The 57,671-nt window shown below is 33.4% G+C and carries 54 protein-coding genes and 1 pseudogene (1 of these 55 only partly in view); 31 read left to right on the top strand and 24 right to left on the bottom strand.

What is annotated here, in order from left to right:
* A protein-coding gene (locus A2530_RS11675) for a TonB-dependent siderophore receptor (RefSeq protein ID WP_294885201.1) crosses the window boundary here: on the bottom strand, window positions 1–2,061 show its 5' portion. It extends 21 nt beyond the left edge of the window; the window shows 2,061 of its 2,082 coding nt (coding positions 1–2,061); the start codon lies at window positions 2,059–2,061; its stop codon lies off the left edge, out of view.
* A 155-nt stretch (window positions 2,062–2,216) separates the two neighbouring features.
* On the opposite strand from A2530_RS11675, the gene A2530_RS11670 reads away from it, so the two are divergent.
* Entirely contained in the window at window positions 2,217–3,692 is a 1,476-nt protein-coding gene (locus A2530_RS11670; RefSeq protein WP_294885202.1) for a HAMP domain-containing sensor histidine kinase, read from the top strand.
* Window positions 3,693–3,699: 7 nt separating this feature from the next.
* Here A2530_RS11670 and lysS read toward each other — a convergent pair whose 3' ends face one another.
* The 4 genes from lysS to A2530_RS11650 are packed head-to-tail and all read right to left on the bottom strand — an operon-like array spanning window position 3,700 to window position 7,249.
* Entirely contained in the window at window positions 3,700–5,196 is a 1,497-nt protein-coding gene (lysS, locus tag A2530_RS11665; RefSeq protein WP_294885203.1) for a lysine--tRNA ligase, read from the bottom strand.
* Window positions 5,197–5,206: 10 nt separating this feature from the next.
* On the bottom strand, window positions 5,207–5,683 hold the full coding sequence (locus tag A2530_RS11660; protein WP_294885204.1) for a Fur family transcriptional regulator: 477 nt from the start codon (window positions 5,681–5,683) through the stop codon (window positions 5,207–5,209).
* A gap of 1 nt (window position 5,684) precedes the next feature.
* Window positions 5,685–6,335, bottom strand: coding sequence for a CvpA family protein (locus A2530_RS11655; protein WP_294885205.1), 651 nt, complete (start codon window positions 6,333–6,335; stop codon window positions 5,685–5,687).
* The gene (locus A2530_RS11650) at window positions 6,335–7,249 is read right to left on the bottom strand and encodes a GGDEF domain-containing protein (protein ID WP_294885206.1); all 915 of its coding nucleotides are present in this window, start codon (window positions 7,247–7,249) and stop codon (window positions 6,335–6,337) included. The genes A2530_RS11655 and A2530_RS11650 overlap by 1 nt, the downstream gene beginning before the upstream one ends.
* Before the next feature lie 163 nt (window positions 7,250–7,412).
* On the opposite strand from A2530_RS11650, the gene A2530_RS11645 reads away from it, so the two are divergent.
* A complete protein-coding gene (locus A2530_RS11645) occupies window positions 7,413–8,765 on the top strand; it encodes a class II 3-deoxy-7-phosphoheptulonate synthase (RefSeq protein ID WP_363114136.1) in 1,353 nt (450 codons plus the stop codon).
* Window positions 8,766–8,782: 17 nt separating this feature from the next.
* On the opposite strand, the gene abc-f is transcribed toward A2530_RS11645, so the two are convergent.
* Complete coding sequence (gene abc-f, locus A2530_RS11640) at window positions 8,783–10,723, bottom strand: ribosomal protection-like ABC-F family protein (RefSeq protein ID WP_294885208.1); 1,941 nt, start codon at window positions 10,721–10,723, stop codon at window positions 8,783–8,785.
* Window positions 10,724–10,839: 116 nt separating this feature from the next.
* Between abc-f and A2530_RS11635 the strand changes: the two genes are divergently transcribed.
* Window positions 10,840–12,237: an MBL fold metallo-hydrolase RNA specificity domain-containing protein gene (locus A2530_RS11635; RefSeq protein ID WP_294885209.1), complete on the top strand. Its 1,398-nt coding sequence runs from the start codon at window positions 10,840–10,842 to the stop codon at window positions 12,235–12,237.
* On the opposite strand, the gene A2530_RS11630 is transcribed toward A2530_RS11635, so the two are convergent.
* Together A2530_RS11630 and A2530_RS11625 are read right to left on the bottom strand one after the other, a co-directional pair.
* Window positions 12,213–12,542, bottom strand: a complete 330-nt coding sequence (locus A2530_RS11630) for a hypothetical protein (RefSeq protein ID WP_294885210.1) — start codon at window positions 12,540–12,542, stop codon at window positions 12,213–12,215. The genes A2530_RS11635 and A2530_RS11630 overlap by 25 nt on opposite strands.
* 6 nt (window positions 12,543–12,548) lie before the next feature.
* Entirely contained in the window at window positions 12,549–13,376 is an 828-nt protein-coding gene (locus tag A2530_RS11625) for a universal stress protein (protein WP_294885211.1), read from the bottom strand.
* Between the two features lie 212 nt (window positions 13,377–13,588).
* On the opposite strand from A2530_RS11625, the gene htpG reads away from it, so the two are divergent.
* Both htpG and A2530_RS11615 read left to right on the top strand, forming a co-directional pair.
* Complete coding sequence (gene htpG, locus A2530_RS11620) at window positions 13,589–15,481, top strand: molecular chaperone HtpG (RefSeq protein WP_294885212.1); 1,893 nt, start codon at window positions 13,589–13,591, stop codon at window positions 15,479–15,481.
* A gap of 107 nt (window positions 15,482–15,588) precedes the next feature.
* A complete protein-coding gene (locus A2530_RS11615) occupies window positions 15,589–16,095 on the top strand; it encodes a hypothetical protein (RefSeq protein WP_294885213.1) in 507 nt (168 codons plus the stop codon).
* A 4-nt stretch (window positions 16,096–16,099) separates the two neighbouring features.
* On the opposite strand, the gene A2530_RS11610 is transcribed toward A2530_RS11615, so the two are convergent.
* The 3 genes from A2530_RS11610 to A2530_RS11600 are packed head-to-tail and all read right to left on the bottom strand — an operon-like array spanning window position 16,100 to window position 16,940.
* Complete coding sequence (locus A2530_RS11610) at window positions 16,100–16,267, bottom strand: hypothetical protein (RefSeq protein WP_294885214.1); 168 nt, start codon at window positions 16,265–16,267, stop codon at window positions 16,100–16,102.
* A 10-nt stretch (window positions 16,268–16,277) separates the two neighbouring features.
* On the bottom strand, window positions 16,278–16,586 hold the full coding sequence (locus A2530_RS11605) for a hypothetical protein (protein WP_294885215.1): 309 nt from the start codon (window positions 16,584–16,586) through the stop codon (window positions 16,278–16,280).
* Between the two features lie 48 nt (window positions 16,587–16,634).
* The gene (locus A2530_RS11600) at window positions 16,635–16,940 is read right to left on the bottom strand and encodes a DUF3817 domain-containing protein (RefSeq protein ID WP_294885216.1); all 306 of its coding nucleotides are present in this window, start codon (window positions 16,938–16,940) and stop codon (window positions 16,635–16,637) included.
* Window positions 16,941–17,083: 143 nt separating this feature from the next.
* On the opposite strand from A2530_RS11600, the gene A2530_RS11595 reads away from it, so the two are divergent.
* From A2530_RS11595 to A2530_RS11585, 3 genes are read left to right on the top strand one after another with little or no spacing between them, the layout of a single operon-like run.
* A complete protein-coding gene (locus tag A2530_RS11595) occupies window positions 17,084–17,326 on the top strand; it encodes an OadG family protein (protein WP_294885217.1) in 243 nt (80 codons plus the stop codon).
* 8 nt (window positions 17,327–17,334) lie between these two features.
* Window positions 17,335–19,137, top strand: a complete 1,803-nt coding sequence (locus tag A2530_RS11590; RefSeq protein ID WP_294885218.1) for a biotin/lipoyl-containing protein — start codon at window positions 17,335–17,337, stop codon at window positions 19,135–19,137.
* Window positions 19,138–19,141: 4 nt separating this feature from the next.
* Window positions 19,142–20,467, top strand: a complete 1,326-nt coding sequence (locus A2530_RS11585; protein WP_294885219.1) for a sodium ion-translocating decarboxylase subunit beta — start codon at window positions 19,142–19,144, stop codon at window positions 20,465–20,467.
* A 67-nt stretch (window positions 20,468–20,534) separates the two neighbouring features.
* Here A2530_RS11585 and A2530_RS11580 read toward each other — a convergent pair whose 3' ends face one another.
* Together A2530_RS11580 and A2530_RS11575 are read right to left on the bottom strand one after the other, a co-directional pair.
* Window positions 20,535–22,073 (bottom strand): response regulator, encoded by a 1,539-nt coding sequence (locus tag A2530_RS11580; RefSeq protein WP_294885220.1) that lies wholly within the window; start codon window positions 22,071–22,073, stop codon window positions 20,535–20,537.
* 24 nt (window positions 22,074–22,097) lie between these two features.
* Window positions 22,098–23,039, bottom strand: coding sequence for a chemotaxis protein (locus tag A2530_RS11575; RefSeq protein WP_294885221.1), 942 nt, complete (start codon window positions 23,037–23,039; stop codon window positions 22,098–22,100).
* Between the two features lie 127 nt (window positions 23,040–23,166).
* Here A2530_RS11575 and A2530_RS11570 point away from each other — a divergent pair, with 127 nt between their 5' ends.
* The 5 genes from A2530_RS11570 to A2530_RS11550 are packed head-to-tail and all read left to right on the top strand — an operon-like array spanning window position 23,167 to window position 29,009.
* The gene (locus A2530_RS11570; protein WP_294885222.1) at window positions 23,167–23,964 is read left to right on the top strand and encodes an HlyD family secretion protein; all 798 of its coding nucleotides are present in this window, start codon (window positions 23,167–23,169) and stop codon (window positions 23,962–23,964) included.
* A complete protein-coding gene (locus tag A2530_RS11565; protein ID WP_294885223.1) occupies window positions 23,957–25,690 on the top strand; it encodes a molybdopterin-dependent oxidoreductase in 1,734 nt (577 codons plus the stop codon). Before A2530_RS11570 ends, A2530_RS11565 begins: the two co-directional genes overlap by 8 nt.
* On the top strand, window positions 25,687–26,871 hold the full coding sequence (locus tag A2530_RS11560) for an aspartate aminotransferase family protein (RefSeq protein WP_294885224.1): 1,185 nt from the start codon (window positions 25,687–25,689) through the stop codon (window positions 26,869–26,871). The genes A2530_RS11565 and A2530_RS11560 overlap by 4 nt, the downstream gene beginning before the upstream one ends.
* Window positions 26,828–28,030 (top strand): TolC family protein, encoded by a 1,203-nt coding sequence (locus tag A2530_RS11555; protein WP_294885225.1) that lies wholly within the window; start codon window positions 26,828–26,830, stop codon window positions 28,028–28,030. Before A2530_RS11560 ends, A2530_RS11555 begins: the two co-directional genes overlap by 44 nt.
* Entirely contained in the window at window positions 28,020–29,009 is a 990-nt protein-coding gene (locus tag A2530_RS11550) for an SAM-dependent methyltransferase (RefSeq protein WP_294885226.1), read from the top strand. The genes A2530_RS11555 and A2530_RS11550 overlap by 11 nt, the downstream gene beginning before the upstream one ends.
* A gap of 8 nt (window positions 29,010–29,017) precedes the next feature.
* On the opposite strand, the gene A2530_RS11545 is transcribed toward A2530_RS11550, so the two are convergent.
* The 3 genes from A2530_RS11545 to gatC are packed head-to-tail and all read right to left on the bottom strand — an operon-like array spanning window position 29,018 to window position 31,510.
* Window positions 29,018–30,121 carry a glycerol-3-phosphate dehydrogenase/oxidase gene (locus tag A2530_RS11545; RefSeq protein WP_294885227.1) on the bottom strand — a complete coding sequence of 368 codons (1,104 nt, stop codon included), beginning with the start codon at window positions 30,119–30,121 and terminating at the stop codon, window positions 29,018–29,020.
* Between the two features lie 4 nt (window positions 30,122–30,125).
* Window positions 30,126–31,208: a type IV pilus twitching motility protein PilT gene (locus tag A2530_RS11540; RefSeq protein WP_294885228.1), complete on the bottom strand. Its 1,083-nt coding sequence runs from the start codon at window positions 31,206–31,208 to the stop codon at window positions 30,126–30,128.
* 11 nt (window positions 31,209–31,219) lie between these two features.
* A complete protein-coding gene (gatC, locus tag A2530_RS11535) occupies window positions 31,220–31,510 on the bottom strand; it encodes an Asp-tRNA(Asn)/Glu-tRNA(Gln) amidotransferase subunit GatC (protein ID WP_294885229.1) in 291 nt (96 codons plus the stop codon).
* A 130-nt stretch (window positions 31,511–31,640) separates the two neighbouring features.
* Here gatC and A2530_RS11530 point away from each other — a divergent pair, with 130 nt between their 5' ends.
* The 9 genes from A2530_RS11530 to A2530_RS11490 all read left to right on the top strand — a co-directional run bounded on the left by A2530_RS11530 (window position 31,641) and on the right by A2530_RS11490 (window position 40,579).
* Window positions 31,641–32,228, top strand: coding sequence for a hypothetical protein (locus A2530_RS11530; RefSeq protein ID WP_294891534.1), 588 nt, complete (start codon window positions 31,641–31,643; stop codon window positions 32,226–32,228).
* 4 nt (window positions 32,229–32,232) lie between these two features.
* Window positions 32,233–33,225 carry a hypothetical protein gene (locus tag A2530_RS11525; RefSeq protein WP_294885231.1) on the top strand — a complete coding sequence of 331 codons (993 nt, stop codon included), beginning with the start codon at window positions 32,233–32,235 and terminating at the stop codon, window positions 33,223–33,225.
* A gap of 2 nt (window positions 33,226–33,227) precedes the next feature.
* Window positions 33,228–34,055, top strand: coding sequence for a tyrosine-type recombinase/integrase (locus A2530_RS11520; RefSeq protein ID WP_294885232.1), 828 nt, complete (start codon window positions 33,228–33,230; stop codon window positions 34,053–34,055).
* Complete coding sequence (locus tag A2530_RS11515; protein ID WP_294885233.1) at window positions 34,052–34,525, top strand: HD domain-containing protein; 474 nt, start codon at window positions 34,052–34,054, stop codon at window positions 34,523–34,525. Before A2530_RS11520 ends, A2530_RS11515 begins: the two co-directional genes overlap by 4 nt.
* 150 nt (window positions 34,526–34,675) lie before the next feature.
* Window positions 34,676–35,182 carry a hypothetical protein gene (locus A2530_RS11510; protein ID WP_294885234.1) on the top strand — a complete coding sequence of 169 codons (507 nt, stop codon included), beginning with the start codon at window positions 34,676–34,678 and terminating at the stop codon, window positions 35,180–35,182.
* Window positions 35,183–35,191: 9 nt separating this feature from the next.
* Complete coding sequence (locus A2530_RS11505; protein ID WP_294885235.1) at window positions 35,192–35,905, top strand: sulfite exporter TauE/SafE family protein; 714 nt, start codon at window positions 35,192–35,194, stop codon at window positions 35,903–35,905.
* A gap of 68 nt (window positions 35,906–35,973) precedes the next feature.
* On the top strand, window positions 35,974–38,694 hold the full coding sequence (polA, locus tag A2530_RS11500; protein ID WP_294885236.1) for a DNA polymerase I: 2,721 nt from the start codon (window positions 35,974–35,976) through the stop codon (window positions 38,692–38,694).
* Window positions 38,695–38,700: 6 nt separating this feature from the next.
* Window positions 38,701–39,912, top strand: a complete 1,212-nt coding sequence (locus A2530_RS11495; protein ID WP_294885237.1) for a PAS domain-containing sensor histidine kinase — start codon at window positions 38,701–38,703, stop codon at window positions 39,910–39,912.
* Window positions 39,902–40,579, top strand: coding sequence for a response regulator transcription factor (locus A2530_RS11490; RefSeq protein WP_294885238.1), 678 nt, complete (start codon window positions 39,902–39,904; stop codon window positions 40,577–40,579). The genes A2530_RS11495 and A2530_RS11490 overlap by 11 nt, the downstream gene beginning before the upstream one ends.
* Here the strand turns inward: A2530_RS11490 and A2530_RS11485 are convergent.
* The 3 genes and pseudogenes from A2530_RS11485 to A2530_RS11475 all read right to left on the bottom strand — a co-directional run bounded on the left by A2530_RS11485 (window position 40,566) and on the right by A2530_RS11475 (window position 45,243).
* Window positions 40,566–42,269, bottom strand: a complete 1,704-nt coding sequence (locus tag A2530_RS11485; protein WP_294885239.1) for a nitrite/sulfite reductase — start codon at window positions 42,267–42,269, stop codon at window positions 40,566–40,568. The genes A2530_RS11490 and A2530_RS11485 overlap by 14 nt on opposite strands.
* Window positions 42,270–42,314: 45 nt before the next feature.
* Entirely contained in the window at window positions 42,315–43,016 is a 702-nt protein-coding gene (locus tag A2530_RS11480; RefSeq protein ID WP_294885240.1) for an anaerobic ribonucleoside-triphosphate reductase activating protein, read from the bottom strand.
* Window positions 42,979–45,243, bottom strand: a pseudogene (locus tag A2530_RS11475) (ribonucleoside triphosphate reductase). Before A2530_RS11475 ends, A2530_RS11480 begins: the two are co-directional and overlap by 38 nt.
* A 170-nt stretch (window positions 45,244–45,413) precedes the next feature.
* On the opposite strand from A2530_RS11475, the gene A2530_RS11470 reads away from it, so the two are divergent.
* Window positions 45,414–45,965 (top strand): thiamine phosphate synthase, encoded by a 552-nt coding sequence (locus A2530_RS11470; RefSeq protein ID WP_294885241.1) that lies wholly within the window; start codon window positions 45,414–45,416, stop codon window positions 45,963–45,965.
* On the opposite strand, the gene A2530_RS11465 is transcribed toward A2530_RS11470, so the two are convergent.
* A complete protein-coding gene (locus tag A2530_RS11465; protein WP_294885242.1) occupies window positions 45,949–47,199 on the bottom strand; it encodes an NAD(P)/FAD-dependent oxidoreductase in 1,251 nt (416 codons plus the stop codon). The genes A2530_RS11470 and A2530_RS11465 overlap by 17 nt on opposite strands.
* 41 nt (window positions 47,200–47,240) lie before the next feature.
* Here A2530_RS11465 and A2530_RS11460 point away from each other — a divergent pair, with 41 nt between their 5' ends.
* A complete protein-coding gene (locus tag A2530_RS11460) occupies window positions 47,241–47,927 on the top strand; it encodes a tRNA-uridine aminocarboxypropyltransferase (protein ID WP_294885243.1) in 687 nt (228 codons plus the stop codon).
* A gap of 43 nt (window positions 47,928–47,970) precedes the next feature.
* Window positions 47,971–48,729 (top strand): carbonic anhydrase, encoded by a 759-nt coding sequence (locus A2530_RS11455; RefSeq protein WP_294885244.1) that lies wholly within the window; start codon window positions 47,971–47,973, stop codon window positions 48,727–48,729.
* Window positions 48,730–48,736: 7 nt separating this feature from the next.
* Here A2530_RS11455 and A2530_RS11450 read toward each other — a convergent pair whose 3' ends face one another.
* The 3 genes from A2530_RS11450 to pgsA are packed head-to-tail and all read right to left on the bottom strand — an operon-like array spanning window position 48,737 to window position 51,019.
* Window positions 48,737–49,411, bottom strand: coding sequence for a YggS family pyridoxal phosphate-dependent enzyme (locus tag A2530_RS11450; RefSeq protein WP_294885245.1), 675 nt, complete (start codon window positions 49,409–49,411; stop codon window positions 48,737–48,739).
* 4 nt (window positions 49,412–49,415) lie between these two features.
* Window positions 49,416–50,468, bottom strand: coding sequence for an RIP metalloprotease RseP (gene rseP / locus A2530_RS11445; RefSeq protein ID WP_294885246.1), 1,053 nt, complete (start codon window positions 50,466–50,468; stop codon window positions 49,416–49,418).
* Complete coding sequence (pgsA, locus tag A2530_RS11440; protein ID WP_294885247.1) at window positions 50,465–51,019, bottom strand: CDP-diacylglycerol--glycerol-3-phosphate 3-phosphatidyltransferase; 555 nt, start codon at window positions 51,017–51,019, stop codon at window positions 50,465–50,467. The genes rseP and pgsA overlap by 4 nt, the downstream gene beginning before the upstream one ends.
* A gap of 130 nt (window positions 51,020–51,149) precedes the next feature.
* Here pgsA and A2530_RS11435 point away from each other — a divergent pair, with 130 nt between their 5' ends.
* Window positions 51,150–52,319: a 1-acyl-sn-glycerol-3-phosphate acyltransferase gene (locus tag A2530_RS11435; RefSeq protein ID WP_294885248.1), complete on the top strand. Its 1,170-nt coding sequence runs from the start codon at window positions 51,150–51,152 to the stop codon at window positions 52,317–52,319.
* Here A2530_RS11435 and A2530_RS11430 read toward each other — a convergent pair.
* A complete protein-coding gene (locus tag A2530_RS11430; RefSeq protein ID WP_294885249.1) occupies window positions 52,305–53,582 on the bottom strand; it encodes an MFS transporter in 1,278 nt (425 codons plus the stop codon). The two genes, A2530_RS11435 and A2530_RS11430, sit on opposite strands and share 15 nt — an antisense overlap.
* A gap of 92 nt (window positions 53,583–53,674) precedes the next feature.
* Here A2530_RS11430 and A2530_RS11425 point away from each other — a divergent pair, with 92 nt between their 5' ends.
* Genes A2530_RS11425 through amrS form a run of 5 tightly spaced genes read left to right on the top strand, consistent with a single transcriptional unit; the run spans window position 53,675 to window position 57,520 of the window.
* Window positions 53,675–54,442 carry a glycerophosphodiester phosphodiesterase family protein gene (locus tag A2530_RS11425; RefSeq protein ID WP_294885250.1) on the top strand — a complete coding sequence of 256 codons (768 nt, stop codon included), beginning with the start codon at window positions 53,675–53,677 and terminating at the stop codon, window positions 54,440–54,442.
* 13 nt (window positions 54,443–54,455) lie between these two features.
* A complete protein-coding gene (locus A2530_RS11420; RefSeq protein ID WP_294885251.1) occupies window positions 54,456–54,728 on the top strand; it encodes a DnaJ domain-containing protein in 273 nt (90 codons plus the stop codon).
* Between the two features lie 14 nt (window positions 54,729–54,742).
* On the top strand, window positions 54,743–55,873 hold the full coding sequence (gene ald, locus A2530_RS11415; protein ID WP_294885252.1) for an alanine dehydrogenase: 1,131 nt from the start codon (window positions 54,743–54,745) through the stop codon (window positions 55,871–55,873).
* Window positions 55,860–56,471 (top strand): methyltransferase domain-containing protein, encoded by a 612-nt coding sequence (locus A2530_RS11410; RefSeq protein ID WP_294885253.1) that lies wholly within the window; start codon window positions 55,860–55,862, stop codon window positions 56,469–56,471. Before ald ends, A2530_RS11410 begins: the two co-directional genes overlap by 14 nt.
* A 23-nt stretch (window positions 56,472–56,494) precedes the next feature.
* The gene (gene amrS, locus A2530_RS11405; RefSeq protein WP_294885254.1) at window positions 56,495–57,520 is read left to right on the top strand and encodes an AmmeMemoRadiSam system radical SAM enzyme; all 1,026 of its coding nucleotides are present in this window, start codon (window positions 56,495–56,497) and stop codon (window positions 57,518–57,520) included.
* Window positions 57,521–57,671: the final 151 nt, after the last annotated feature.

The following is a 57,671-nucleotide window of genomic DNA, read 5'->3' as shown; positions in this document are numbered from 1 at the left end:
AACCATAAAGCTTCTCTGTTCTTGAGTGTAATCATCCGGGTAAGTATCACTAGCAGATGGGTGTTTAACTTTTTGATCAAATATATTTTTTACACTTAATGTTAGACTATAGTCGTTGATTTTATTTTTGTAGTATAAAGAAGCATCGACAGTATAATAGTCACTTAGTTTTTCTCTAGTATCTTTTTGTTCCCTCTCTTTAGACCCTACATATTTTAAAATAGTGCTTATTGAAATATTGTTTTTTATATTATAAATATAGTAGCCCTTTGCCATATGTTGTGCTGCAATTGCCAACTCTACATTGTCGTTGTCTTTTCCATCAACAAAAGAGTAGTTTAGATACAGCTGATCGTTATGAGTAACGTTTCCCTTATATTCTAATTCTGTTCCATAAATATCTATATCTTTTATATTTTCATAATCTGGATGCGCCGTAGTATTGTGTATTTGTTTGCTATTGTTTAAAAAAAAGAGATTTACTTGTAGATGAGCATCGCTGGAAAATTTTCTAATATAGGCTGCTTCATAAGCATTTACATGTTCTGGTTTAAGATTTTTGTTTGTTGAAATTGCATGGTTATTTATAATAAACATCTCTTGCCAAGATGGATTTCTATCTAGTTTACTGTATATAGCTTTAAAAATATTTTGGACGTCATATTGATACACGGCAGAGATTCTCGGATCAAAATTACTATTTTGAAGTGAAGTTTTTTCATAATTAAATCCATAAGTAAAAACTAAATAATCACTGTAAGAGTACTCATCTTCAATAGTAAAAGTATAGGTATTTCGTTTGGCATCTTTGTCAAAGAATGGACGTGTTTGTGTGTAATCAACTAGCGCCGCGTTTCCGGTTGTTAAGTTTGAGAGTTTATAAAACATATCTATTGTCTCTTCATTAGTAAGTCGATAGCCTATACTTATAGTATGATTTTCAAAACCACTATATTTTAAAGAAGCTGCTTGATAGAGTGTGCGCTGTTTTGCGTAGTATTCTCCATACATTCCATCACTAAATATTGCAGTGGGGGTTTTAAAATTATCAGGAGCAACCTTAGCGTTATAATCAAATGTATCATATTTAGCACCGGCAGCAATATTAATATCGTAATCATCTATTTTTTTGTCATATGCCAGCTCAAGATAGTGGCTTGGTGATTTAAGGTAATCATTTTCTTGTGGTAACATGTAAAGATAGCCGTAACCTGCTCCTTGCTTATGATTAAGTGTTCGCGCTTTAAGAGAAAACTCTTTATACTTAAGTGTCATACCTAAAGAGTAGTTTTTTAACCATAGCGGGGCATCTGCAGAGCTTGAAAGTGGTCTGTTGTCTATAACAAAAGGAGATGAAAAACTAAACAAGCCTTGCGATAAAGCATCATATCCTGAGGATAATTTTTTGTCGTCTTGCTGGTAAAAGAAGTCGCTAAAGAGACTGAAGTCATCTTTTTTGTAAGTTTTTGTAAAGCCGCCCATTTTATAATTGTAAGATCCTGCTTTAAAAATAATTTTATCATTTTTCTCATCGCTGTTCATATCTTCAGCATATGTAATAACATTGATAGAACCTGCATATGAGTTAACCTTGTTTGTTTTACTTCCTGGACCTCTTACTACTTCTATCCGCTTTATCATCTCAATCGGCAATGATAAATATTCGGAATACCCTTCAAAAAAGAGGTTGTTTACCGATACGCCGTCAATAAAGAGTTTTGATTGACCATAAGCAAGAGGATTTGAACCTCTAAATATAGGAACTTGATTATTAAAATTGTCTGTTGCCGTATCGGCACCGGGAACTAAAGTCAATGCCTCTTTAAGGGTAGAGACACCAAGCTTTTCAAGCTCTTTTCCTTGAAATATCGATATAATGTACGGTTGATAGTGTTCGTTTAGTTTAGTTTTAGTTGCAATGTCGCCAAATAGCTCCATTTCAGAAGTAATAGATGTTATAACGTTCTCTTCTTCAGCATGCAAATGTGTAGAAATTATTGTAAAAAGTATTAGAAAAATGATAATGCTACGTTTTTCTAAAATTGATAAATGACAAATCATTTAAACCGGACTCTATAAAATAGCATTGCATCTCAACTTTTTGTATTTATTTGAAGACAATTATAGCATACTACATTTTTACATAGGCTAAATGAGTAGATATGATATAATTCATCAGACGCACCGGTAAAGTATGAAAGGGAGAGATATTTTAAATGAATATTATATATGACAAATTCGTAAAGTCACTCAGTGCTGTTTCATTGCAACGGAAGCTTCTCCTATTTATTGTTGTAGTACTCTCTTTAATAACCGCTTCTGCCGGGATGTTTATCTACAAACTTGTTAATGATACTTTTATGAAATCTGAGCAGAGGCATATTGCAATAATTGCTGAATCATTATCTGCCAAAGTAGGTGTTTGGTATTTTATAAACAGCGAAGTGGACAGCTCCAAAATGGACGAATTTTTTAAAAGTATGCTTATAGATTATAAGCTTGAATACATAGCCTTTAGAGATAAAAACCAGACACTAATATCAGAAATAAAGTCGCCAAAATATATTTTTGAGGATTCATACAACCTAGAGTATAAAAAAAGTGTTTATAGTCCTGAAAGTATTGATTCTAAAAATATAATAGGAACTGTTGAAATAGCATACGGACATCACATGTTAAAAGATTTGGCGAGTAAATATACTATTACCGGAATTTTACTTAGTGCTTTGTTGATTTTATATTTTTATCTGGAGATGCGTTTGTTAAAAGGGTTATTAATGCCACTAAGAAGGATTGCAGCAGATATTAAAGGTTATATGCCCGGAGATGTACTTAAATTTGAACTATTTAGTGAAAAAAAAGATGATGTAATATTTGAAATTGTCAATGGATTTCGTCATATGCAAAAAAATATTGATGAGGCTATAGCAGAGAAGAAGTTAAAAGAGGAGAGTGAAAAGGCTAAAGATGCTTTTTTGTTAAAACAATCAAGATTTATAGAGATGGGAACTATGATAAGCAATATAGCGCATCAGTGGAAGCAACCGCTTAATATTATTCAGTTGTGTATCACAGACTTAACAATTAAGAGTATGATGGGAGAAGTTGACTCTATATATCAAAAAAAACTTTTTAAGGAGATTGATAATCAAGTTTCATTTATGTCAAAAACAATTGATATTTTTAAAAATTTTTTAGAAGAAGATCATAAGAAAAAAAATATGGAACTATTTTCTATAAAAAAAGCTGTAGAAGATAGTATGCAGTTGTTAGATAGCATGCTTGATAAGAAGAAAATTACAATAGAAGCTAAGCTTGATGAATCATCATCTGTTTACGGCTCTATAGGTGAGTTAGAGCAGGTAATTTTGATAATAATTCATAATGCGGTTGATGCAATAATGGAAAAAAGTATAAATAGCGGTAAAATAACTATTGAGTCTGTCGCTGAAAATAAAAATTGCCTTATTAAAATTTATGATAACGGTGGGGGATTTGACCCATCATTTAGCGATAAATTATTTGATGCATATTTTACGACTAAACATAAGTCTCAAGGAACTGGACTGGGACTATTTATAGCGAAAACAATTGTAGAGATGAAATTTAGCGGTTCTATAGAAGCTAAAAACTCCAAAGAGGGTTCGCTATTTATAATTAAGCTGCCTTTACCAGAGACAATTAAAGAGTAGATAAATTCTACTCCTCTATGTGTATCGGTTTCATTGCAGGAAATAGTAAAACATCCCTTATTGAGTGTTCGTTTGTAAGTAGCATAACTAATCTATCTATACCGATTCCTTGACCGGCTGTAGGTGCCATACCATAGCTTAACGCCTCTACAAAGTCTAAATCCATCTCATGAGCTTCGTCATCTCCGCTCTCTTTTGCAGCACCTTGAGCCTCAAAACGACCAAGCTGATCAACTGGGTCATTTAATTCACTAAATGCGTTTGCTATCTCACGACCTGCAATAAAAAGCTCAAAACGCTCTGTAATATCTGGGTTTTTATCACTTCTTCTTGCAAGAGGAGATATCTCAACCGGATACTCGGTTATAAAAGTAGGATTTATAAGTTTTGCTTCGACAAATTCGTCAAAAAGTTCGCCTTGAAGCTGCCCTAAGGTCATAGCTTTGCTTACATCAATATTTTTATTAAGCAAAAATTCAATAATTTTATCTTTATCGTTTACTATCTCTTGTGGCACACCACCGATAGTATATAATGATTCGATTAGAGGGATTTCACTAAATTTACCAAAATCAACTTCCACATCCCCATATGGCAAATGTGTAGGAAGGTTTAAATGGTCAAAAAGATATCTAAAATACTCTTTTGTAATTTCTATCAAATCTTTATATGTTTTATATGCCCAGTAGAATTCTATAGATGTAAATTCTGGATTGTGTGTTGCGTCCATTCCCTCGTTTCTAAAGTTTCTATTTATTTCAAAAACAGCTTCAAATCCGCCTACAATCAGTCTTTTAAGATAAAGTTCAGGGGCAATTCTAAGGTATCTGTCAATACCAAGAGCATTATGATGTGTAACAAAAGGTTTTGCATTTGCTCCACCTGCAATCGGGTGCATCATCGGTGTTTCAACTTCCAAAAAGCCTTTGTCTTCAAAAAAGCGGCGAGTAAGAGAGATTACTTTTGAGCGAATCTTAAATGTTTTGCGGACATCTGTATTCATTATAAGATCAAGATATCTTTTTCTATATCTAATCTCTTTATCCGTTACGCCGTGAAATTTTTCAGGAAGAGGAGAAATGGCTTTTGTTAGCAATTTCAATGCATCTGCATGGAGTGAAAGTTCGCCTTGTCCTGTTACAAATGGATATCCTGAAACTTCAATAATATCACCGACTTCTATTAGTTTTTTAAAAATCTCATTATAAAAACCTTCAGGAAGATTGTCTCTTGCTACGTAAACTTGAAGTATTCCGCTCTCATCTTCAATATGAAGGAAACTTGCTTTACCCATAACTCTGAGCAGTTTTATACGTCCACTTACTATATAGTGACGTTTTTCATCTCTTTTGTTTTCTTTGTGGAAAATATCTGAATTTACATTTAAATATTTTTCAATTGTCGTATTTCTTTTAGAGTCATTTGAATATGGATTAATTCCATCTTTTTTAAGAAGTTGTGCTTTTTCAATTCTTTGTTGTATAAATTTGTTATCAAAAACCAATAGTTTTCCTTTATTTGTTTTGGCAGTTTTTACAGATACCGTAAATCTGCATAGAGTGGTCTTGCATATCAAAACCGAGTTCCTCGGCAATTTTGTGTTGTCTCTCTTCTATCTGGGCATCAACAAATTCAGTAATAGTTCCGCAAACTTTACATATGAAATGGTCATGATGATGTTTAGCACCAAGTTCATACTTTTTACCTTGCGCCCCAAAAGATAGTGATGTAACCATATCTGACTCTTCCAAAAGTGACAAAGTTCTATATACGGTTGCAATTCCTGTTTTTAGATCAGGAAACTTTTCTTGTATAAGATTGTGAAGAGATTCCGGCGTAAGATGCTCGTCTGAATTGTAAAGAGTCTCTAATATAACTTCTCTTTGAATAGTAAACTTAAGGTTATTTATTTTGAGAAGTGATTTGAAGTCTTCAAGTAACTGTTTATACTTAATAGTTTTATCATTAAAATTAGTAGTAATATTGCCCATTTTACCTATGTTCTCCATCTGATAAATTTTGTTCTAAATTTTCATTTAGTTTTGTTTTTGTCTCTTCTAATATTTTAAGAGCAGAGTTTTGAATTGTTTCTCCCATTTTCTCTTGTATTAACTCACTGCTTTTGTCTATTGTTTGATTTATGTCATCTGAAATATTAATATGGTCTAATTTCATGATAACACTCCCTGTCTCCACAAGTATTGGAAATATAAAACTGTTTTTCATAACTGAATCAATAGTTGTTTTCATAGCTTTTACATTGTATGTAGCATAAGCTATTACTGCTGCAATTAGGAAAAATTTACTTGCACTAAAGAAAAAACCTAAAAGCTTGTCAAATATGCTAAGACCGCTTAGTGAACTTAGTTTTTTAAATATAACGCCGACCCCGACCATAAAAAGCCAAAAGATTGTAAGCGTAACCAAAAAGCCGGTAAAACTTACAGCAGCGCTGTTTTCAAATTTGAAAATTAAATCACTAAGCATTTGACCGACTTTTTCTGCAACCCTAGAAGCTATAAATATACCGCCGATAATACCTAAAAGACCAAAAAGTTCTTTAAAAAAACCGTTTATAATGCCTTTTAATCCTAAAAGAAGAATTATTATAGATACTATAACATCAAAATAACTGAAACTCATTATTCACAAACCTTAGAAACCATATTTTTACCGCTGTGTTTAGAGATATAAAGAGCCTTATCCGCTCTGGATATAAGGGTGTCCGGTGTATCATCTTTAAGATATTTTGTCATCCCGATACTTGCAGTAACGGATATCTTTTCACCCATATAAATAAGATTATTTGAATTAATTAATTTTAAAAGTCTATGTGCTATTGATTCTGCTTGTTCATCAGTATTGCGGTTTATCGTAACAGTGAACTCTTCCCCGCCGAATCTAAATATTTTATCGCCTTCTCTGAGTGTTTTTTTAAGAATATTTGCTATAAAAATCAAAATTTTATCCCCAGCAATATGTCCATAGTTGTCATTAATGATTTTAAAATTATCAATATCTATCATTAGTACATGTAAAATATGCGGTGTTTTTTTATCTGAGCATACGCCCTTAAGATAAGAAATCAGAGCTCTTCTATTAAAAACTTTTGTAAGAGGGTCTAGATTTGAAGTTTGCTCCAAAACTTTAACTTTTTCAGAAAGTTCCAAAATTACATTGTTTGCTTTTTTTACTTCATCAACCATATGTGTTTGAATATCATTAAATTTAGCTGTTAAGGTTTCTAAATTTATCTGATTCTTGTCACACTCTTGCAATGTTTGTTCATTTAACTTGGTAAGCTTTCCAAACTTATCATTTGTGTTTTTATATGAGCTTAGACTCTGGTTTATAAGTTCTTTATATGAGTTGTTAAAAGCTGCTTTTGCATGTTCTATGGAGTCTATATCTTTATCGTTTATGTTTGAGACAACATCTATTGCATCTCTCAAATAATTGACGACTTGCACTTTTGTTGCTTCTTTTTCTAAATCTATACGCTCTAGAAGATTTTCGTAAATCTCTTCTACTAGTGCTTTTAAATCGGTTTTTTCCATAATTGATAATCCATAAAAAATATAGGACATTATACATTTTTAAGCATAAAAAAGAGCTTTTTTGCCATTTAATTATGTTAAATTTAGTAATCAGTACCATTTTAGGTACCATAATGTAGAATTACAAAAATTAGATTAATTATATATATTAAAAAAAGGTTTTATTATGAGTATTTGGAGTCCATCAAGTTGGAGACAAAAGCCTATTGTTCAACAGCCGACTTATCCAAACAAAGATGAGTTAGAGAGAGTTTTAAGTGAATTAAAAAATTATCCGCCGCTTGTTTTTGCGGGTGAGGCACGCTCTCTTAAGAGTCAGTTAGCTAATGTTGCAGAGGGAAAAGCATTTTTACTTCAAGGTGGAGATTGTGCAGAGAGTTTTAGTGAATTTCATGCTCAAAATATTCGTGATACCTTTAAAGCAATTCTGCAGATGGCAGTTGTTATGACATATGCAGGCGGACTTCCTGTAGTTAAAGTAGGTCGTTTAGGCGGTCAATTTGCGAAACCTCGCTCAAGTGATACAGAGACAATAGACGGCGTTACGCTTGATGCTTATCGCGGAGATATTATAAACGGAGTTGATTTTACGTCAGAAGCTCGTATCCCAAATCCGCAAAGAATGATAAAGGCGTATAATCAATCGGCTGCAACGCTTAATTTACTTCGTGCGTTTGCATCAGGAGGTTTGGCTGATTTACATCAAGTTCATCAATGGAATTTAGATTTTACTAATCAGAGTGAAATAAGTAAAAAATATGAGGACTTGGCTGAAGAGATAGGAAAGTCTTTAAAATTTATGGAAGCATGCGGGATTACTTCTAAAACACATAGAACACTGCGTGAAACAGATTTTTATACATCACATGAAGCGTTACTGCTTCCTTACGAAGAAGCTTTTACAAGAAAAGACTCTTTGACTGGAGACTGGTACGATACTTCTGCTCACATGTTATGGATTGGCGATAGAACTCGTCAGCTTGACGGGGCACATGTAGAGTATATGAAAGGTATTAATAATCCTATAGGTGTAAAAGCAGGTCCTTCAATGGATCCTGATGATTTGATTAGACTTTGTGATGTGTTAAATCCGCAAAATGAAGCAGGGCGCTTAAATATTATAGTAAGAATGGGCGCAAATAAAGTCGGTGAAGGTATGCCAAAACTAATTCGTGCAATTGAGCGAGAAGGTAAAAAAGTTGTCTGGAGCTGTGACCCGATGCATGGAAACACAATAAAGTCCTCAAATAACTTTAAAACACGTCCTGTTGATTCTATACTTACGGAGATGAAGCAGTTCTTCCAAGTTCATAAATCTGAAGGAACATTCGCAGGCGGAGTTCATCTAGAGATGACAGGAAGAAATGTTACTGAGTGTATCGGTGGTTCTCTTGTTGTAACTGAAGAGGATCTAAGTTCTCGTTATCATACTCACTGTGACCCGCGTCTAAATGCAAATCAAGCTCTTGAACTTGCATTTTTGATAGCAGATACTCTGAGGGATGCTCAAAAATAGTCTAATGCCTAAGTGCATTAGCTATTATTAATCTCCTCTTCTTTTTCTTGAATTATTAAAAGTTGTTCAACTTTTATTTCATATAGATTCTTAAGTTCTTCCAACTCTTTGGCAAGTTTTGTTATCCCTATTTTTTCGTAACACTTAGGATTTGCTAAACAGCTGTTTTTTTCATCTATTTTTCTTTCAAGTTCTTCTATCTCAAGCGGTAATTTTTCCAGAGCAATTTTTTCCTTAAAAGTAAGTTTTAACTCTTTTGGTTTGCTCTCTTTTACTTTTGACTCTGTTTTTTGACTCTCTTTTTCCATTACATGTAATTCTTTTAACTCTTTTTCAAGTTCTAAATATTCGGAATAGTTTTGGTAACTCTCTTCAATATGTTTGTCTTCTTTAAATATAAATAATTTTTTTGCAATTTTATCTACAAAATATCTATCATGACTTACGATTATTACGGCTCCGCTAAAGTTTGTTAGCTGCTCTTCTAATATATTTATAGTAGGAATATCCAAATCATTTGTAGGTTCGTCAAGTATTAAAATATCTACATTTTTTGTAAAAAGCAGAGCAAGAGCAATACGGTTTTTTTCGCCGCCGCTTAACACGCCTATCTTTTTATCCAAAAACTCTCTTGGAAAAAGAAAGTTCTTTAGATAGCCGTAAACATGCATGTCACGTCCTCGCACGCTTACACGATCACCGCCGTAAGGACAAAAAGTCTCAATTAGGTTTTTTTCATCGTCAAGCATTTCGCGATGTTGGTCAAAGTATCCTATCTGAAATTCGCCTCGTTTTATAATTCCGCTAGTTGGTTCTATCCGTCCTAAAAGAGCTTTAAGCAGAGTCGATTTTCCGCTTCCGTTTGGCCCGACTATGGCTATTACGTCTTTTTGAAGTATTCTGGTGCTAAAATTTTTTAAAAGCTCTTTGTTTCCTAGAGTTAAGCATAGATTTTCTACTTCAAATAGCATTTTTTGTCTGTTGATGCTTTTATCACGATTAAAATGTTTAGCTTCACGTTCAAGCTCAAGTGACATTGTTCTTATTTTAGAGGGATTTGTTTTAGCATCTTCTCTTAGAGACATTAAACGCTCTTTACGACCTTCATTTCTTTTAAGCCTAGCTTTTACTCCTCTTGAAAACCACTCATTTTCGCGTTTTAAGATTGTAAGCAAATTTTCATGCTGTTTTTCCAGAGTTCGCATATACTCCTCTTTTTGGGTTAGGTAGTTGCTATATCCACCGCTATACTCTCTAAGTGAACAATCTTCTACTTCAACACTTTTTGTAGCGACTCTATCAATAAAATATCTGTCATGTGAGATAAAAACAAGAGTGAATTTCTCTTTTAAAAGAAGTTCTTCCAAGAACTCAACCATATATACGTCAAGATGATTGGTAGGTTCATCAAGCAGCAAGATATCCGGTTTTTGAAGTAGTAAAGAGGCAAGGGCGACTCTTCTTTGCTCTCCTCCGCTTAGAAGCGATATTGGTTTGTTTTCATATTGTTTTAAATCAAAGTGTTGAATTACCCTCTCTATCTTATCATCTAAATTCCAAGCGTTATGATGTTCAATATATCGAGATAGCTTTTCATATTCATCAAGAAGCGGTTTGTTTTCAAAATCGTCGGCTAAGAGAATTGACAGTTCGTTATATCTCGCTTTTGCTTTGTTTAATTCGTCAAGACCTGCCTCAACAGCTTCTCTAACGCTATCGCCCTCTTTAAATTCAGGTTTTTGAGAGAGCATTTTTACTTCTAAATTTTGTCTTATTATTCTCTCTCCCAAGTCCTGCTCAAGAGTTCCGTTAATAATCTTCATAAGAGTAGATTTTCCGCTTCCGTTTTTTCCGATTATAACTATTCTTTCACCTTCGTCTATGTGAAAATTTATATCAGTTAAAATTTTTTGTGCTTCATAATGTTTTGATATGTTTAGTAGGTCAATTAGTGCCATTTTCTCTTCTGTTTATGCATTATTTTTTTAGGTTGAATTATAGTGTAAGTTTTATAAGAGTTAAGTTTGAATATAATCGAGAAGCTTTAAAATTCTAATTATGCAAGGATTTAATAATGGTAACCGTAACATCGTATGGAGCGGCACAGACTGTAACAGGTTCGTGCCATTTAGTTAAAATAGGTTCTATTGAGATATTAATTGATTGTGGTATGTTTCAAGGAGGTGTAGGTAGTGATAAAAATTATAAACCTTTTGATTTTGACCCGTCAAAAGTTAACTATCTTATTTTGACGCATGCCCATCTCGACCATATAGGAAGAGTTCCAAAATTAGTAAAAGATGGATTTACCGGTAAAATAATAGCGACTAATGCTACTCGCGATATTGCAAAAATTATGTTGCTTGATAGTGCGGGTATTTTGTATGAAGAGTTCAAAACTATGAGCAAAAAAGCCAGAAGACGCGGTGAAGAGGAGAGCGTTTTAGAACCGCTCTATACCAAAGATGACGTAAAAGCAGTTTTTGCTAAAAAGTGGTGTACTTTAGACTATTTTGAAGAACATAAATTAAAACAACATGTAAGAGTATCTCTAGGAAATGCAGGACATATCATGGGAAGTGCTTTTGTTATGATTGACTATCAAGAAGAGAACAAACATAAGCGAATGGTTTTCTCTGGTGATTTAGGTTCCCCACAGAGGCTGATAATAGATAATCCTGATAAAATAGATAAGGCAGATACGCTATTTATAGAATCAACTTACGGAGACAGGAATCATAAGCCGCTAGAGCAGAGTATAGAAGAGTTTAAAGAGGCGGTTTCGTCAACGCTTAGACAAAACGGTAGTGTAATAATACCCTCTTTTGCACTTGAAAGAACTCAAGAGATACTATGGTTGCTTCATGAGATGCATGATAACGGAGAGCTGCCAAAATGCAGAATTTTTCTTGATAGTCCACTTGCGATAAAAGCAACAAAACTTTATAATCAATATCAAATTCATTTAAATGATGAGCTTCAATATAGACAGGGAAGTGGAGAAGATCCTTTCTCATTTGCATGGCTTGAACATACATCTACAAGAGACCAGTCTATGAGAATAAACAAAGTAAAAGAGCGCTCGATAATAATTGCGGGAAGCGGTATGTGCAACGGCGGGCGAATTATGCATCATTTAAAACACAGATTGTGGAATCCAAAAAATGCAATTGTTTTTGTCGGGTATCAAGTTAAAGGAACGTTAGGGCGAAGCATAGTTGACGGTGAAAAATCTATTAAGATATATGGAGAAGATATTGTTGCAAAAGCCAAAATATACACTATAAACGGCTTTTCTGCTCATGCAGATCAACATGAGTTGATTGAGTGGATGCGCTCTATTAAAAATTTGAAAAAACTCTGTCTAATTCACGGTGAAATTGATAAAATGGAAATATTTGCAAGTGTTATCAAAAATGAGCTTAGACATGAGAGTCATATTATGGATTACGGTGTTTCGTTAAAACTTTGAGTTGTCTCATAACATAGCTCTTTGGCAGTGTACCAATCGGCTATGGCTTTATCGCTGTATTGATACTCTCTTTGTGTAAAAGGTATTACGCTGTTTCTTAGTTTTGAACGAACTATCCCCATCACTATAAAAGCTAAAACTACAGTTAATAAAGCAATAAAAAAATCATATAAATACAAACTAATAAGACCGGCCAATACAGTCGTATATTGTAAAAACACTTTTAGTAAAAACGAGACTGTTTTACACCTGTTTGAGTGGATTTTTGGTATTGGTTTTATTAACTCAATGAAATCATTTTGCATTTAAATCTATTTTACTATAAAGACATCAGTATCTGAATTTTCAAGAATATCAAAAGCAAAAAAACTGACATTTTGAGTAGCGTGAAGTACCAATAAATCAAAATTTATATCACTAATCTCCTCTTTAAAGAGTTTAGGATTTAATGAGCTTTTTATTGTAGATATAGATACTTTTGAAGTTTTTGGTAAATTTAAAGAGTTTAAAAAAGATTCTGCTTTGTCTTTTGAATTTTTTTCAATTGATGCTTTATATTCAAGAACATCATCTTCATTGAAACCGTAAGTATTAATTCTGTTATCAATCGGCAGATAATATAAATTTATAAGCTTAATATTTGAAGTTGGAAAGATATTAGCTACTTTTGTTATTGCATTTTTTGAGTTATCAGATAAATCTGATAATACTAAAATATCTTTATAAGCTAATTCATGATTGTTTTTAATAACCAATACAGGCGCTTTAGACTCTTTTACAATCTCTTTTGTATGTGAACCCATAATAAGTTCACTTAAAAAATTTGTTTCACCGCTATTTCCTATAATTATTACATCAGCATCTATAGCTTTTGCAACACTACCCACTTCAACTTTTATTTTACCTCGTGCACAGTGATAATTACTCTTATCAATAGTATCAAAATCTTTTTTTAGTTTAGCAAATCCACTCTCTTGAATGGAATCGAAGCTATGTTTTGATGAAAAAAATGACTCTTCAATTACATGTACAACATGTACTTCGCCATCTATACTCTTGACAAAACTAATCGCTTTTTCTAAAACTACAAAGCTACTTTTTGAGAAATCAACCGTTACTAATGCAATAAATTTTTTCACACTAACTCCTTAATCTAAATAACTATATATTATTGTATCTTGTATTTTACATTTAAATAGTAACAAATTATACTATACTGATAAAAGCACTTCTATTTGTTTTTAGACTAAAGAACTATTAGTCTTATTGACTAAATAGTATTTAGTCTATTTGTATTTATTAACTTTTTTTTGCTAGTATTCTTTTAAATTTTAATTTAAAGGATTAAATGATGGCAAAACATCAGTTTCAAACGGAAGCAAATCAAATATTAAATCTTATGATACACTCACTTTATTCAAACAAAGAGATATTTATTCGTGAGCTAGTATCAAATGCATCAGACGCACTTGATAAGTTAAACATGTTAGTTTTAACGGATGAAAAATATAAAGGTGTGACTTTTGCACCTCGTATCGATATCGTAGCTAACAAGGAGAACAAGACCTTAACTATTAAAGATTCTGGTATCGGTATGAACGAAGAGGATTTGATGAACAATTTGGGTACTATCGCAAAATCCGGTACCAAAGCATTTTTAGAAAATCTTTCCGGTGATCAGAAAAAAGATTCTAATCTTATCGGTCAATTCGGTGTAGGTTTTTATGCATGTTTTATGGTTGCACATAAAGTCGAAGTTACAACTAAAAAAGCGGGTGAAGAGCAGGCGTACTTGTGGACAAGCAATGGTGATGGTGAGTTTGATATAGAAAATACAACTCAAGATAACCATGGAACTACTGTTGTAATGTATCTAAATGATGATGAAGGTGAGTTCTTAGAATCATATAGAATTGAAAATATTATTAAAAAATACTCAAATCACATTCCGTTCCCAATTTTTATGGATAAAGATAAGTATGTTCCAGCTGTTAAAGATGATGATGGAAAAGAGATAGAGGCTTCTAAAACAGAGATTGAAAATAAACAGATTAATCGTGCAAATGCACTTTGGACAATTTCTAAAAATGAGATAAAAGATGAAGAGTATAAAGATTTTTACAGCTCAATTGCTCACTCATCCGAAGAACCGCTTGTATGGATGCACAATAAAGCAGAAGGTGCCATAGAATATACGACTCTGTTTTATATTCCAAGTAAAGCGCCTATGGATTTATACAGAGTTGATTATCAAACAGGTATCAAGCTCTATATTAACCGTGTCTTTATTACTGACGATGAAAAAGAGCTTATGCCGACATATTTAAGATTTTTACGCGGTGTAATCGACTCAAAAGATTTGCCTCTAAATGTCTCTCGTGAGATTTTACAATCAAACGCTATTATGGCAAAAATTAAAAATGCATCAGTTAAAAAAGTACTCTCTGAACTTGCAAAACTATCTAAAAATGATAAAGAAAAATATAATAAATTTTACTCTGAGTTTGGAAATGTACTTAAAGAGGGACTTTACAGCGATTACGGTAATCGTGAGAAAATTTTAGAACTTTTACAGTTCAATACTCTAAATTCTACTGAAAAAACAACGATTGAAGAGTTTATCAAAAATGTAGATGAGCAGAAAAAAGAGATATATTACATTACGGGTAAAGCTTCACTCTCAATGCTCAAAAGTTCTCCTTCATTAGAAAAATTTAAAGCAAAAGGCATTGATGTACTTGTGCTTAATGAAGAAGTTGACACTATTATCTTCCCTATGGTTACTGAATACAAAGAGTATAAACTAGTTCCTGCAGCAGATGCTAAATTTGAAGAGAGCCAAGAGGAGAAAGCACACGAAGAGGAAGTTGCAAAAACTTATGAAGGTTTAGCAAAAGAGCTTAAGGATATACTCGGAGAGAGTGTAAAAAGTGTTGAGACCACATCTGATTTAGTTGACTCTCCTGTTAAATTAAAAGTTGATAAAGATGATCCGTCTTACATGATGGCTCAGATGATGAAGCAGATGGGACAAGGCGGTTACACTCCAGAACCTGCACCGATTTTACAAATCAATCCAAAGCATGAATTGATTATAAAATTAAGAGATTCAGCTGATCAAAATTTAATTAATGATGCAGCACATGTACTCTTAGACCAAGCAAAGTTGTTTGAAGGCAGGGAACTTGAAGATACGGCTGATTTTATTGCTAGATTAAACAGAATAATTGCAAAAGCTATATAGAGATTCTTATTGTTTATTATGAGTGCATTTGTAGCACTCATAATTGTTTAAATAAATTTTTTTATAGTTGATTATGATATAAAAGATAATTATGATATTTTATATCTATGAATAATGAGCAAAATGAAAACTTCAAGCTACAAAATATTGAACTAAGTAACAACATCAAAAGTTTGCTTCGTGATAGCGACTCTTTTATTATAAAAAATTTTAAACATTTAAAAATATCAGACTACAGCTACAAAATAGATGAAGCAATCAAAGAACTATTCTTAGATGAGAATATTGTTTGTGGGCTTATTGAAGATTATATTATACAAATTTTAAAATCAAAGATAGACTTTTATAAATATATTGATGAATTGAAAGAGGATTCTCTTAATGGTAAAATTTTAGATTACACAAAAATTAAAGATTTAGCCCATAAAAATTTGGGTGTTGCGAGGAATCTTCATATAGAAGATGCTCAAATATTGTTAAAAGAGATTATGAACAAAGAAAATTTAGATTATCTAAAGTTATGCGCTAAAGCTTTGGAAATATCTGTAATCAAGTTAAATCCACAATTTGCTTATGAAACTTTAAAGTTGATAGAAGTTAAAGACTCATTATAATAATCTATTCTTTAATAGATTTCGATACTTTCTCAAGCAAGTTAGTTGGTTTTTTAAGATATGTAGGCTCACTGTTGGTTGCCGGTACGATAAATGCAAGTATAATAAATAAAAATGAAAAAACAATGCCTGTTAGAATAGCAAGCATAAGTTTTAGTTTAAAATTATTCATTTGTGTACGCCTAATCTAAATTATTTACTTGATTAGTAGTCATGTATATCCAAAATTCTTTGTGTGTATATCCTTTGTTAAGAAAAAATATCTGTAAAACGGCAACTCTATAAAGAGTGACTATCATTTTTGCGAACGGTATAAAGAGACTAAGACTGACAAGCAACGACTGTTCCTTATCTCCTTTGGATTTAATCATCTCCTGAATACCTATATTTTTACTAAGATATATTCCAAAAAATATAGAAAAAACAAAATTAAGTATAAGACCAAATATAAAATATGCTATAAAATCTTGCTCGTTCATTCCAGCAATCATAACTTTGCTCCTTTTAACTATGTTGTTTAATTTTTTAGAGGATTTTAACTAAATTAAACTTTTCAATTCATAAGTTTTTATTTTATCTTTAGTAAAAAATGTTCCAAAAGGTACAAGTGAAGCAATAAAAAAAACAGTACTTCTTTTAATAGACCATTTTGCTTCACCCCAAGCTTTTATAAGATAATAACAAAACATTATAAAAAGTATTCCGTGAATCATTCCAACAATTTTTACAGCCAGTGGAATTCCAAAAAAATATTTCATGGGCATAGCAATAAATAGAAGTATAAGATATGAATACCCCTCTATCGTATTTATCTCTGCAAATCTTGTAACATTAACATTTTTCATGCATATCCCTATTTTTTACTAAGAATTATATAATCAAAAAGTAACAATTTAATAATTTTTTAAAATAATAAGAAAGGCAGAATGGTTTTTTTACCTTTTTTATACTACAATACCGCGAAACATGAGAAAAAGGGTATATTATAATGGAAACTAACCTTGTAGTAGAGGGCTTTAAATTTTTAGTTATCGGAATGGGAACCGTATTTTTGTTTCTTGCGTTTATGATATTTATGATGGGTATTATGTCAAATATTGTGCATAAATTCTTTCCTGAAGTTCAACCAAAATCGGTTTCTTCAGCTCAAAATACTCAAGATGCTCAAAATAACCAAAAAAAAATAGTCGCAGCTATTACGGCGGCAATTAAACATCATAGAGAAAGTTAAGGATTAGCATGGCTAAAAAATTTATAGATATAATGGATACAACCTTTAGAGATGGTTTTCAGTCAGTTTTTGGCGGTCGCGTTTTAATGAATGATTTTTTTCCTGCAGTTGAAGCGGCAAAAACTGCAGGAATTACGCATTTTGAGTTTGGCGGTGGCGCTAGATTTCAATCTCTTTATTTTTATTTAAGAGAAGATGCGTTTGAGATGATGGATAGATTTCGTAAAATTGTAGGACCAGATGCAAATCTTCAAACGTTAGCTCGTGGTGTAAATACGGTAATGTTAGATACCGGTTCAAAAGAGTTAATAGATTTACATGCAAAAATGTTTAAAAAACACGGTACTACGACTATTAGAAATTTTGATGCATTAAATGACGTTGAAAATCTAAAATATTCTGGAGAGAGAATAACTCATCATGGGTTAAAACATGAAATTACTGTAACTATGATGGATTTACCTCCAGGATGCTACGGTGCCCACACTGTAGAATTTTATGAGAAAACACTTCGTGAAATATTAGATAGCGGCATACCTTACAGCAGCATCTGTTTTAAAGATGCATCCGGCACTTCAAGTCCTCAAAAAGTTTTTGAAACTATTCAAATGGCTAGACGTTTAATTCCTGAAGGAACACATTTAAGACTTCATACTCATGAAACTGCAGGAGTTTCTGTTGCAGCATATATGGCTGCACTTGAAGCAGGAGTTGACGGTATAGATATGGCTGCAGCACCTGTTAGCGGTGGAACAAGTCAGCCGGACATACTGACTATGCTTCATGCTACAAAAGGTATGGATTATGACCTTGGCGGACTTGAGATAAATAAAATATTAACTTATGAAAAAGAGTTACAATCTTGTCTATCAGACTATTTTATGCCTCCTGAAGCAACAATGGTTTCTCCGATTATTCCATTTTCTCCAATGCCTGGCGGTGCTTTAACTGCAAATACTCAAATGATGCGTGATAACGGCATTATGGATAAATTTCCTGAAGTTATTGCTGCAATGACGGAAGTTGTTGAAAAAGGCGGTTACGGAACATCTGTAACGCCTGTTTCACAGTTTTATTTTCAACAAGCATTAAATAACGTTATGCAAGGACCATGGAATGCTATTGCACCAGGTTATGGAAAAATGGTGCTTGGATATTTTGGTAAGACTCCTGTCTCACCTGATCCTGAAATTGTAAAAATTGCTTCAGAAAAACTAGGATTAGAACCTACTACGGAGAAGGCTCTTGATTTGGCAAATGCAGATGAGAGCAAGTCTTTAGCTACTTGGATAAATAGGCTAAAAGAGGAAAATATCGAAATAACAGAAGAGAATATTTTTATAGCAGCAGCTTGTCAGGATAAGGGTATCGCATTTTTAAAAGGCGAAGGCGAATTAAATGTTCGTAAAATATCGAATATGAAAAAAGAAAATGAAAAAGAAGAAGGACGTGGAAGTATGGGAAGCGGAAATTATACTGTAGTGGTAGATGGTCAAAAGTTTAGTGTTCAAGTAGCAGAAGGTGATGCAAACATTCAAGTTACTGCAGTTGAAGGAGAAAGCGTATCAACACCGTCTCCTGTAAAAACATCAGGTAGCGTACTTGATATAAAAGCACTTTTACCGGGTAGTGTTTGGAAAATTGTAGCTAATCCGGGGCAAAGTGTGAACGAAGGTGATGTGATTATGATTTTAGAGTCTATGAAAATGGAGATAGACATAGTAGCACCAAAAGGCGGTGTTGTAAAATCTATTAATGTTGCTACAAATGATAAAGTAGTTGAAGGTCAAGTTGTAGCAGTAATAGGATAAATATATGAGATTCTTTGTAATAAAACTAATTGCACTGCTTATGTTTTTAACTTTAGGCAGTATTAATGCAAGTGAGCAGGGGGTTTCTGCCCAATCTTCTACTCATAAAGAAGAGACTTATAAAACTAGACCATTTTCTGAAATGATAAGTGGATTTTTAGAATCTACCGGTATAAATGCTCTTGTTAATCCAAACCCTGATGAATTGGATTCTCATGGTAATAAAATGAGTGATTTTCATAAGTCTTGGGGTAGAGTAATAATGATTCTTGTTACATTTTTACTTTTTTATCTCGCAATTGCAAAAGGTTTTGAGCCTTTGCTTCTGCTGCCTATAGGTTTTGGTGGACTTTTGGCAAATATTCCAATTGCCAATATGGCTGGTCCAGACGGATTTTTAGGAATAATTTATCATATGGGATTGTCAAATCAACTTTTTCCAATTTTAATTTTTATGGGTGTCGGTGCAATGACTGACTTTGGTCCATTGTTGTCAAATCCTAAAACAGCGCTTCTTGGCGGAGCTGCACAGTTTGGAATATTCGGAACATTGGTTGGAGCAGTTGCTCTTGCACAATATACGCCGTTTTTTGACTTTACTTTAAAACAGGCTTCTGCTATCTCTATCATAGGTGGAGCTGATGGTCCAACATCAATTTTTATAGCTACCCAACTTGCGCCCGAGCTTCTTGGTGCAATTGCAGTAGCTTCTTATTCATATATGGCAATGGTTCCGATTATTCAACCTCCAATTATGAAAGCGTTAACGAATGATGCCGAGAGAAGAATAAAAATGAGTACCATGAGACATGTATCTCGCTTAGAAAAGCTAGTTTTTCCAATTATGGTTCTAACTCTTGCTATTTTGGTTTTACCTGATGCTACGCCGCTGATTGGTGCGTTTATGTTTGGTAATTTTCTAAAAGAGAGCGGTGTGGTTGATAGACTTTCAGACACAATGCAAAATGCTCTTATCAATATAGTAACTATATTTTTAGGTTTAGCAGTAGGTTCTAAACTTGCATCTGACCAGTTTTTAGTCGCTGATACATTGGCTATTTTAGCACTTGGTATTATTGCATTTTCAGCCGGTACTGCCGCAGGTGTTATTATGGCAAAAATAATGAATATGTTTCCTGGTAATAAAATAAATCCATTAATTGGTTCAGCAGGAGTTTCTGCAGTTCCTATGGCTGCTCGTGTATCTAATAAAGTAGGTATGGAATACGATAGAAATAATATGCTTTTAATGCATGCTATGGGACCAAATGTTGCAGGTGTAATCGGTTCTGCAGTTGCTGCGGGTGTCCTTATTTCACTGTTTCAATAAATTATATCTTTCTTACATGTTATATTCCCTTCTTGGGAATATAAATTTAAATCTCTCTTAAAGTTACTTATATGCTGTAATGGTTATCTATTTGTGAGTTAATATCAATTGATTTAAATTCACGGATAAGCTCAATCTGGCGATGAGCTAAGTATTCTCTTAAATTATTTATATTTTTGTTATTAAGTTCATATAATAAAACAATATTATAATCACGTTTATTTTCATCAATTCTATACACGGATGCTTCAATATTGCTAAAAGAGAGTGGTTTACCTTTTAATTTCAAGCTAATGAACATTTTGATTTTTGTGCCAATTTCTATTCCTGCGGGTAGGGCATTGATTTTTAGTTTTACTGACACTTCAGATATGTCCATAATATAAGTATCACCTGGAAATTTTATATTTTTATAATAAAGTGTAGATACATGGTTTGCATCAGGCTCTAAGCGAATATATTTTCTATCAGCCGCACTTCTTGATGCAAAAGAGATGTCATCAATAATTATAGTCTGATTATCAGAATCAACATTTTTAATAGATTTACATATAACATCTTTTGGGAATACTTCAGAAGTAACCGTCATTAGCTTTGCTAGACGTATAATCTTTAGTTGAGTATTTACTGTTTTTAATGTAAAATTTTCATTATTAATATCCACAATAACGGCAGGATTGACTATAGTCAGTCCTTTATAAAAATTGTGTATTTTAACTTCGGAGGAGTTTTCTTTTATAACTCTTAATAGAGATAAAATAGACATTTTATCTTTGGATGTTGCATCATGTTTTGCTGCATCTAAATCAAAAAGGGCCATTAAATTTAATTCTGTAACATCGTCAAAAGAGAGTATATAATGTTTATCTCTTTCAGGTATTTCACGAAGCTTCAATATTAGATGTCTTTTTTCACCCTTGTAATTTTCAATTTTAGTATGAAAGAGTCTGCCTGGGTTTTCTATTGCGGTATCTACCCATGTTGAAGATGGAGTTGAATATAAAAACTCTTTATGTTCAAGCAGTAATTTATCAATATTTTTGTATTCATCAATAAATTCATCCAGATTAGAAATGCCAAAAAATTCATTAAAACGTTTATTTACTAATATAAATTTATTATTGTGCATCATTATAACTATATTATTTTGATAATTAAAAATGTTTTGAAGCTGTGTTAAAAAAATATCACCATCTTCTTCTTTGTTGATAGATATCAGAGTGTCGTAAAGAGCATCCATAAGCTCAGGAATTTTTATAGGCTTATGTAAATAACGAAAAACAGATAGATTGATTGCCGTATAAAGATCCTTTTTTTCATCATAAGCAGAAAGAATAATAACTTTACATTTTGGCTCAACGGCTTTAATCTTTTTCATCATCGTAAAGCCGTTAAGCTTTGGCATATTAATGTCTGTTATAACAATTTTTGGTCTATTTTTAATGTATTCCTTATAGCCCTCTTCACCGTCATGTGCTATATATACTTTTTCAAAAATTTTACTTAAAAGAGTATGCATATTTTTTGAGAGACCTTCATTGTCCTCAACATACAAAATGCCAATTTCTTTTGAGAGGCTTTTTATTGCTTCTATTCGTTCATTCATACTATTGTTTTATTTTAAAGTATTTTAAGCGTTCATAATTTCTATAATTAAAGGAATTATATTTTGACTCTTTGTTTTGGCTATAAATCCGTCTGCTCCTAGAACTTCAGCTTCTCTTTTATTGTTTTGGCCTGTCATAGAGCTATTTACTATTATAGGTATATTTTTTGTCTTTAAATTATTTTTTAAGATTTTAACAACGGTAAAACCTGACATTTCAGGCATCTCAATATCAGTAATGATTGCAGGTATATTTGAGCAACTATCACCTAGCGACTCTACATAATCTATAAGTTGTTTTCCGTTCTCAAATATTTTTATAGATAAATTTGCATTATCAAAAATTTGTTTTAAATGTTTTTGTGCAGTTTTTGAATCTTCAGCAATTAGTACTGTTCCGTTTTTTAATTTACTAGGTATTACTATATCTTTTAAATTAGCTTGTGATTCAAGTATATTTACCATAGCATGAGGAATAACGTCTGCAAGCAACTTTTCATAATCTAAAACAAGACAAAGACTTCCATCTTCAAGTCTAGTATCGTTAATAACAACGTTGCTATCTCCGACTCTATAGCTATCTGGGGCATGCATCTCATTCCAATTTTTCTTTACTACTCTAAAAGCAGACATAATTCTAAGACCTATTGTAACACCGTTAAAATCACAAACAAGAATATTTGATTTTTTAATCTCTTCTTTTGTTAACGTCACTCCAAGCCATAATGGAAGATTGAGTATAGGAATTTGCATTCCGCGAAGAACTATAGTACCTTCAAGCATGTTATGTGAAGATGGTATCTGAGTCATAAAATGGTTTTTTGATTCTACGACCTCACGTGTTTTAAAAACATTAATAGCATAATAAGCAGAATCAGTTTTATTACTAATTCTAAATACTAGAAGCTGCACCTCATTGTTCTTTGCTAAATTTGTAGCGGCATCAACTTTATCTAAGACAGACATTTCAACCCTTTAATGAATACTTGCTTAATGGTACCAAAAATATAATGAATTATGATTGAATGTTAATAATGAAATGGTAAAATATCCATAATTATAAATAAGGGAAACCTTAGTGAGGGTGTTATTAATGAAAGTTATTGCAATTATTTTGCTGATGTTTAGTTTTTCGTATGCCAAAGTGTATTATGCCAAGGTGGAGCCGATTGAAGTAAGAAGCATATCCTCTAATGTTTCAGGGTTGGTGGTTTATGCAAATGAAAATCTTATAGGCAAGAAGCTTTCATTGGAACCTTATATACAAATAGATTCAGAAGTAGATGAAAAAGACCTTGTTTTGACAAAAGAGAAGTTAGTATATCTTGAAAATACTATAGAAACTAATCAAGCTATTTTAATTAATTTAGAAGATTCACTAGCTAAAAAAAGAGAAAACTATAAAAAAATAGAGCCTCTGAAATTTAAATCATCTGTTGAAAAAGATAGGGAATTTTATGATTTGATAACAAGTGAAAACTTATATCTAAATACAAAAAAAGAGGTACAAAGTTTAAAAATTCAAATAGCAGATTTAAAGTTAAGAAAAATTCAGCTTGAGAGAAGTATAAAAGATAAAAATATAGTAGCACAAAATTTTGTTCTTTATGAAATGCTTGTAAAACCCGGTCAAGTAGTAGGTGTTTCAACTCCTTTGGCTAAAGTAGCAGATACGTCTAAAGCATTGCTTACGGTATATTTAGATGAACCGGATGTTGTTAATGCTAAGAAAAGTATTATTTATATAGACGGCGAGAAAACTTTATATCAAGTTTCAAGAGTTTTAAATATTGCTGATGGTAAAAATATATCAAAATATATGGCTCAAATAATTATAGATTCTCCAGCGCTTTTCTCAAAACTTGTTAAGGTAGAGCTAAAGAATGAGTAATATTACGGCATGTCCGCTAGACTGTTATGATGCATGTGAAGTAGTTTTTCAAGACGGAGTGTTAAAAGGTTTAAAAAGCGGATATACAAACGGTTTTTTATGTCCGCATTTAAACCATTATGAAAAATTTTTATCTATACAAAAACCGAGATACAAAGGTAATGAGATAAGTATTGAAGAAGCTCTTCTAATACTAAAGGAGATGATATACTCATGCAATAAAAATGAGGTATTACATTATAGAGGAAGCGGAAATTTTGCTTTGATGCAAGAGGTGACCGACCATTTTTTTGCTTTATACGGTGCTTTTTTAACTGATGGGACTTTATGCGACGGTGCAGGTGAAGCCGGAATAATACAGGGTAGAGGCAGTAATAAAAATATGCCTATAACCGAGGTTGAAAAATCAGATGTAGTAATATTTTGGGGTAGAAATCCGCATACTACATCTAGTCATATTTTACCGCTTATAAAAGATAAAACTATTATTGTTATAGACCCTATTAAAACAAAAATAGCTAAAATCGCAGATGTTCATATCCAATTAAAACCGCATACGGATATTTTTTTAGCCATGATGCTTAGTCGCTTCTTGCATATTGAAAATGGTTGTGATTTGGATTTTTTAAAATCACATGCAAGTGAATTTGAGGATTATTATGAACTTACGCAAGGCATAAGAATAAAGGCAATTCTTGAACATATGGATGTGTCTTTGGGTCAAATCGGAGATGTTCTTAGGTTGGTAAAAGATAAAAAAGTTGCAATTGTATGCGGTGTCGGAATTCAGAAATATAGTGACGGAGCAGACGTTATGAGAGCAATAGATGCCTTTGCGGCCATGCTTGGTCTTTTTGGGAAAGAGGGGTGCGGTGTCAGTTATCTTGGTTCATCAAGAGAAAATATCACTTCGCCTTTTAATAAAAATGCCACAAGGGTATCTAAAGTCAATACTGAGTTTAGCGACTATAAGACAGTTTTTATTCAAGGTTCAAATCCTATTGCGCAAATGCCTGATTCATTAAGGGTTAGAAAATCTATTTCACATGTACAAAACGTAGTTTATTTTGGGTTATACGAGAACGAAACAAGCGAAATAGCAGATTTAGTTATACCTGCAAAAAGCTTTTTGTATAAAAATGACGTAAGAACTTCATATTCTCACAATAAGATGTCGTTTATGCCAAAAGTTGCCGATAGTGATGCGGGAATAAGCGAGTATGATTTAAGTGCTTATCTGTGTAAAGAATTTGGAGTTGATATTGAAAGTGAAGAGTTTTATATAAAGCATTTTAAAAATTTTGCAATCCAGAAAATTGACGGCTCATGGTATGTTGAAGGCAGAGATGATGTACCTTATAAAGAATGTTTTGACACAAAAACAAAAGAGTTTGTTTTTTTAGATGAACTAGACTCAAAGATAGACGAAGATGATGGCTTTTATCTTATTACATGTAAGAGTCAAACAAGCCTAAACTCTCAGTTTAACCGCCAAGAGCATGTTTTTCTTAACAGCTCTTTAGGCTTTAATGAAGATGAGATAGTTAGTATTGTTTCTGTTAATGGGAGTGTTGAGTTGAGAGTTAAACATAACGATAATCTGCGTAATGATTGTATTTTGATTTATAGCGGTACAAAAGGCGTAAATAATTTAACGACTTCAAAGCACTCATTAAGCTCAAAGAGTGCAATATTTCAAGAAAACAAGGTAGAAATTAAGAGATGAATAATATAGTTGATTTAGATAAAAAATATGTTTTGCCGACCTATGCAAGAGCCGACGTTGAATTTGTAAGCGGAAATAACGCAAGACTGGTTGATGCAGAAGGTAAAAATTATATTGATTTTGCTTCCGGTATAGCTGTTGTTAGTGTCGGACATGCAAACAAACGAGTAAATGATGCTATTTGTAAACAGCTCTCAAACATAACGCATACATCAAATCTTTACTACATAGCCCCTCAAGCACGAGCGGCACAAAAAATCGTTGAAGCAAGCGGATACGATATGATGTGTTTTTTTGGAAACAGCGGAGCAGAAGCAAACGAGGGAGCTATAAAGATAGCTAGAAAATTCGGCGAAAAAGACGGAGAGGTAAAAAGATATAAAGTCATAACTCTTCAACACTCTTTTCACGGAAGAACAATTACGACCGTAAAGGCAACAGGTCAAGAGAAAATGCATAACTACTTTGGACCGTATCCTGACGGATTTGTTTATGCAGATAATATAAATCATGTAGAATCTCTGGTTGATGAGCATACATGTGCTGTTATGATAGAGCTTGTTCAAGGTGAGGGCGGAGTTCAGCCTCTTGATAAAGATGATGTTCAGAAGCTGGCAAAATTTTTAAAATCAAAAAATGTTCTTTTAATTATCGATGAAGTTCAAACGGGAGTCTATAGAACAGGAAAGTTTTTAGCATCAAACTATTATGGTATCGAGCCTGATGTCGTAACGCTTGCAAAAGGGCTTGGCGGCGGAGTTCCAATAGGTGTTGTTATGACAACTCTAAAAGATGTTTTTAGTGCGGGAGATCATGGTTCTACGTTTGGCGGAAATTTTTTAAGTACGACGGCTGCATGTGAGGTAGTTGATATTTTAAATGAGATGAATGAAAGCGGCGAACTTCAAAACGGTATAGACTATTTTGATAGTGAATTGGAGAAGTTTTACACTGCTCATAAAGATATTTTTACGTCAAAAGTCGGTATTGGAATGATGTGCGGTCTTCGCGCAAAAGATGCTGATACGCTTACAAAAGTTATCTCAAATGCAAGAGAAGAGGGAGTTATAGTTTTAAAAGCAGGGCGTGATACGCTTAGACTTTTACCTGCCTTAACAATTACGAAAGAGGAAATAGATGAAGGTTTTAAATCCCTTAATCGTGCTGTCTCTTCTTTGTAGTTCGCTACTACTTTCAGATGAAAAGTTAGATAGTTATATCTCAACAAACAAAAAAGAGCAGTTTGATTATGATTATAAAAAAAATGAAGCCGAGAGTTCAAAACTTCGTGATTCGTGGATTGCTCCTTTAAATTTAAACTACGGATATACAAAAAGCGACCCTTATGGAAGTGAACAGACAGCAGAGAGTGCTGCTATAAGAATGGATCAGCCGATTTTTCAAAGCGGCGGAATTTATTATGGCATTAAATTTGCACAGGCATCTAAAGTTTATGCCAACTATTCGATTGACGTTGTTAAAAGAAAGTTGGTAAAAGATGCAATTTCACTTTTGATGCAGATTAAACAGATGAATCTTAAAATAAGCAAACAAAATTTAGTAATTAAAAACTCTGAGATTAACCTTGCACAAAAGAAAGAGGACTACTTAAACGGACAATTGGATTCAGGTTTTTTAAATAGTGCAATTATAGATAGAAATGTTGTTGTACAAGCGCTTTATGATATACAGACAAATAAAGAGAGGCTTATTTCAAAATTTCATGTTATTAGTGATATTGATTATGAGAGTGCATTTATACCGAATCTAAAACTTTTAACAAAAGAGCAGTTCTTATCTAATAATATAGTTATTAGCTTATCAGATAGCGAGTTAAATAAAAACAGATATGCAGCTGATGTAACCGTTGCAAAATATCTTCCAAAAGTTAATTTTGTTTCAGGATACAATTGGAGCAAAAGCAATAGTCCGTTTCAGTTTGGCTCAAATGAAAAAAACTATTATGATTTTGGATTTAAAGCTACAATGCCGTTTGATATAAATACATTTAGAGATGTAGAATCATCAAAAATAAGCTATTTGAAGTCTGAGCTTATGATTGAAGATAAAAAAAGAGAACAGATAGCTATTTTTGAACAAGTCATGCAAAATATAGAAAACTTTGAGAAAAAAAAGCAGCTTAGTGTTGAAAACCTAGAGTTGTATGAGATGTTATTATCAGATACACAACAGCTATATTCTGCAGGATATAAAACTAAGTATGATGTTGAGTTGTTGAAAAATTCCGTTGAAATTCAAAAAAGTGATATAAATATTTATGAGATAGATAAACAACTTGAACTGTTAACTCTGTATGAAATGTATAAAGATGAACTTTAGCGAGTATATGAGTGAGTGGCTATATGGCAAAAACGGTTATTATACTACTTATAAAAATATAGGAAAAGAGGGCGATTTTTATACCTCTGTAAGTACCAGTAAGTTTTTCGGCGGAACAATTGCCAAGCATATTATCTCATTGGTTGATGAAGGTTTCTTATCACATGACGGTGTTGTATGCGAAATAGGTGCTCATCACGGATACTTCTTAGCCGACGTTATAGAGTTTATATATACTCTTAGACCTGCGCTGCTTTCTACTTTAAAGTTTGTAATAATTGAGAGATTTGATTCGCTTCAAGAGTTTCAAAAGAACTATTTTAAAGAGAGTTTTGGCGATGCCGTATCTCTAACGCACTATAAATCACTTGATGAGTTAAGATGTGAAAATGCTTTTTTTATAGCAAATGAGATATTTGATGCATTCCCTTGCGAACTTTATTATAAGGGCAAAACAGCGAGAGTTGAAGGGCATACGATTGAGTTTGATGTAGAAAACGAATCGGTTAAAAATAAAGCTGATAAATATCATAAAGACAGAGGTGAAATTGCCGTCGGATATGAGGAGTTTGCTTTAAGCATGGCTTCTACATGTAATAAGTTTGAGTTTATGAGTTTTGACTATGGAGAGATGCTCTCTCGACCTGATTTTTCTATAAGAGTTTATGCAAAACATGAAGTTATTCCTTTTTTTGATGAAAATATTAAAAGAGATGAGCTGTTTTCAAAGTCTGATATTACCTATGATGTTACATTTGAACATGTAAAAGATGCATTTATTCAAGCCGGAGTAGAATTTATAGAGCTTAAAGCTCAGATGAGTGCGCTTGTAAATATGGGAATCTTAGAGTTATTAGAAATACTGAAACAACATGTACAAGAAAATATTTATAAACAAGAGCTTGAAAAGGTAAAAATATTAATACTGCCTAACTTTTTAGGCGAACGTTTTAAAATGATAAGATTTAGAAAAAATTAATATTTTTATCAACCATTTTTTGTCAACATTTCAACTGCTTTTTTTGCTAAAGAAGGAAAAGTCGTAAGCTTTCCGCCATATACATGTAATATCTTATTTTGTCCGATATAATGCAAATCCAGTTTATACTCTCTAGACATACGAGTTGGGTCTTTTTGGCTTTTTATAAGAGGTCTTACGCCGATATATACATCTTTTATATCTTTTCTTTTTAACTCAGTTTTTAGATATCTGTTGCTCTCTTTAAGCAGATACTCTATATCTTCATTATTTATTTTTATATCGTCTATTTTTGACTCTTCGCTTCGCTCGGTTGTACCTATAAGAGTTGTATCTGCTTGTGGAATAATAAAAAATACACGTTTGCTTGTTGTTTCTAATATAAGCGGATTTGGAACCAGAACTTTATCTATGACAATATGAATACCGCTGAGTTTTTCTATAGTATATGATGAAGGCAGATTAAATTTTGTATTTATCTCATCAATCCATGCTCCTGCTGCATTGATAAGCAGGTTTGTTTCAACTACCCCTTTATCTGTTGTCAATCTGATTATGTTATTGTCTAAAAAAAGTGTTTTTATTTCTGTCTCTTCAACTATTTCTACTTTGTTATCTTTAGCTTGTTGCGCTATTTTATTTGTAAGGGCATAATCATCCGTTTTTGCATCAAAGTATCTAAAAACCGCTTTTAAATTATCTTCTTTAATGTACTTAAACTCTTTAGTAAAATCTTTTATTGATACTGCAGATGCCTTTTGTCCGTGCTTTGCAAAAAAACTGTAAAGCCATAATCCAAAACGTATCATCCATATAGGGCGTTTGGAATTTTGATATATAGGGAGATAAAAACTGCAAAGTTTGACTAAATCCGTATAGGTCTCTAGTAGATATTTTTGATCACGCAGAGCTTCTCTTACAAGAGCAAACTCAAAATGTTCAAGATAACGAAGTCCACCGTGTATTAGTCTTGATGAGTGAGATGAAGCCCCGTATGCAATACGGTTTTTTTCAAGTACAAGTACGGTTTTGCCAACTGCTGCCAGCTCTTTTGCAATTGCAACGCCGTTGATACCTGCTCCAATAATAACAACATCATATTGAGTTCTCATTTTATTATAAATTACTAAGTACTCTTAAAAACTCTTCAGGTCTGTTTGAACTGGCTATTGCAGTTTCTTTTGTTATAATATTTTTTCTCAGCAGAGTCAAAAGCTGATCATTTTGAGTAGTCATGCTTGTCTCGTTTTGGTTTAATTGCATTTGAGAGTAAATTTGATGAATTTTATCTTCTCTAATTAGATTTTGAATAGCAGGGTTTGTTATAAGCACCTCTTGCGTTGCAACTACGCCGCCGCCTATTTTGGGCATGAGTGATTGCGAAACTACACTAATAAGCGAAGATGCAAGCTGTGCTCTTACTTGAGACTGCTCTCCTGCATCAAAAACATCAATAATACGGTTTATTGTTGAAGGCGCCGAATTTGTGTGTAGTGTCGCAAAAACTATATGACCGGTCTCGGCAGCGGTTAGTGCTGCTTCAATTGTCTCTTTATCTCTCATCTCCCCGATTAGTATAACATCAGGGTCTTGTCTTAGAGCAAATTTTAAAGCTGTTGCAAACGATTCCGTATTTGCTCCTACTTCTCTCTGAGAAAAAAGAGATTTTATATTTGTGTGTATAAACTCAACGGGGTCTTCTATGGTAATAATATGCTTGCTTTTTGTTAGATTTATTTCATGTAACATTGATGCAAGAGTTGTTGACTTTCCGCTTCCGGTAGGTCCTGTTACAAGAATTAATCCTTTCTCTTTTTTGACTAGCTCTTTAAATATAGGATTATTATTAAATTTTGCAAGTGGCGGTATCTCTATTGGAATCATACGAAAAGCACAAGCAATACCGGCTATCGTTCGATAGTAGTTTGCACGAAAACGACCAATATCTTCTAACTCAAATGAAAAATCAAGTTCGTTTTTATCTTCAAATATCTTTTTTTGCTTGTCCACTATAAGTGCATAAGCCATCTCTTCGACTTCTTTGGCGGTTAAAACCGGAAGATTTAAAGGTTTTAATGACTTATCGATTCTTATTTGCGGTTCACTTCCCGGAACAAGGTGCAAATCTGAAGAGTTGAAGTGTAAAACACTCTTTAACAATTTTTTAATATCAATCGGCTGTTTTGTTTCACTATTCATAATAAAGAGCGTTATTCAATAATTTTAGGAACTATAAAAAAGTGATCTGCACTCTGCGGTGCATTTTTAAGAATGCTGTCGTTTATTTGAGTATCGCAAAATGCGACGTCTTCTCTTGCAAAGGTTGCTTCATCACTCATAGCAAATTTGTCGTCCACATTATCCGTATTTAATTCACTTAAATTATCTACAAAACTGACTATTTCAGAAAGTTGATTTATAATTTCTTCTCTTTTATCCTCTGAAACTTTTAAAAATGATAGTTTTTCCAATTTTGTCAATAGCGCGTCATCTACTTGCATATAATAATCCTAATACAATAATTTTTTAAGATTGTAACAAAAAAAATCTATCTATTTGATGAAACTTTAACAAACTATGCGATATTATTTTGAACTTTTAATAATTATATAGATAAATGAGGGAATGTTTTTGAGCTTAAAAGATAATATCAGTATGGTAAAAGAGGAGTTAAACTCCGAAGAGAAGTTTTTTGAAAAAGCGGTAATGACTGAAAAGTTCGTTAAAAAATATAAAAATATTATGATAGCCTCCGTGGTTGCAATAGTTTTGGTTGTAGGTGCAAACTTAGCATACAGTGCAAATGAAAACAGCAAAATTACAGCTGCAAATGTAGCTCTTCTTAAACTACAAAAAGATTCAAAAAATGCAGATGCACTTAGTGAGTTAAAAATGTTAAGTCCAAATCTTTATGATGTTTGGATATTCTCTCAAGCTGTTGCAAATAAAGATTTAGAGCTACTAAAGAGCTTGAAAAATACGGATGCGTTAATTTTAAATGATTTGGTAAAGTATGAGTTGGCTACTGACGCCGCTTCGCTTGAAAGTTACGCTTCAAAGCAAGATGCAATATTTAAAGATTTGGCACTTGTGCAAAGTGCAGTCATTCTTTTGAATGAAAATAAAATAGATGAAGCGAGAAATAAACTCTCTATGATTTCCAAAGAATCTTCATTAAATAAACTTGTTGCTGCACTTATGCACTACGGAATAAAGTAATATTTTGAAGTATTTATCAATTATCCTTTTATCATTTATGACGCTTATCTTCAGTGCATGTAGTTCTAAAAAGGTGTATGAACCATCAGATGTTGTTGGAAATTGGAAAGCTACAGGGAGCAGTAAATATACAATTAAAGATATTTCGCCAGATGCTGCATTAGTAGAAGATCAAAAGGTAGTCGTCAAAAATAACATCTTAGATGTGAAAATTCCACAAAACGACAGACTTCTTGGATATAGTGATGGATGGGTAATTAGCTCAAATATTGAGGGTGACTTAACACTTATATCTGCAGGTAGTAAAAAAGTAGAGAAGTTTAGTCTAAAGAAAACTATTGCTACAGCCAGTTCGCAGGGTGATATATTGGCAGTTTTGTTTGCGGATAATGAGATGGCACTTTACTCGATAGAGAGTAAAGCTATACTATTGAAAGAACAAGGCGATGCGCCAATTGCCGTTAATTCTAAAATTGTAAAACCATACTTTAGAGATGATTTAGTTCTTTTCTCTACACTTGACGGTAAAGTTGTTATTATCAGCTTAAAAATGAAAAAGAAGCTAAGAACCGTAATTGTCAGCGGTGAAGCAAACTTTAACAATATTATATATTTTGGACTTGTAGATAACAAGATAATTGCTGCAACAGGGCATAAAATACTCTCTTTAGCTCAAAAAGAGATTAGATTGGCTTATGATATTAGAACTATTTTAGAGAGTGAAAAAGAGATATTTGTAGCAACTAAGCAGGGAGAAATCATATCTCTGACACCTGAGCTTCAGCAAAATGCAAAACTGAAATTCCCGTTTGCCCACTTTTTAGGAATGATAATAAATAACGATAAATTGTATGTACTAGAAAAAGAAGGCTATATAATAGAGATTTCAAAAGATTTATCAAAATACAGTGTTTATGAAGCAGATGTAGAAGACGGTTACGTATTTATAAACGACAAAATCTTTTTTGTGGATGACAGATATATCTCGGTAGAGTAGTGATGTCAAACGAGCTTGAAGCTTTTATAGAGTATATAACTGTTATAAAAGCTCTTAGTAAAAAAAGTATTCAAGCTTATAAAAGCGATTTATACTCTCTTGAAAAAACTCTTAATAAATCTTTGATAGAGTTAGATTCTGCATCTCTATTTTCTGCATTAGCTATATATAAAAACAGAAGAACTCTAAATAGAAAACTCTCCTCGGTTAATGCTTTTTTTGACTTTTGTTATAAAAACCAGTTTATGAATGAAAAAAATAGACTCAAATTTTCAAAAGTTCCAAAACTGCTTCCAAAATTTCTCTCATACAGTGAGATACAAAGCTCACTTAAACAAATAGACAAAACTACGATATACGGTCTTCGCGATTACGCTTTAATACTTTTTTTATATGCTACCGGTACTAGAATAAGTGAATGTCTGGCTCTAAGAAGAGAAGATATAGATGGTGAATGGCTCTATGTAAGACATGCAAAAGGTGAAAAAGAGCGCATAATCCCAATAGCACATGTTGCAAAAAAAGCGGTGGATGATTACCTAAATGAAGTAAAAAGTCAAAAAGATTTTGTTTGGTTTAACTACAAGGGCGGAAAATTAAGTCGAATATCGGCATATAAAATAACTCAGAAATATTTAGGAGTATCTCCGCATGTTATTCGCCATTCATACGCTACTTCACTTATAAGAGGCGGAGCTGATTTGCGTGTAGTGCAAGAGCTGTTAGGGCATGCTTCTCTCTTAACTACGCAAATTTATACACATATACAAAAACAGGATTTAAAAGAGACCGTTGAAGTATGTCATCCTATGGCTAAAGAGTACATGTGAATTTAACAAATAATACTTTTTTTTCCAAAGAATTCTTAAAGTCTCTTTTTTTTATTCAAAACAAGTGGCATCAGCATGGTGTATTGATACACACTCTTAGAGTTACGTACAATATCTTAAAAGCAGGGGATTTTAAATTTTTTGCCGCAGGACTTTTACATGATATCGGCAAACCGTTTTGTGCTTATAAAAAAGATGCCGAAGATATGGAATTTGGCGAATACAGCTTTAGTGACCATGAAGAAAAAAGTTATCAAATAATTAAAAACTGGTTTTTTATAAGTGATTATACAAAACAGATAGTACGTTATCACTATCTTATACGTGATTTGATAAAAAGCAAGGAAGAGGATTTGCCTAGATATGAGAGCAAAAAAAAGATTTGGGATACTCTAAACTCAGATATAAAAAAAGATTTGGAAAAATTTTTATTATATGATGATTTAGGTAAAGGCAAAAAAAGAAGATAACTCTAATGTTAATGTAATAAATATAATGTAAAATAATGTTTATATACATGTAGATAGTCTATTTTATATACAAAAAAATATTTTTATATACTATATAATTTTGTGTAAATTACTATGTTTTATTATTAAAAACAAAAGGTTTTATTTATTATGACAAAAAAAATTGTTCCTATTTTGGTAATATCTATTTTTATAGTAATAGTTGTAACGCTTTTTTTATCTCTCTCCTCATCGAAAAAGATGATTGTAGTAAAAGATGGAAATATTAAGCAGCTGCCTATTGATATGAAGAGCGGCGTTTTTCAAGACAGTGACTGTGGAATGGTTATTAATGATTTACAGGATGCTTCTCAAGTAATTATAAAAAGCGGAAAAAGTTGGTTTTTTCATGATAACGGCGGATTGGTAAAATGGCTTGAAGATAAAGAGTTTAAAGATAGTGCAAAAATCTGGGTTATGAGCAGAGACACAAAGAGATGGATAGATGCACGAGAGGCATTTTACTCGCTCAGAGATAAAACAGCTATGGGATACGGCTTTGGCGCGTATGAAAAAAAATCTGATGAATATGTTGATTTTGATACAATGCGTCTAAGAATGTTAAGAGGTGAAACTCTGCGAAATCCATCAATAAAAAAACAACTTTTGGGATATTAATAGATATATATGGAAACAGTAAATATTATAAGCATAATTAGCATCGCATTTTTAGGCTCGTTCGGACACTGTATAGGAATGTGCGGAGGAATTGTTTTAGCATATTCGACAATAAAAATAGAACCAAAAAGCTCTAAAGTGTCACAAAGTGCGGCACATCTGCTCTACTCGTTTGGAAGAGTCTTTACATACTCTATTTTGGGTGCAGTTTTTGGAACACTTGGCGGTGTAGTGACTTTTAACAATACTGCAAACGGTATGCTTCTTATAGTAGCAGGAATTGCTATGGTTCTTGCAGGATTGTCACTAATGGGGAAAATAAAATTTTTAACTCTTATAGAACACTCTTTCTCATCATCTTCAATGTATAAAAATGCTTTTAAAAATATATTAAACTCAAAATCAAATTTTAGTTTTTTTGTTCTGGGTATGTTAAACGGTCTTTTGCCGTGCGGGTTCGTTTACTTTTTCGCTATAACTGCCGCAAGTACCGCAAGCCCACTTTACGGTGCTTTGGTAATGGCTATATTTGGAATAAGCACAATTCCCGCTATGTTCGGGCTTGGTTTTTTAACCTCTTTATCAAGTGCAACAAGTTTTAGGAATATGATGATGAGTCTCTCCTCTTTTGCCGTTATAATTTACGGTTCATACACAATCTACAATGGCTACGACTACATAGCCAGAGCTGAAAAAACATTAACCGAGTGCCATACCAAATAGATTTTATATTTAACTCGATATAATAAATATTAAAAAGAAATTAAATAAATATATGGATAAATTAAAAAATGAGCAAAACAGTTACGATAATAGACACATTTGGTTTTTTCTTTCGCAGTTTTTACGCACTTCCGCAATATCTTAAAAATAAAGATGGCTTTCCTACCGGACTTTTAACAGGTTTTACGAATTTTATCTCTACTTTGCAAAAACAACATGACAGCGATTATATAATTTTTGCTATAGATACCAAAGGCAACAGCTTTAGAAATGAGATCGACCCTAATTATAAAGCACACAGAACGCCTCCTCCTGAAGAGTTGATTATGCAACTTCCAATCGCAATAGAGTGGATAGATAAGATGGGGTATAAAACTCTAGGACGTACAGGGTATGAAGCCGATGATATGATAGCAACCGTTGTACATTTTGCTAAAGAAAAGGGTTACAATGTAAGAGTTGTCTCTCATGATAAGGATTTGTTTCAGCTTATAGACGATGGTAAAGTAGTTTTAGTTGATGCTGTTAAGAAAAAAACTATGGATGAAGAGGCATGTTTTGAAAAATACGGTATCACACCAAAGCAGTTTATAGATTATCAGGCAATAATTGGTGACTCTGCTGATAATATCCCCGGTGTAAAGGGCATAGGTAAAGTCGGGGCAGAAAAACTCTTAATTGAACACGGTAGTTTAGATAATATTTACGCAAATATAGATGATGTAAAACCAGCAGGCATCAAGAAAAAGCTGATTGATTCAAAAGATGCCGCTTACATGTCAAAAGAGTTAGTTACTTTGAGGCATGATGCGCTAGAGAACTTTGATTTTGAAGAGTATAAGATGGACGTTGAACATCCGTTTTTAAATATTTATGATGAGCTTGTAAAATACGAACAAAATGCAATTTTAAGAACACTTCATGCAAAAAATATAGTTGCTGAGGAAGTTCATCATGAAGCACTCAAAAAAGTAGAAGTAGAAATGGAAAAAAATAAGAAGTTAGACTTTAAAGCAACTCTTATAACGGATGTAAAAGAGTTACATGTAGTTTTGAGTTCTTTGACAAAAGAGAGTATTGTAGCTTTTGATACGGAAACTACGGGACTTGATTATGAAAAAGACTCTCTTGTAGGCTTTAGCTTTTGTTTTAATAATATTGAGGCTTATTATATCCCTGTATCTCACTTTTATCTTGGTGTAAGCGAACAGATAAGTTCAGATGATGCTAAAACTGCAATTAGAAAAATATTTAATTCTCGTGTTGTAGGACATAATATAAAATTTGATTTGCATTTTGTAACCAGATTTTTAGAAGATGATAGTTTTGAGATTTTTGCAGACTCTATGATACTTGCTTGGCTTATAAATCCTGAGAGTGCGCTATCTCTTGATAAACTCTCAGACAAGCTCTTAAGCCATAAAATGCTCTCCTATAAAGATACCGTAAAAAAAGGTGAAACTTTTGCTAGTGTAGAGCTTGAAGATGCTTGCAAATATGCAGCTGAAGATGCATTTGTTACATTAAAACTCTACTACCAATTTTTAAATATGTTAGAACTTCAAGATGCAAAACATCTTATAGATGAGGCAAGAGAAGTAGAATTTCCTTTTATAAATACACTTTTAAAGATGGAAAAAAGCGGTATAGAAGTAAATGGCAAATTTTTAGAAAAATTTCTTGTTGAAGTAAAAGAGAGTTTAGGTAGCTTGACTAAAGATATCTACGCTTTGGCAGGCGGTGAGTTTAATATTAACTCTACGCAACAGCTCGGTGCCGTACTTTTTGAAAAATTAAACCTTCCGGTTGGAAAAAAGACAAAAACAGGATATTCAACGGATGAAAAAGTTCTTAGTTCATTGAAAGATTCGCACGAGATAGTTCCTCTTCTTTTAGAATATCGTGAGACTTACAAACTCTTCTCTACATACATAGAGCCGCTTTTAAAATTAAGCCGTGAAGATAAAGATAGCCGCATACATACCTCTTTTGTTCAAACTGGAACAGCAACCGGGCGTCTTAGCTCAAAAAATCCAAATTTACAAAATATTCCTACAAGAACGCCTCTTGGTGCAAAGATAAGAGAGGCTTTTGTAGCAGGAAAAGGTAAAAAACTTATAGGTATAGACTACTCTCAAATAGAGTTAAGACTTCTTGCACATTTTACGCAGGACAAAGTTTTGGTTGACGCATTCAAACATGACAGAGATATTCATATGCAAACAGCGATTGCTCTTTTTGGGCAAGAAGAAGCAGCGCAAAAAAGAAACGTAGCTAAAACTGTAAACTTTGGGCTTCTTTATGGAATGGGACAGAAAAAACTCTCTGATACGCTAGGTATTACGACAAAAGAGGCAAAAGAGATTATAGAGAAATATTTTAATAGTTTTCCTACAGTCAGAGCATACTTTCGCTCTATTGTAGATTTTTCAAAAGAGGCTGGTTATGTTGAGACTTTGTTAAAACGCCGTAGATATTTTGACTACGAGAATGCTTCACCGATGTTTAAAGCTGCTTATGAGAGAGAGTCTGTTAACAGCGTATTTCAGGGAAGTGCTTCTGATCTTATAAAACTAAGTATGAATAAAATCCATAAAATTATAGAAGATGAAAATCTAAATGCAAAAATGCTTTTGCAAATTCACGATGAGCTTATATTTGAAGTAGATGAAAGTGAGGCGGAAGTTTTAGGCAAAAGGTTTAAAGATATTATGGAGAACATAACTCAGCTAAACGTCCCTCTAAAATCGAGCATAAATATTGGAAATAATTGGAGCGAGTTAAAGTAGTGCTACATGTTAAAACAGTATAAAGAAGCCATTGAAAAGAGTAATATAATTTCTAAAACCGACGTTAATGGGATAATCACTTTTGTTAATGATGAGTTTTGCAATATCAGCGGCTACACAAAAGATGAGCTTATTGGACAAAATCACAATATTGTTAGACATCCGGATGTTGATGATGAGAAATTTAAATATCTTTGGGAAACTATAAAACATAAAAATATATTTAAAGATACTGTTAAAAATCTAGCAAAAAACGGTACGACTTTTTATGTAAATACTACAATTATTCCAATACTTGATAAAAATGAAAATATAGTTGAGTTTGTAGCAATCAGGTATGATGTGACAAAAGAGGTAGCCCTAAGAGAAGAACTTTTAAAAAAAGAGAGAGAGTATGAGGAGCTAAACAAAAGTCTGGAAAAAAGGGTTCAGGAACAGACAAAAGAGCTTCAAGAATTAAACCAAACTCTTGAAAAACGTGTACGTGATGAGATAGCAAAAAATGAAGATAAACAGCGTGTCATGTTTTGGCAGTCTCGACATGCAAGTCTTGGTCAAATGCTTGCAAATATTGCTCATCAGTGGAGACAGCCGCTTACTGAGCTTAGCCTTGCCATGTTTAATATTAAAAAAGCTTTGCAAAACGAACAGGCTGATAATGTAACAAAATTTTATGATGAGAGCAAAAACATTATAAAAAACATGTCTGAGACCATAGATGATTTTACAAACTTTTTCTCACCCGATAAAGAGAAATACTACTTTAATATTAGTGAGAGTATAAGGGAGTCCATAGGTCTATTAGAGAGTGTAATAAATGACGAGATGATAATCATAAAGACAGAATTTAATGATATAAAAGTTCTTGGAATAACAAATGAGCTTACTCAGGTAATTATTAATTTGATTAACAACTCAAAAGATGCATTTATACACAATAGTATTCTTTTGCGTGAAATAAATATAACTACTAAAAAAGAGAGAGATTTTGCTGTTATAGAAGTACATGATAATGCAGGCGGAATATCAAAAGAGAATATAGAAAAGATTTTTGAGCCGTATTTTACGACAAAACATAAAAGTCGCGGTACGGGATTGGGGCTTTTTATGTCGAAAATGATTTGCGAACAGGGATTAAACGGAACTCTTGATGTAAAAAGTAAAAAAAATACAACAACGTTTAGTATAAAAATTCCATTGGATAAGCATGAAAAATAGAGTACTAAAAGAGCTGAAAATTTTACTTGTAGAAGATGAAGAGAACCTAGCACGTCTTTTAAAAGAAGCAATCGGCGATAATTTTCATAGTTTTACTATTGCCGCAGATGGTTTAGAAGGTATCGAGCTATTTAAAAAAATAAAGCCTGATATCGTAATAACCGACATTATGATGCCTCGTCTTTCAGGACTTGAAATGGCTAAGAGATTAAAAGAGATTAATTCTGATACGCCAATTATAATACTTAGTGCTTTTAGCGAAAAAGAGAAGCTATTTAGTGCAATAGATATAGGTATTACAAAATATTTTTTAAAACCCTTTGATACGGAAGAGTTGTTGGAGTATATTGAGAGTATTACGTCAAAATTGGGAAATAAGCTGTTAAAATTAAGCGAAGGTTTTATGTTTAACAAAACTACAAACTCTCTATATAAAAATGACAGATATGTTCCGCTTTCAAAAAATGAGATAAAATTTTTGTCTCTTTTAATGGATAACCAAAATAGAATTATTGATGATACTTTGATTAAAGAGCATTTGTGGAGTGCTGATGCGAGTGATGAGAGAGTTAGAACTTTTATAAGAAGGCTTCGCGCAAAAACATCAAAGAAACTGATACAAAACATAAAAGGAGTCGGATACCGACTCTCTTTTAACGAAAATTAGTTCTCTCTATTTTTGGTTTGTAATGAGGGTCTTCTCCCTCTATAGTCCAAAGCTTTTTGGATAAGTAGCTAATTGCATCAAAAAAATTATCTTCTACATGTGCCCAAAAATCAAGTCCGTTAAACTCTTTTTGAAGCAACGCTTTTTCATACTCAAAAGTTCCTATTCCGTCGCGTTGTTCAAGCTTTAGAGTTTGTTTTGTTTCAAGATTTGCCAAAAACCATAAAGAGATAAACTCTTCAGAGTAGTTGTTTAATACTTTTGAAGCGTACTCTTCAAAATCACTATATCCACTAAGTTCAAATAGTGTAATAGCCAAAGAGACAACGCTATTTAGATGAACAAACGGTACCATTGAAAAGAGCTGTCGTCCGACTGATTTTCCCTCAGAGTGTTCTGCTCCTAGAAAAATTCTAGCTCCGCCTTCAGTATCTCCAAAGTTATTTGTTTTTAGACCTATTAAGCCAATGTCTGCATGTCTATGTCTTCCGCAACCTTTGGCACAACCTGAAAATCCGACTTGAATACGGTGTTCGTTTATCTTATCTAAGGGCAGATATGAAGTCTCATCTTTTATGCTCCAAACGGCGTAAGGGCATAAGTTGCCTGCACATGCCACAATCGTGTCACTAATTGCAGGTGATTTAAGCAAGCAAGACGGTTCTTTTAAACCTAGTATATAGATATTTTGATCAATTCCAAAGCGAATCTCAGCTGCATTTTTTGTAGCAAAAGAGGAAATCTCTTTTATCTCTTTTGTAGTTAGTCTTGAGAAATCTGTTTGATAGCAAAAGCCGAAACCGCCGTCTTTTAGTTTATGAAATTCAGCAAATTCCGCTTTTTCTAAAATAAGTTCTCCTTCTGGCTCAAACTCTTTTTTATATTCTTTTTGAATATGAGCTTTTAACCCATCCATACCAATCTCTTCAATCATATGAAAAATTCTGGTCTTAGCTCTAGAAAAGCGAGAACCGTGAAGATAAAATGCTTCAATAAATGCTTTGAAAAAATCAAACACCTCATCTTTAGTTAAAAAGATATCTGCACTTTTTGCAACTTCTGTATTTTTGCCGCCCATATAGACGTTAAAACCAAAAATATTATTTTTTTTAGCAAGTGCAAAGTATATGTCGTTTGCAAAAAAAGAAGTTACATTAGAACGGTTGCCTGATATACCTATCGATACACGTCGTGGTAACATTCCTACATAGCGAGGGTTTTTTATAATATAATCATGCATAGCCATAACAATTGGATATGATTCTATCTGTGCATACTCTCCGCATCCGTCATAAGGATCCGTAACTATATTTCTTACGTTATCTCCAAAGCTTTGCCATGTAGATACGCCTAGAGCATTTATACGTTTATGTATCTGTAAAACATTTTCTGCTTCAACTCCGTGGAGCTGAATACCCGCTCTTGCAGTTAAAATAATAGTTAAATCGTACTCTTCAACTATGTCGGCAATGCTTTGGAATTGTTCTGCGCTAACTTTTCCGCCTGGAATACGAATACGGATTGTAAACTCATCTTCTAAAAAATCCGTATTAAATATTCCGAAATCTTGAAGATAGTATCTATCACCCTCTGCAAGACTTTCAAAATCTATATTATCGAAATCTTTGTAATAATCAATCGGTTTTAATTGAGCTTTATAACGCTCTCTTTTATTTAATTTATTTTCCATGGATGTATTTTATCTAATAATTAATTGTGTTTTTATTGATATATATCATCTATAAACAATTTCAATATCAGCAAGTAGAAGTGATTTGTCGATTTTCTTTTTTGGTCTTTGAAGATTTGCTATATTTGTTCCGGTGTCTCTAAACTCTTGAATAAAATATTTGCTTGTGTATTTTCGGTTTTTTAAATCGATTATAATCTCATTTATGTCATTTTCATCTAGCAAATCATCATGCAGTGTAGTTCTGATTTCAAACTCAACACTGCTTTTTATAAGAAAATCAAGAGTTTGAGAAAATTCGTCAAACTTATTTGAGTGGGTAATTTGTGTAAATTTTGTTTTTGGAGATTTATAATCAAGTGCTACATAATCTAAAAGATTTAATTCAATCAACTCTTTTACATGTAGGAAATTTGTACCGTTTGTATCGAGTTTTATCTTAAATCCGAGTTGTTTTATCTTTTGACAAAAAAGAACCAAATCATAAGATGAGGCTTCTCCGCCTGATAAAACAACAGCTTCAAGCAGGTTTACTCTGGTTTTTAAGAAATTTAGTATGTCTTCATAGCTATACTTTCCGCTTTTAGCAAAAACTATATCTTTGTTGTAGCAGTAGTCACATCGCATATTGCACCCGCTAAACCATACTATGCATGATAAATGCTCAGGATAGTCTAAGTGGGTGAATGATGTTAAATCATATATTACATTAGCATTCAGTGAATTGTTTTCTCTGTTTATGCTCACCGGTTTTTCCTACATTAAAACTCTCGACAGGTCTATGATAACCCATAACTCTTGTGTAAACAATACACTTTTGTCTTTTGTCTTTTAACATAGTTAAAGCTTCATTTTTACTCATTTTTCACCTCCTTTTCTAAGATGCAATATTTGCTTCAGTTAAAATATCTTCGTCACACTTTGGACAGAATTCATGCTCACCTGCGATGTATCCATGTTTTGGACATACTGAAAACAGAGGTGTGACCGTTATGTATGGAAGCCTGAAATTTGTTATTACGTTTTTAACCAATTTTCTACAAGCTTCAGTAGAACTTACCTGTTCTTGCATGTATAGATGAAGAACCGTTCCACCAGTATATTTGCACTGCAAATCATCTTGAAGAGTAAGTGCTTCAAACGGGTCGTTTGTTAAATCAACCGGAATTTGAGAAGAGTTTGTATAATAAATATTATCACCCATTCCTGCTTGAATTATAGAGTCGCCGTAACGTTTTTTATCCTCTTTTGCAAATCTGTATGTCGTACCTTCTGCCGGAGTTGCTTCAAGATTGTAAAGGTTCCCTGTCTCTTCTTGATACTCAACCATTTTATCTCTCATGTGGTTTAATATCTCAGTTGCAAATGCTATGCCTTTTTCATTGCTAACGTCATAACCGTCACTTGTAAAATTTCTAATCATCTCATTGATGCCGTTTACGCCAATCGTAGAGAAGTGGTTTTTAAATCCGGGAAGATATCTTTTTGTATATGGAAAAAGTCCTCTGTCATACATCTCTTGAATAAATACGCGTTTTTTCTCTAATGTTAACTTTGCATGTTCCATTAGCTGATCTAGTCTTGCATATAGAGCTTCTTTATCGCCTTTATAAAGAAACCCAAGTCTTGCCATATTGATAGTTACAACTCCGATTGAACCTGTCATCTCAGCACTTCCAAACAGTCCGCCGCCACGTTTTAGAAGTTCTCTTAAATCAAGTTGCAAACGGCAACACATAGAACGTACATGTCCCGGTTTATAAGCTTCTTCATTTGGAACTAACTTACCTGACTCGTCACGTTTGTATTGTGAACCGACAAAATTTTGAAAATATGAAGAACCTACTTTTGCAGTATTTTCAAATAAAACATCAGTATTTTCGCCATACCAGTCAAAATCTTCCGTAATATTTACGGTAGGGATAGGAAAAGTAAACGGTTGACCTGTTAAATCGCCTTCAGTCATAATCTCATAGTATGCTCTGTTTATCTGATGCATTTCAGGCTGAAAATGTTTATATGTCATCTCTTGAAGATTTTTACATCCTCTTTGCTCTGCTTTTTCTTGAAGTTCGTTATCTAAAATATTTTTAAATAGATGAACTTGTTTGCTTGTAGGAATTTGATCTTTTAAATCTTCAGGTACCGTCCAGTCAATTGTGACATTTGTAAATGGAGATTGTCCCCAGCGCGCAGGAACATTTAGGTTGTAAATAAAACTTCTTATCGCTTTTTTCACGTCGCTATACGGCAGTTTGTCTTTAAATACGTAAGGTGCCAAATATGTGTCAAATGATGAAAACGCTTGAGCTCCTGCCCATTCGCTTTGGAGTATTCCCAAAAAGTTAGCCATCTGCCCTAGTGCCTCGCGAAAGTGACGAGGAGCATCGCTCTCAACTCTTCCTCTGATTCCGTTAAAGCCTTCATCCAGTAAAACTCTTAAGCTCCATCCTGCACAATAACCTGTCAGACAATCAAGGTCATGTATATGGTAGTCGCCGTTTCTATGGGCGTAACCTTCCTCTTTAGAGTAGATTTTATCAAGCCAGTAGTTTGCGATAACTTTACCGGCAGTATTGTTTACTAGCCCTGCGTTAGAGTAGCCGGTATTTGAGTTTGCTTTAATTCTCCAGTCACTTCCGTTTATATACTCTTCTATTGTTTGTGTAGAGTTAATATATGTAGTGTCATCATCAAGCAGATGGTCTCTTTGCATTTTATGCGTATGACGATAAATCATAAATGAGCGCATAACATCAAAGTATCTTGCTTTAAAAAGCTCTGTTTCAATTAAATCTTGAATATCTTCTACCGCAACTACTCTTCTATTTTTAAGTTGATCAAGTACATTAAAAAATATTGAGCTGTCATAAGTTACGTTTTGAGATTTAAAAGCTTTTTTAATGGCATCTTCTATTTTAAAAGACAAAAACTCTTTATATGTGCCGTCTCTTTTTAAAATATTTTCAACCATGGCAGATCCTTTTGCAAAATAATTCTGGCAGTTTATAAGATAAGAAGTTAAAAACTTATAATAAAATATGTCACATTGGCGTCACTAAAACCTCTATTGATTACTGTAGGGTATAATTGTGGGTAAAGAAAAAAAATTAAAAAAATAAATATATTTTTTGGATTGATACAATGAATAGATATTTAATAACTTCAAGAGATTTTTACGGTGACATACCTGTCGTTTTTTCTCAAACTTTGCATAATCAGCTAAAAAAATATACACCTGAATATGTTTTATATAGAGATAAATTAAACAAAAATTACGATATTCAAGCAGCTTATTTTATAAAAGTCTGCTCCGAATATAAAGAGACTAAAAGCTTTTTACATCAACATGTAGATTTGGCAAAGGAGCTTAATGCGACTGGGGTACATCTAACTTCAAGCCAGTTTGATGAGATAGAAAAAGCAAAAAATATTGGGCTTGAAGTTATCATAAGCACGCATACTCATCAAGAGGTTTTACGAGCTCAAAAACTAGGAGCAGATGCCGTGACATACAGTCCTATTTTTGCTTCTCCAAACAAGGGAGCGCCAAAAGGTATAGATGCCTTAAAAGAGCTTTTAGAAGTGTGTGATATAAGTGTTTTTGCTCTTGGCGGAATAGTAGATAAATCACATGTAGATATGATTGAACAGACAAAAGCTTACGGTTTTGCTTCAATTAGATATTTTTATTAAGTTGCCCTGCTAAATATCCTGAAGCAAAAGACCATTGGAGGTTATATCCTCCGCATGGACCGTCAAGATTCATAACCTCTCCGCAGAAATATAAACCGTTTATTATTTTGCTCTGCATGGTTTTTGGCTCTATCTCTTTTAAGTCAATTCCGCCGCGTGTAATCATAGCCATTTTAAAACCGTCATGTCCGCTAACGGTTAACGGTGTCCATGCCAAAAGAGAAACAAGTTTTGCTTTTTGTGCACCTGATATTTTTTTGTAAGTTGTTTGAGGGTCTATATCTGCTAATTGACACAACTCGTTAGATATAGAAGTTGGAAGCAGGGTGCTTACCAGTTCTAGCATATTTACATGTGGATTTTTTAACATCTCGTTTTTTAGATGTTTAGTAATTTGCTCTTCATTCATCCCTTTTGTCATGTTTAAAAGTATAGGCACTTCTCCGTATTTGTCTAATAGCGGGGTTATCTCTCTTGCAAAATCCAAAACTACCGGACCTCTGATGCCGTTTTTTGTAAAAATCAAATCTCCTGTTGCTCTTAGTTTTTTATGTTTTTTTAAATCAACTCTAAGTTCAACTTTTGCAATTGTATCGGCGCGGCAGTTTGCAACCCACTCCTCTTTTGTTAAAAGTGGCATCATAGCAGGATGAAGCTGGGTTATTTTATGTCCTAGCTCTTTTGCTATTTCATAGCCATCTCCTTGGGCTCCTAAGGTAGGGTATCCAAGTCCTCCGGTTGCTATTACTATATTTTTTGCATTAAAGATTTGATGTGTAGTTTGAACCCCTGCTATTTTATTATCTACATGTAAAAGTTTTTCTACCTTTTGAGACTTTAAAACTTCTATTTTTAGTCTTTGCATTTCGTTTTCTAGTGCAGATATTATTGTTTGCGAAGTGTGAGAGGTAGGAAAAACTCTAAAGCCATCGGGAGCATGAGTATCGACTCCTATCTCTTTAAAAAATTGTATTAAAGCTTTGTGGTCAAATAGATTTAGGGCATCTTGCATAAAACGTCCGTCTCTGCCGAATTTTGCCATAAAATCTTCATTTGATAATGTATTTGTAAGATTACAGCGTCCCCCGCCGGTAGCTTTTAGTTTTGCACCGATTTGTGATAGTTTTTCTAAAAGCAGAACACTTTTTCTATCTCTTGCGGCAGTTATGGCAGCAATTATTCCAGCAGCTCCGGCTCCAACAATGATAACATCATACTCTTTTTTTAAATCCATTCGATATTTTAGTATAATTCATATTATTTTACAGGTTGAAGATGCAGACAATTTATGGTGATAGAGAAAAATGTTATAACTGTTACAGACCAAAAATTTCATGTATGTGTCAACATGTTAATCCGATTGATACTAAAACAAAATTTATTATTCTTATGCATCCAAAAGAGTTTAAAAAAGTAAAAAACGGTACAGGTCATTTAACTCATCTCTCTTTAAAAAATTCAAAACTTTTTATCGGTACTGATTTTACAAACCATAAAGAGATAAATAAAACAATCTCTACATGTAATTGTTACATACTTTATCCTTCAAAAGATGCGATAAATATAAGTAAACAAAGTTTATTTGAAGATAAAAGTACAGATACGAACAAAGAAAGAGTAATATTTCTAATAGACTCTACATGGTCATGCTCCCTAAAAATGCTTAGAGATTCCAAAAATTTAAAGCAACTAAAACATATAAGTTTTGAGACTATTAAGCCCTCGGAATTTAAGATAAAACAACAGCCTCAGGAATATTGTTTATCAACGATAGAATCAACTTTAAGTGTTCTTGAAATTTTAAATGAGCAGGGTATAGAAGATATAGATAAAAAGAGTATAGAAGGATTTTTAAACCCTTTTTATAACATGATAGAGTATCAAGTGAAGTGTATAGAAAATCCCCTAAGTAATGCAGTTAGATATAGAAAAAGAGATAATTTTAATTTTAGACAACAGTAGTTATAATAAATAACACATAAAAATTTGTTATAAAAGGGATTATATGAATGTGGGTAGAATTTTAGTAAACACTTTGGTCGCTATTTCTTTGAGCAGTGTTTTATCAGCTAGCGGTCACGGAACACATTGGGGTTATACAGGGCATGAAGGTCCTCAAAATTGGGGTTCGTTATCTGCTGATTACGGTCTGTGCAAAAGCGGTAAAAGCCAATCTCCGATAAATATCACTTCAAGCGTTACGGTTGAAGCAGGAGATTTAGAAAAAATAGTATTTGATTATAATACGGATATCTCATCGGTTATAAATAACGGTCATACGGTTCAGGTGAATTTTGATGAGGGAAGCACTATTATGGTTGATAATATAAAATTTCCATTAGTGCAATTTCATTTTCATACGCCAAGCGAAAATCAGATTGAGGGTAAAAAATTTCCGCTCGAAGGACATTTTGTACATGCTACAAAAGATGGCTCTTTAGCAGTAGTTGCTTTAATGTTTGAGGATGGGGCAGAAAATCCTTTTATAAAAAAAGTATGGACAAAAATGCCTCATGACGCAGGTAAAAAGGAGTCGTTAAGTATTTCTGCAAACGAAGTGAATGCACTTTTGCCGCAAGATAAATCTTATTACAGATTTAACGGTTCTTTAACGACTCCGCCGTGCAGTGAGGGTGTAAGATGGCTGGTTCTTAAAAATTATACAACAATCTCCAAAGAGCAAACAAAAGAGTTTTTAGAACTTTTTCATCATGCGAACAATAGACCGATTCAAAGCATAAATGCAAGAAAAGTAATAAAGTAACTACCGTTTATTTATTAAACATAATAGAGCCGAGTCTTATCATATTAGACCCGCACTCTATTGCAAGTTCAAAATCTCCGCTCATTCCCATGGAACAGATTGTCGCACCTTCAAGCTGTTTATAAATTTCGTAAGTTGTTTCAAAACTTTTTTTGATTAAAGCTTTATCTTCACTGTGCGCACCTATGCTCATTACACCTTTTAGATGAATATTCGGACACTCTTTTTCTATCTGTCTGTAAATTTCAATAGCATTTTCAGGTATAACGCCGTGCTTTGATTCCTCTTTTGCGGAGTTAATTTGAAGAAGTGCATCGAGTGTCATATCTCTTGCCTCTAGTTTTTTTTGTAGTTCATGTGCTAAGTCCAAAGAGTCAAGAGCATGAAATAGGGCAGGGTTGATATCTAGCAGATTGTTTATCTTGTTTTTTTGCAAATTTCCTACAAAATGCCACTCAATAGGCAACTCTTCAAGCTCACTGCTTTTTGCCTTTAGGTCTTGAACTTTGTTTTCGCCGAATGCTCTTTGACCTATTTTATAGAGCTTTTCTATCTCTTTGGCAGTCGAATATTTACTGATTGCTACTATCTTTACAATATGGCGTTCGCCAAATCTTACTCTTGCAAATTCAACTCTTCTTATTACGTTGTCTATGTAAATTTTATACTCTTCTTGTGTCATCTCTTTATCCTATAAGTCTATTAATATCGTTATAAATTCCGAGTCCCATTAGTGAAAAAAGAACTACCCAACCTGCAATAGTGAGTTTGATAACTATAGCTTCACTTGCTTCTCTTTTAAAAATCAACTCATAAAAATTAAACATTATATGTCCGCCATCAAGTGCAGGAATCGGAAGCAGATTTAAAACACCGAGGTTTACCGATATCAGTGCGGCAAAAAAGAGTACGCTCATCCATCCAGCAGCAGTAGCGTCAGATGTAAGCTTGACTATGGATATAACTCCGCCAAGCTCTTTCGCAGGAACTTCTCCGACTAAAAGTTTTTTAACTCCGGTAAAAATCATAGTAGAGGCAAAAATAGTCTGCTCTGTCGCGTAAGATATTGTTTGGCTTGGACTTAATTCAAGTTTATGTGAAACTCCGGCACTGCCAATTCCTATCATTTTCTTTTGAATTACTTCATTGAACATATTTGTGCTTTGGGTTATTTTAGGCGTCAATACTACATGTTGAATAAACCCGCCTCTCTCAATCTCAAAATCAAGTGAACCTTCGGATGTTTCAATAATTTTTGCCATCTCATTCCACGTGGTAATCTGTATGCCGTTTATAGAGCGCACCGTATCGTTTGACTCTACTCCTGAGATAAATGCAGGAGAATCTTTAACAACATTTCCTATTACGGGAGAGAGTATTTCAGGACCGCCAAGAGCAATTATAAAATAGAGAAAAAACGCTAAAACAAAGTTTGCAAGAGGACCTGCAAGAAGGATAAATATCTTTTGAGATGGAGATTTTACGTTGTAGCTGTCGCTGTCATAGCTTTTTTTAGTAGGGTCGCTATCATCTTGACCCTTCATTTTGACATATCCGCCAAGAGGGAAAAGTGCCAACTTCCACTCCGTTCCCCATTTATGAAATGAGGCAATTTTTCGCCCGAAGCCTATGCTAAAAGTCTCGACATAAACACCCATTAGACGCGCTGCAGTGTAGTGACCTAGTTCATGAAAAAATATAAGTGCCGATAAGACTAAAAGAGATACTATAAAACTCATTGATTTTTACCTTTTAAAAGAGAAGCTCTAAATCCGTAAAGATACTCAAACCCTGAATAGAGCGTAAGTGCAACGGCAAACCATAAAAGTTCAGTACCGTATGGCCAGTGCATAAGTAAAAATCCTATTGCAAACATCTGAGCTACAGTTTTAATTTTTCCTGCCCACGACGCTTTTACGCTAAGGCCTTCACTAACTGCAACAGTACGAATACCTGTTATAAACAGCTCTCTGATTATTATAATATAAATTGCCCACGCACTAGCTTCCCCAATCATCATAAGCCCTAAAAAAGCGGCAATCGTGAGCATTTTATCGGCAAGAGGGTCGATTATAGCGCCAAGCATAGTCATCTGATTCCACTCTCTGGCGATATAACCGTCAAAAAAATCAGTAACACTAGCAAGTACAAACAGTAATGAAGCTGTGTAATAGTTCCAAGATATATGATAACCGTTTTGTGTAAAAAAATCAGGATTTAAAATTATCCAGAACATAAGAGGCGCTAAAAGGATACGTAAAAACGCTAAGAGATTAGGAAGATTTAACAAAAAAAGCCTTGTTTATTTATTTGCGTATTTTAACTTTTTGGCTCTTAATTTAGGCTTGACAAGTATTATTATCCTTGACAATAGATTTATATCTTAGATATTATTAAAAAAGATATAAAGGTGGAAAAATATGGATTTAAATAAAATAAAAGAGCAGGTACTCTCTTATACTTCTTATATAAAAGAATTAACGATAATTATACAAAACGGTTACCCATTTGCATTGGTTACACCGGATTTTGAAGCTCTAAAAAGAGCAAAAATTATAAATATAGAAGAGGAGATAAGATGGTATGCGATTGAGCTTTACAACATGAAAGCAGATGAGCAGGAAAAGATAAAAGGGTATGAGATTTTGACGACGCCTATTTTAAAAACAGAGGATGAGCCAAATGACGAGATTTACACTGTTTTAAAATTATATGTCTCTACGTTAAGCACAAATGAAATTTTTCCATCTTCGCATTTGGAACTTGACTTAGGACTTGATTCACTCAACTATGTAGAGCTTTTTGTATTTATACAAGAGAGTTTTGGAGTTAAAATTGATGAAGCGATATTTTCAAACATTATGAGCATGGAATCTCTTTACATGTATATAAAAAATAGGAGTTTACATGTTAAAAATTTTCAATTTAGATGGGAAGATATTTTAGCGCAAAATATTGATGAGAAATTGGTATATTCGCCATTTATAATGACTTTATATAAAACTTTTCTCTATCCGATTTTTAAATTATATTTTCGTCTTGAGGTCAAGGGAAGAGAAAATATATTATCATCTACATGTATAATCGCACCGTCTCATCAAAGTATGCTTGACGGTTTTTTAATAGAATCGATACTGCCTTATAAAATTTTAAAAAAGAGTTTCTTTTTGGCATATAAACAGGTTTTTGGTACTACACTTTTGGAACCGATTTCAAGAAACGGACAGACGATATTAATAGATGCAAACGAAAACCTTAAACATACCATGCAGTACTGCGCATTGCCGATAAAATCAGGAAATAATCTCGTTATTTTTCCTGAGGGTGCTAGAACGCGTGACGGAGAGCTTTTAGAGTTTAGACCGTATTTTGCAATGCTTAGCAAAACTTTTGACGTGCCTATTGTTCCCGTTATGATTGACGGTTCTTACGAAGCCCTAAAAGCAGGCAAGTTATTTCCAAGACCAAAAAAAATAAAAGTCGTTTTTTTAAAACCGATATATCCAAATGGTTTAAACTATAATGAGATAACTGCATTGGTAAGAGAATCGATAGAGAGAGAACTAAAGCAAAAATCAGTTATGAACTAGAGCATCATGTAATTCTTTTTCGCCTTTTTCTTCATCTACAAAGTATAATAAAGCTCCGCCTAAGATGAACAAAACGGATATCGAGGCTATAGAGATACGTGAACTATGAGTAAACAGAGCAACGCCGGCTATCAGTAAAGGTCCAAAGATTGCAGCAAACTTACCCATAAAATTGTAAAAAGCAAAAAATTCCGCAGAGTACTCCTTTGGAATCATTTTTGAGTAGTATGAGCGGCTAAGTGCTTGAATACCGCCTTGAACAAGTGCAATCATAACGGCAAGTATATAAAACTCATATACTTCTTGCATCAGTGAAGCTAGTGTAATAATAAGTAGATAAATTCCGATTGCAAGATATATCGCTTTTTTTGTATCCCAAAAGTGTGCTATTTTTGTAAAAATAAGAGTAGCAGGAAAACCGATAAATTGAACAAGAAGCAGTGCAAATATCAGATTTTTAGAATCAAATCCAAGAGCCATTCCATAATCAACAGCCATTCGAATAATAGTGTCAACACCGTCAATATATAGCCAATAAGCAACCAAAAAAAGAGCTACATGTTTTAGTTTCGTGATTTTTCTAAAGGTGTTTTTTAATCTTATGTAACCGTCTTTAAAATGGTTATGAGTTTTTTTATCTGCTTTTTGCTCCTCTTTTACAAACAGCATCAGCGGAATCGAAAATATAGCCCACCAGATAGCTACGCTAATAAATGACGCTTTTACGGCAGCAGCATTACTCTCTAAACCAAAAAAAGCGTAATCCTGCACCATCCATACATTTAAACTAAAAAGAATCCCGCCTCCTAGATAACCAAGAGAAAAGCCGAGTCCTGAGACAAAATCTACATTTTTTTTACTTGAGACGGATTGTAAAAGTCCGTCATAAAACGTATTTGAACCCATAAAACCGATATTGCCGAGAATATAGATAAAAGCCGCCATCTGCCACTCGCCTTCTTGTACAAGCGACATTGAGGCACTCATCAAAATACCCAAAAAGGCAAATATAAATAAGAAGCGTTTTTTAAATGAAGCTGCATCCGCAATAGCACCTAAAAGAGGTGCAATTAGAACAATAATGAGACTAGATACGGAATTGGCTATGCCAAGCTGTGCGGTGCTGAGGGTTACATCGGTTTGAGAGCTATAATATGATTTGAAAAAGAGTGGAAAAAAACCTGCCATAACAGTTGTTGCATAAGCAGAATTTGCCCAGTCATAAAGTGCCCACGAGTAAACACTTTTTTTCTCACTTTGCATATACACCTCTGCTTAATATCATATTTTCTATATTGAATTGTCAATTTTACCACAAAAGCATATATTGAATAAAATAAATGATAGAATAAGATATGAATTTTTTAAAATTACTCAATTTATCGGGTTTATTCGCCGCACACAGAGGTGCTCGTTCTATCGCACCTGAAAATACTCTTTTGGCATTAAAAAAGAGTGTAGGGCATTGTGATTTTGTTGAAGTGGATGTGCAGTTAAGCAGTGATGAAGTTGCTATTATTATGCATGACGATACGCTAGAGAGAACTACAAATATCAGTCAAATCGACTCTTTAAAATCTCGAAAGCCATATAGAGTTTGCGACTTTACATTTGAAGAACTTAAAACTCTTGACTATGGAAGCTGGTTTTATAAAGAAAAAAAGCAAAAAGAAGCAGTGCTTACGCTACATGATACTTTGGCATTTATAAAAAAGAATGAGATGTTTATAAATGTAGAAATTAAAGATATGTATGGTCTATTTGACGATGAAAAAGTAGTTTCAATCGTTATTGATGAGATTAAAAAAACAGACATGTTGCAAAGTGTTTTGATTTCTTCATTTAGACATGAGTATTTGAAAATATTGAAAGAAAAATTGCCTGATATACCGACTGCCGTTTTGGTTGAAGATAGTCATCCCGATAATTTAATAGAGTATTTAAAAGAGTTAAGGGCAGATGCATACAGTTTTAATAATGAGTTGGCTGATGAGAAGATTGTCAAAAAGTTAAGAGAAGCGGGATTTTATGTAGGCGTATATACAGTTAATGACTTTGAACGAGTTAAAGAGTTGTTTGGTATGGGTGTTAATTATATCTTTAGCGATATTTTATATAAATAATATGGAAATGTAGATGAATTACGAGAAGTTTGAAAAAGCTCTTGAAGTTTTAGATATTGTTACTCGCATAACGCAGAGTGAGCTAAAAGAGAAGTACCTTAAACTCTCAAAAATCTATCATCCCGATATGCCGGATGGAGATGCAAAAAAATTTAAAGAGATAAATGAAGCGTATAAACTTGTAAATTCTTATATGCAAAATTTTAGATTTCAGTTGGATGAGGATGAGTTCTATGGGCAAAATCCTTTTTCTAGAAAATCAAAGGATTGGTTTTACAGTTATTGATTTAGGAGCAAAATATGATAATCGGAATTCCAAAAGAGGTTAAAACTGATGAGTATCGTGTCGGTATCACTCCTTTAAATGTTGGAGTGCTTATTAAAGAGAATCATAAAGTCATAGTTCAAAGCGGTGCGGGAGATGGTAGTGGCTTTAGTGATGATAGTTACCTCAATGCAGGTGCGCAGATAGTTTCAAGTGCCAAAGAACTCTATAACATGGCAACTTTGATAGTAAAAGTAAAAGAGCCGCAATCATCCGAATACGATTTTTTAAATGAGAAACACACCCTTTTTTGTTACTTACATTTAGCACCCTTAAGAGAACTTACATCCGTTTTAGTAGAGAAAAAAGTTTGCGCTATCGCTTATGAGACGGTAGCGGTAGATAATGAACTTCCCCTTTTAAAGCCTATGAGTGAGATAGCAGGCAAAATGGCTCCAATTGTCGCAGCTTATCATTTGAGCCGTTATCAAGGCGGAGAGGGTGTTTTAATAAGCGGTACTGATGGGGTACCATCCGCAAAAGTGCTTGTAATCGGAGCTGGAAATGCAGGATTTAATGCTGCAAAAATTGCACTTGGAATGGGTGCTGATGTAACAGTGATAAACCGCAGTGCTCCAAAACTACAAGAGTTGCAAAAAGTACTTCCACATGTAAAAACAGCTCTGTACTCTACACAAAAATTTGAAGAGTTATTAAAAGATAGCGATATTGTTATAAGCAGTGTACTTATTCACGGCGGCTCATCTGCTCCTAAACTCATTACGCGTGACATGTTAAAGAGTATGAAAAATGGAGCTGTTTTTGTAGATATCGCCATAGATCAAGGCGGAACGGCAGAGAGTTCAAGACCTACTACTCATACAAATCCTGTTTTTACACAAGAGGGAGTTCTTCACTACTGCGTTGCAAATATGCCCGGAGCTTATCCAAAAACTGCATCGGTAGCACTGTCAAATGCTACTATCTCTTATGTAAAAAAGCTTTCAAACGGAGTCGTAGAAGCTATTAAAAATAACAGCTCTTTAGCTTTGGGAGTAAATGTTTTTAAAGGACATGTAACAAATTTGGCAGTTTCAAAGATACATGGTTTTGAGTTTAAAGAAATTGAGTCGTGTTTGAGGGAGATAAGCAGTGAAATCAAATAATGAGATGGTTGATTATCTTATAGACGTAGGTGCCCTATATTCGGCTCATATAATTGATGCATTTAGAAATGTTGACAGGGCTGATTTTGTAGTTGATGGAAGTGATTTTAATATTTATGAAGACTATCCGCTTGGCATAGGAGAGGGACAAACTATCTCTCAGCCTAGAACAGTCGCTATGATGATGGAGATGCTCTCTCCGCAAGAGGGGCAAAAAATACTAGATATCGGAAGCGGCTCCGGATGGACGACGGCACTTTTAGCATATATCGCAGGAGATAACGGTTTTGTAATCGGAGTAGAGAGAGTAGGCGAGCTTGTAGAGTTTGGAAGAGAGAATCTTAATAAGTACGGTTTTAAAAATGCTAAAATTATTCAAGCCGAAGATGAACTCGGTATAAAAGAGGAGCAGTTTGAACGCATACTTGTTTCTGCAGCTGCGGATGAGTTTCCGCAAGAGCTTTCAAAACAGCTAAAGATAGGCGGAAAAATTGTTATTCCGATACAAAATTCAATCTATGAAATGACTAAAAACAAAAACAGTGAACTTGAAGTAGTGGAACATTACGGATTTGTATTTGTTCCGTTGATTTATTGAGAATTCGCATTAAGGAGAATATCATGTCACAAACAGCATGGCTTAGTAAAAAACTAGATAGTGGGAAAATTTTGTGTCAGGCATGTGCGCAAGCTTGCAAACTTGACGAGGGCGAGTATGGAATATGTGGAGTTAGACGTGTAGAAGACGGTGAGCTTAAGCTTCTTGTTTACGGTCTTGCCGCGGCTGTAAATATCGACCCCGTAGAGAAGAAGCCGATGTTTCATTTTTTGCCAAAAACAAGAGCTTTTTCAGTAGGAACGGTCGGTTGTAATTTCGCATGTAAATTTTGTCAAAACTACGATATATCTCAGTATCCAAAAGAGCATGAGCATAGAATCGTAGGTCGTGAACTTCCGCCACAGAAAATCGTTGAGTTAGCGATAGAAAATGAATGTGACTCGATAGCTTACACATACAATGAGCCGATAGTTTTTTTTGAATACACTTACGATACTGCAAAACTGGCACATGAGAGAGGGCTTAAAAATATCTATGTTACAAGCGGTTATGAGACAAGAAAAGCCATAGATCTGCTCGCACCTTATATAGACGGAATGAACATAGACATTAAGAGTTTTTCGGATGAGTTTTATAAAGAGATATGCGGAGCAAGACTAAAACCCGTACTTGAAGCGGTAAAGTATGCTCATGAGAAGGGAATCTGGGTAGAGATAACAACTCTTTTGATTCCCGGTAAAAATGACTCTGATGAAGAGATACGAGGCATTGCAAAATTTATAGCCGAACTTGATACTTCTATGCCATGGCATCTCTCCGCATTTCATCCGACATACAAGATGCTTGATGTTAACCGCACTCCTGAGTCCACGCTTATAAGAGCTTATAAGATAGGAAAAGAAGAGGGGTTGAAATATCTTTATGTAGGCAATGTTGATAATGAAGACTATGAATCGACATATTGTCCAAGCTGTAAAAACAAGGTAATTGATAGAAGCGGAAATATAGGTCAGTTTGTGACAAACAAACTTGACAAAAATGGCAAGTGTCCATATTGCGGTTATCTGCTTGAAGGAGTTTGGTACTAGGTATATATGATTGTTATGCATATAGACTGTCACGGTTTTTTTCAAAACCTTGCAGTGACGGTACTTTGTCATTGCGAGCGTAGCGTGACAATCTAGTTTTTAGAGGTACCTTTAATATTTTTATCATTTAAATAAACATTTTTCGTGTTAG

Origin of the sequence: Sulfurimonas sp. RIFOXYD2_FULL_34_21, assembly GCF_001830805.1 — a bacterium.
GTDB lineage: Bacteria > Campylobacterota > Campylobacteria > Campylobacterales > Sulfurimonadaceae > Sulfurimonas.
This window is presented reverse-complemented; position numbering and strand designations above follow the sequence as displayed.

Bases quoted from the DNA above. Each gene is read 5' to 3' on its own strand.
- A2530_RS11565 (WP_294885223.1), top strand. From the start codon at position 23,957: ATGAGTAATATTACGGCATGTCCGCTAGACTGTTATGATGCATGTGAA.
- A2530_RS11560 (WP_294885224.1), top strand. From the start codon at position 25,687: ATGAATAATATAGTTGATTTAGATAAAAAATATGTTTTGCCGACCTAT.
- A2530_RS11630 (WP_294885210.1), bottom strand. From the start codon at position 12,542: ATGCAAAATGATTTCATTGAGTTAATAAAACCAATACCAAAAATCCAC.
- abc-f (WP_294885208.1), bottom strand. From the start codon at position 10,723: ATGGCACTAATTGACCTACTAAACATATCAAAACATTATGAAGCACAA.
- A2530_RS11545 (WP_294885227.1), bottom strand. From the start codon at position 30,121: ATGAGAACTCAATATGATGTTGTTATTATTGGAGCAGGTATCAACGGC.
- A2530_RS11460 (WP_294885243.1), top strand. From the start codon at position 47,241: ATGCAGACAATTTATGGTGATAGAGAAAAATGTTATAACTGTTACAGA.
- A2530_RS11605 (WP_294885215.1), bottom strand. From the start codon at position 16,586: ATGATTGCTGGAATGAACGAGCAAGATTTTATAGCATATTTTATATTT.
- htpG (WP_294885212.1), top strand. From the start codon at position 13,589: ATGGCAAAACATCAGTTTCAAACGGAAGCAAATCAAATATTAAATCTT.
- A2530_RS11430 (WP_294885249.1), bottom strand. From the start codon at position 53,582: ATGCAAAGTGAGAAAAAAAGTGTTTACTCGTGGGCACTTTATGACTGG.
- A2530_RS11615 (WP_294885213.1), top strand. From the start codon at position 15,589: ATGAATAATGAGCAAAATGAAAACTTCAAGCTACAAAATATTGAACTA.
- A2530_RS11550 (WP_294885226.1), top strand. From the start codon at position 28,020: ATGAACTTTAGCGAGTATATGAGTGAGTGGCTATATGGCAAAAACGGT.
- gatC (WP_294885229.1), bottom strand. From the start codon at position 31,510: ATGCAAGTAGATGACGCGCTATTGACAAAATTGGAAAAACTATCATTT.
- rseP (WP_294885246.1), bottom strand. From the start codon at position 50,468: ATGAGTTTTATAGTATCTCTTTTAGTCTTATCGGCACTTATATTTTTT.
- A2530_RS11485 (WP_294885239.1), bottom strand. From the start codon at position 42,269: ATGGAAAATAAATTAAATAAAAGAGAGCGTTATAAAGCTCAATTAAAA.
- A2530_RS11425 (WP_294885250.1), top strand. From the start codon at position 53,675: ATGAATTTTTTAAAATTACTCAATTTATCGGGTTTATTCGCCGCACAC.
- A2530_RS11575 (WP_294885221.1), bottom strand. From the start codon at position 23,039: ATGTCTGTCTTAGATAAAGTTGATGCCGCTACAAATTTAGCAAAGAAC.
- A2530_RS11655 (WP_294885205.1), bottom strand. From the start codon at position 6,335: ATGAGTTTCAGTTATTTTGATGTTATAGTATCTATAATAATTCTTCTT.
- A2530_RS11555 (WP_294885225.1), top strand. From the start codon at position 26,828: ATGAAGGTTTTAAATCCCTTAATCGTGCTGTCTCTTCTTTGTAGTTCG.
- A2530_RS11660 (WP_294885204.1), bottom strand. From the start codon at position 5,683: ATGGGCAATATTACTACTAATTTTAATGATAAAACTATTAAGTATAAA.
- A2530_RS11435 (WP_294885248.1), top strand. From the start codon at position 51,150: ATGGATTTAAATAAAATAAAAGAGCAGGTACTCTCTTATACTTCTTAT.
- A2530_RS11490 (WP_294885238.1), top strand. From the start codon at position 39,902: ATGAAAAATAGAGTACTAAAAGAGCTGAAAATTTTACTTGTAGAAGAT.
- A2530_RS11580 (WP_294885220.1), bottom strand. From the start codon at position 22,073: ATGAATGAACGAATAGAAGCAATAAAAAGCCTCTCAAAAGAAATTGGC.
- ald (WP_294885252.1), top strand. From the start codon at position 54,743: ATGATAATCGGAATTCCAAAAGAGGTTAAAACTGATGAGTATCGTGTC.
- A2530_RS11595 (WP_294885217.1), top strand. From the start codon at position 17,084: ATGGAAACTAACCTTGTAGTAGAGGGCTTTAAATTTTTAGTTATCGGA.
- A2530_RS11450 (WP_294885245.1), bottom strand. From the start codon at position 49,411: ATGACACAAGAAGAGTATAAAATTTACATAGACAACGTAATAAGAAGA.
- A2530_RS11495 (WP_294885237.1), top strand. From the start codon at position 38,701: ATGTTAAAACAGTATAAAGAAGCCATTGAAAAGAGTAATATAATTTCT.
- A2530_RS11610 (WP_294885214.1), bottom strand. From the start codon at position 16,267: ATGAATAATTTTAAACTAAAACTTATGCTTGCTATTCTAACAGGCATT.
- A2530_RS11635 (WP_294885209.1), top strand. From the start codon at position 10,840: ATGGTAACCGTAACATCGTATGGAGCGGCACAGACTGTAACAGGTTCG.
- A2530_RS11455 (WP_294885244.1), top strand. From the start codon at position 47,971: ATGAATGTGGGTAGAATTTTAGTAAACACTTTGGTCGCTATTTCTTTG.
- A2530_RS11670 (WP_294885202.1), top strand. From the start codon at position 2,217: ATGAATATTATATATGACAAATTCGTAAAGTCACTCAGTGCTGTTTCA.
- A2530_RS11520 (WP_294885232.1), top strand. From the start codon at position 33,228: ATGTCAAACGAGCTTGAAGCTTTTATAGAGTATATAACTGTTATAAAA.
- A2530_RS11510 (WP_294885234.1), top strand. From the start codon at position 34,676: ATGACAAAAAAAATTGTTCCTATTTTGGTAATATCTATTTTTATAGTA.
- A2530_RS11570 (WP_294885222.1), top strand. From the start codon at position 23,167: ATGAAAGTTATTGCAATTATTTTGCTGATGTTTAGTTTTTCGTATGCC.
- polA (WP_294885236.1), top strand. From the start codon at position 35,974: ATGAGCAAAACAGTTACGATAATAGACACATTTGGTTTTTTCTTTCGC.
- A2530_RS11420 (WP_294885251.1), top strand. From the start codon at position 54,456: ATGAATTACGAGAAGTTTGAAAAAGCTCTTGAAGTTTTAGATATTGTT.
- A2530_RS11600 (WP_294885216.1), bottom strand. From the start codon at position 16,940: ATGAAAAATGTTAATGTTACAAGATTTGCAGAGATAAATACGATAGAG.
- amrS (WP_294885254.1), top strand. From the start codon at position 56,495: ATGTCACAAACAGCATGGCTTAGTAAAAAACTAGATAGTGGGAAAATT.
- A2530_RS11585 (WP_294885219.1), top strand. From the start codon at position 19,142: ATGAGATTCTTTGTAATAAAACTAATTGCACTGCTTATGTTTTTAACT.
- A2530_RS11505 (WP_294885235.1), top strand. From the start codon at position 35,192: ATGGAAACAGTAAATATTATAAGCATAATTAGCATCGCATTTTTAGGC.
- A2530_RS11465 (WP_294885242.1), bottom strand. From the start codon at position 47,199: ATGGATTTAAAAAAAGAGTATGATGTTATCATTGTTGGAGCCGGAGCT.
- A2530_RS11470 (WP_294885241.1), top strand. From the start codon at position 45,414: ATGAATAGATATTTAATAACTTCAAGAGATTTTTACGGTGACATACCT.
- A2530_RS11650 (WP_294885206.1), bottom strand. From the start codon at position 7,249: ATGGAAAAAACCGATTTAAAAGCACTAGTAGAAGAGATTTACGAAAAT.
- A2530_RS11590 (WP_294885218.1), top strand. From the start codon at position 17,335: ATGGCTAAAAAATTTATAGATATAATGGATACAACCTTTAGAGATGGT.
- A2530_RS11540 (WP_294885228.1), bottom strand. From the start codon at position 31,208: ATGAATAGTGAAACAAAACAGCCGATTGATATTAAAAAATTGTTAAAG.